The sequence below is a fragment of the Prevotella sp. MA2016 genome, assembly GCF_000619825.1.
Lineage (GTDB): Bacteria > Bacteroidota > Bacteroidia > Bacteroidales > Bacteroidaceae > Prevotella.
Window position 1 is genome coordinate 57,672 of sequence record NZ_JHUW01000012.1, and the last position, 57,671, is coordinate 115,342.

Consider the following 57,671-nt stretch of genomic DNA (forward strand, 5'->3'; position numbering starts at 1 on the left):
TGATAGCCCTTGTGCAGGTAGTTATCGAATGCCTGAAACAGCATCTCGAAGTTCTTGTGGAAAAGCGGTTGAATCGTGATATTAAATCGGATAACCGTGCAATCGGATACCGAAGCACGATGCCCGAACTCGATACGTCGGAACTCTTCGGCCTGATGCATAAACTGCGGTCCTGTCACCAATGGCATTTCTTCCTGGAAGGCGGCATCGATGGCATCACGCACGTACAGATAGTCCTTGGTAGCGATAATAGTTTCCTTAGGCAGCAACGAGAGGAATGGTTCCTGGGCTGCCTCTTCGGCCTGCAGCTCGGGCACTATCTCTACCCTATCGCGGTCGTCGAGCGAGAGCTGGTCTTCAACCTGGAATGTACGCACGCTCTCTACATCATCGCCAAAAAAGTCGATACGGTAGGGATACTCGCAACTGTAGCTGTAAACGTCGAGGATAGAACCACGCAGCGCAAACTGTCCGGGCTCGTACACGTAATCCACCTCTTTGAATCCCAGTTCACGCAACTGTTTGGTGATATTGCCAACGGGCACCTCCTGCCCCTTCTCAATCACAATGGTACGTGCATCCAGCGTCTGCTTAGGCACCACCATCTCAGCCAGGGCCTCGGGATAGGTGACAATATATAATTGACTATTAACAATTGACAATTGAGTCATCACCTCGGTACGGAGAATCTGCGAGGCAGAATCAAGCTGTCCGTACTTGATGGCACGACGGTAACTGCTGGGGAAGAACAACACCTTTCGGGTGCCCAACAGCTGTGTCAGGTCGTGATAAAAGTAGCCCGCCTCCTCGGCATCCTGCAGTATAAACAGGATGGGCGCCTTACACTTGGCAGCCAGACTACCAAACAACATGGGTGCACTAGAGGCCAACAAGCCTTCAAGGAAAATACGTGGTGATGCCGCATTCTCCATCTCGTGAGCCAGCGCTGCCACCTGCGGCAACTTGGCATAAACTTTTCCTAATTCTTCTAACTTCATCGTGATTCGCGGGCAAAGATACAAAAAAAACGTGGAATTCGTGCAATTCGTGCAAAAAAAGCATTATCTTTGCACCGTCTAAATTAAGAGCATATGAATCAAAGTGACAGTATAGTTATCATACCAACCTATAATGAAAAGGAGAATATCGAGAAGATTATTCGTGCGATATTCGGGTTGGAGAAGTGTTTTCACATATTGGTCATCGACGACGGATCGCCCGACGGCACAGCTGCCATCGTGCGCGGACTCATGGCTACCGAGTTTGGAGGCCGCCTGTTTATCATTGAGCGCAGCGGCAAACTGGGACTGGGAACAGCCTATATAGCCGGATTTAAGTGGGCACTGGAGCACGACTACGACTACATCTTCGAGATGGACGCCGACTTCAGTCACGATCCTAACGACCTGCCACGCCTCTACGCAGCTTGTCATGACGAGGGTTACGACGTGGCCATCGGCAGCCGCTATGTATCAGGCGTCAACGTGGTGAACTGGCCCATCGGACGCGTGCTGATGAGCTACTTTGCTTCGAAATACGTGCGCCTGGTTACAGGCTTTAACGTACACGACACCACAGCCGGATTTAAATGCTACAAGCGCCGCGTGCTGCAGACCATCGAACTGGACAAGATTCGTTTCAAAGGCTATGCCTTCCAGATAGAGATGAAATACACCGCCTATAAGATTGGCTTTAAGATCAAGGAGGTGAGCGTGATTTTTGTAAACCGACAGGAGGGTGTGAGCAAGATGAGCGGTGGCATCTTCGGCGAGGCCTTCTTTGGCGTGATGAAACTGCGCTGGGACGGCTGGATTCGTAGGTACCCAAAACCGATTGACAATTGAAGATTGAAAATTGAAGATTATGATTACCTTACTATATAAAATCTACCAATTTATTATCTGCCTGCCTGGTATCGTGCTGATGACAATGATCACAGCACTCGAAGTGGGCATTGGCACCACTATCGGCAACGGTCACTTCTGGGGCTACTGGCCCGGACACATGTGGGGCCGCATTATACTGAAGATGTTTCTTATCCCAGTGAAGGTTGAAGGACGCCAGCACCTGGAGAAAGACCAGAGTTACGTGTTTGTGGCCAACCACCAAGGCTCGTTCGACATTTTTCTGATTTATGGTCATCTGAACCGTAACTTCAAATGGATGATGAAGCAGCAGCTCAGAAAGGTGCCCTTCCTGGGCTATGCATGCGCCAAGAGTCACCAGATATTCGTGGATAAGCGCGGACCCAGCAAGATTCGCAAGACTTACGATGCTGCCCGCGAAATACTGAAGGAGGGCTACAGCGTGACGGTGTTCCCCGAAGGAGCACGCTCGTTTACCGGGCACATGGGACAGTTCAGAAAAGGTGCTTTTGCCCTGGCCGACGAACTGCAGTTGCCCGTAGTACCGCTCACCATCAATGGCTCGTTCGATATCCTGCCTCGCATGAAGGGTTTCAACTTTGTGAACTGGCACCCGATGAAGCTGACCATACATGAGCCTATCTACCCTGTAGGACAGGGTCCCGAGAACGTAGAAGCCACCATGCGCCAGGCCTACGACTCTGTCATGTCGGCACTCGATGAGAAATATCAGGGCTACGTAGAGAATCCCGATCAATGATTATCATCCGTTTTATCATCATCACGGTGCTATTTGTGATAGCACTTACTGCCATTACCATCTGGGCCTATAAGCGCCGCAACAAGTTGGTGATGGCTGGTGCTGCCGTGGTGTGGTATATTGCGCTGTACGGCACCTTTATCGGCTTTCAGAAGTTGGAGGTGAACCATCACACATACACGTCAGCCTCACTACCCAAGGCTTTCGACGGCTACAAGATTGTACTTTTCTCTGATGCCCATGTGGGCAGCTATAGAGGTATGAACAGACGGGTGCTGCAGCGTGCCATCGACTCTATCAACGCCCAGCATCCCGACATGATTGTGTTTACCGGCGACTTGCAGAATGTCAAGCCCGAAGAGATACTTCAGCATGAGAATCTGCTGAAGAGTCTGAAAGCCAAAGACGGCGTTTACAGCGTACTGGGCAATCACGACTACGATAAGTATCTGTACCAGAAAGATGGGCTTAACACCGAACCCTGCCGCGAAACGATAGCACTGGAGAAGCGCATGGGTTGGCATCTGATGCAGAACGAACACCACATCATTAAGCGAGGCAACGACAGCATTACCATAGCAGGTATGGACAATGATGGCGACGGCAAGCGTTTCCCACAGCGAGGCGATGTAAAGAAAGCATTAAGTGGCGCCACACCGTTTGTGATCATGCTAGAACATGACCCTAGCGCCTGGCGCCGGAAGATAGTGCCTGACGGGCGCGCACAACTCACTCTGAGTGGACACACGCACAACATGCAGTTTGCCCTGTTTGGCTGGTCGCCCATGAAGCTATCAGGCAAAGAGATTAACGGCTGGTACACCGAGGGAAAACAATCATTGTTTGTTACAGCAGGATTGGGCGGACTGATTCCCTTCCGCTTTGGTGCAACGGGAGAAATCGTGGTGCTAAAATTAAAAATAAAAGAATAAAAAAATAAAAGAATAAAAAAAATATTCTTAGAGGCTTAACCATTTGCGAAGGACTTCGGCGGGAAGTCCACGACGATAGGCATAGTCGCGCAACTGATCTTCGCCTATCTTACCAATCGAGAAATAACGTGCTTGTGGATTAGAAATCATCATGCCACTCACACTGGCGTGAGGCTTCATGGCGCCACTCTCCGTCAGTCGGATACCAATCTGCTTCATGTCCAGTATCTCATCCAACAGGAAATTCATGCTGGTATCTGGCAACGAAGGATAGCCTACAGCCGGACGTATGCCCTGGAAACGCTCAATCAGCATATCGTCTATCGAGAGATGCTCGTTCTTGGCATATCCCCAGAACTCCTTGCGCACCCGCTCATGCAGGCGCTCAGCTGCTGCCTCAGCCAGTCGGTCGGCCAGCAGTTGGGTGAGCATCTTCTGATACACATCATCATCAAAATCCGTTTCCAGTCCGATGTCAACTGATGTTGCAAAAAGACCTATCTTATCCTGGCGGGGCGAAATAAAATCAGCAAGACACATGTAAGGAGGCTTGCCTTGCTGCTGGCGCAAACAAGGTATCCTCACTCCCCTCTCCTCACTCCCCTCTCCTCGAGAGATAACAATATCATCATCCTCGCTATGGGCATCGAAGAGCTCAAACACCGCATAAGCCCGATACTTGTCTTCCAACTCTTCGAGCTTGCTGAGCGCCTCACGCTTCATGCGCTGCTTCTCAGCCTCATCCTTCACCTGCCAGGCAAAGAAGTAGTAAACCCAGTTGATGTAAGGTACGAGTTCGGATATGCGATAGGTTATTTTCATCTGAATTGTACAGGTTGACCAATATACGATGTATCCACAACACCATCCTGATACACGGTATGACCATTACAGATGGTGCGCTCTACGCGCCAGAGGAAGGTGTGGTTCTCCATCGGGCTCCAGCCACATTTGCTCTGGATAACATCCTTGGTAACCGTCCACCCTGTGTGAGGACGAACCAGCACGATGTCGGCCTGATAGCCTTCGCGCAGATAACCACGGTTGCGCACTTCAAACAAGTCGGCAGGGCGATGGCACATCAGCTCTACCAGTCGCTCCAGTGTAAGCACACCCTGATCCACCAGCTCGAGCATGGTCACCAGCGAGAACTGCAGCATCGGCATACCACTGGCAGCCTTGGCACAGCCACCCTCCTTCTGTTCCAACAGATGGGGCGCATGGTCGGTACCAATCACTGCTACACGCCCATCGGCCACAGCCTGGCGCAAGGCATCGCGGTCGGCCTGCGACTTGATGGCAGGATTGCATTTGATGCGGGTGCCCAAGGCAGCATAGTCACGATCGCAGAAATAGAGGTGCGAGGGGGTGACTTCGCAGGTGATGGGGGATGGGTGTTGGGTGTTGGTGGTTGGGATGAGTTCCAGTTCCCGAGCTGTAGTGAGATGGGCGATGTGCAGACGAGCATGGTGCTTCTGGGCCAATTCTACGGCCAGTTTGGTGCTCTGATAGCATGCCTCGGCACTACGAATCTCTGGGTGGTGTATCACTTTGGGGTCGTCGCCATACAAACGTTTGGCTTCGGCCATATTCCGATTGATGATATCCGTATCTTCACAATGCACCATCACCGGCATCTGCGCTGTAGCAAAGATCTTGTCGAGCGCCTCACGCCTATCCACCAGCATATTGCCCGTAGAGCTGCCCATAAAGAGCTTGATGCCTGGAATACGATGCGGGTCGAGCTGACTGAAAAGGGCTACATTGTCATTGGTGGCACCAAAGAAGAAGCTGTAGTTCACATGACTCTTCTGTGCTGCCAATGCAAACTTCTCTTCAAGCGCTTCGATGGATGTGGTTTGTGGCACCGTGTTAGGCATGTCGAAATAGGTGGTGACGCCACCTGCTGCCGCTGCCCTACTCTCGCTGTCGATATCAGCCTTAGCTGTTAATCCGGGCTCACGAAAGTGCACATGATCATCAATCAGACCGGGTAGTACGAAACATCCCGAAGCATCAATCACTTCGTCGAATGATGCGTTCGGGACGGTGTTTCCTTCTACAATCTTAGTTATCTTAGAATCTTCGACGATGACAGAACCGTCGAATATGTTGTTCTCATTAACGAGCGTTCCGTGTAGAATCAGGCGTTTCATTATTTGCGTGTGCTGCTGGAGTTTGCGTTTGTACTGGAGTTACATCTTCTACAAGTCCATTCTGGCGAGCCTGTATCTCATTGGCCACCTGGTAGTACTGCTTCACATAAGGATCGGCCTTAAACTTCTTGGTAGCCTTGCTCATGATATCTTCAATCTGTGGTGTCAGCACAGGATACTGGTAGCTGCCAGTAACCATCATAAACACACCAGGACCGAGCACATTGTCGAAGTTCTCCACGATAAAGTTGGTCACCAGCGAGTCTTCCTGCTGGGCGATACGTGCAGCCTCGGATGAGAGCTGACGGTTGATGACATCCTCGTCGATACCCTCGAGCAGCATCTGACTCTGACGATGAGAGAGCTCGTTGAGCTCATTGCCCAGCTGGTCGTGACGCTTCATAAACTCATAGAGCTTCTCGTTGAGTGGCGAACCACTCACCGTGCGACTGCTATTGTCGATATGTATCTCGATATCGCCCTGCTCGATAACCACAGGCATCATCAATGGGTCTTCATCCATATACAGACTGGCCATTTTGATGGTGTCGAGCAGACCTGCGAATTTAAATTTTCCATGTACCACATCGCACGAGTCGATATTTTTCAACTCGTCGTTAACCATTGCTTTTAGGTAAAGTTTACTTCCATCCAGCGCTGATACAGAGGTTGATCCCTGTATGTTATACGACTCAGCGCAAGAAGCGAGAGTTACTGCTGTTAGTAATGCGTAGAATATCTTGTTCATAACATATTGTTTTCGGCCGCCAAAATTACAACTATATATTGAGGTAGAAAAATAATTTTGCGCATTTTAAAACAAATGCGCAATCTTTTAATTATTTTTTTGCCTCTTTGTCGAGTTCACTGCCAATTCTGTGCATCGAATAGAGCTGCAAGAGTGCCGCAATCAGCAGCACAATCACCCACTTATTATACACATATTCTATATAAGTAATATAGCTCAATCCGAAGACGTTTCCCTTGCTGGAAAACATCAGCAGTGCAGCTACCAGAAACAGCACATCGCTGAGCAGCATCATGCGGCGCAGGCGGCGGATGGTAAAGTTCTGCCCTTCGTAGCGCTGCAGCATCTGCATCGAGGCAAATCCCAGTGCGCCAATGGCAAAGATGTAGGGTGCACTACCCCATCCTAACAATGTAGTTCCGGCTCCGATAGCCATCAAAATACCGCCAAAAAGGAAGATGGCGGTTTGTATCTTATTCAACTCTTTCATCAGTCTCAAGTGGTTTTGCATCGCGATCATCATCGCTCAGCTGAAATATATCTTCATCATCTGCCTTCATGAAATAGCGTTCGCGCGCTATCTTCTCGATGGCTTTTGGATTTCTTTCCAGTTCCTTAATCTGAGCCTGATCACGTGCAAAGTCAGCCTCATACTTTTCTTTCTCTTCAGTCAGCTCGTCGATATGCTGGCGATTCTTGAAATGGCTCCACAGACTATTGTCGTCGAGAAAGCCCACCAGCAGCACGCCAATCACGCACACCACGGCATACTTGAAGTAGACCGATTGGAATACGCGCTGCACGTAAGACTTTATTGTCATCAAAACTTTCATACCATAGTTAATTTGCCTGCAAAGTTACAAAAAAGTAGGCATGAATTACACAAATTTACGCGAATTTATTATTTTTTACGTGTTAATTCACGTAATTCGTGCCAAAAAAGCGTTATCTTTGCAGCACGAAATTAAAATTAGCAACATGGAATATATCGTTTCGGCCAGAAAATACCGTCCACTGAGCTTTGACACAGTGGTGGGCCAGGCTGCACTCACTACGACACTGAAGAATGCCGTGAAGAGTGGGAAGCTTGCTCATGCCTACCTGTTCTGTGGACCGCGCGGTGTGGGTAAGACCACCTGCGCACGTATCTTTGCCAAGGCCATCAACTGCCAGCACCCCACTGCTGAAGGCGAGGCTTGCAATGAGTGCGAGTCGTGCCAGTCGTTCAATGAGCAGCGCTCGCTGAACATCTTTGAGCTCGACGCCGCGTCGAACAACTCAGTAGAGCACATCAAGACCTTGATGGAGCAGACGCGCATACCGCCGCAGTTGGGCAAATACAAAGTATTTATCATCGACGAGGTGCACATGCTCTCTACCGCCGCCTTCAATGCCTTTTTGAAGACGCTGGAAGAGCCACCCGCACACGTGATTTTCATTCTGGCCACTACCGAGAAGCATAAGATTCTGCCCACTATCCTGAGCCGATGCCAGATATACGACTTTGAGCGTATGACCATCCGCAACACCATCGACCACCTGAAGCATGTGGCCGACCAGGAGGGCATCCTCTACGAGGAACAGGCGCTGGCTGTCATCGCCGAGAAGGCTGATGGCGGTATGCGCGATGCACTCTCTATCTTCGACCAGGCAGCCTCATTCTGCCAGGGCAATATCACCTACGAGAAGGTGATAGAAGACCTGAACGTGCTCGACTCGGAGAACTACTTCCAGATTATCGACCACGCTATTACGAATAAAGTGAGCGATATCATGGTGCTGCTCAATGGCGTCATCAACAAGGGATTCGACGGCGGATTGCTCATCCAGGGCCTGGCCAAGCACGTGCGCAATGTGCTGATGGCACGCGACCCACAGACACTGCCGCTGCTGGAGGTGAGCGACCAGATGCGCCAGCGCTATCAGGAGCAGGCTAAGCGCTGCCAGATACCATTCCTCTACGAGGCACTCAAGCTCATGAACCAGTGCGACATCAACTACCGCCAGTCGAGCAACAAGCGCCTGCTGGTGGAACTCACGCTGATAGAGATAGCCCAGATTACGCAGCCTGCGGAGGATGGCGCCAGTGCGGGGCGCAAGCCCCGAAGACTGAAATCCCTGTTTAAGAACCTGATTCAGCAGTCTCAGCCCAATAAGACCACGGCCCCGCAGGTAGCCGCGGCTGCAGCTGCTGTATCAACCCCAAAGCAGGCCGCACCGGCCAGAGACACTAGAACAGCAACTTCTGCCACCGCGAGCCCGGCGGGCCCCAAGTTGAAGCTGGGAGGCATAGGTTTCTCATGGAAGAAACTGGGCCAGCAGGAGAGCGACACGAAGAAGAGCGTCACGATCACCATCCCTGCCAATGCCAACATCCCCACAGGCCAGAAAGCCGTCACCGACAGGGTGTTCTCGCAATCCGATCTGGAACTGCAGTGGATGTCGATGTGCAACCGCATGCCGCAGCATCTGAGCGGTATCGCCACGCGCATGAAGAACATGAACCCCGAGATAATGGATTTTCCTGCAATAGAGGTTGTGGTGGACAATGAACTCATCAAACAAGAGTTGGAGGAGATTCAGAAGACCATTACCAAAACGCTGCAGATATATCTTCAGAACGATCAAGTCAAACTATCCATCCGTGTAGCCGAACAGACAGAACAAGTGAAGATTCTGTCGCGCCGCGAGCAGTTTGACCTGATGGTAGAAAAAAATGCTGCTGTAGGCAAGCTACAGCAGGCATTCGATTTAGAATTAGCTTGAGTCACTTCGACTCAAGCTAATATTTTCTTCAGCAGTGCCATACACTCATCGCGATTGACGGGTTTCGAGAGGAATCCGCAACATCCAGCCTGCTCGGCAGCAGCACGATCGCTGTCGAATGCATTGGCTGTCAGAGCGACGATAGGCAGGTCGGGATGCTTCTCCTTAATCAGGCGAGTGGCCTGCAAGCCGTCCATCACTGGCATCTTGATGTCCATCAGCACCAGGTCGTAGGCATTGGTATCAGCCATTTCTACTGCAATCTGACCGTTCTTAGCACGTTCAAATTCAAAATCTTTCTTCAGCAGGTACGTCATCAGTACGTAGTTGCTGTCATTGTCTTCTGCTACTAAAATCTTTTTCATATGTCAAAAAGTTATTTATTATTGAGTTTGTCTTTCCACATCTTACTCATATCCTCCAGAGTCTTACCCTTTGTCTCAGGCACCAGTCGCCATACAAACAGGGCAGCCACTACGCAGATGATGCCATAGAGTCCGTAAGTGAACCAGTGGCCGAAGTCGTCGCCCTCTGTCAGGTGCATGTTGAACATTGGCACGAATGATGAGCTGACGATGAAGTTAGAGATCCACTGGAAAGCTACGGCAATGGCCACAGCACCACCACGGATGGTGTTGGGGAAGATCTCGGCAATGAGCACCCAGGTGATAGGGCCCCATGAGAACATGAACGAAGCTGAATAAAGCAGCAGCGATGCAGCTGTGAGCATCTCCAGACCAGCATGTCCGAAGGTCAGAGCCACGCCGAATGCGCCAAGAGCCATACCCAGCGAACCGCTGATGAGCAGTGGTTTGCGGCCCCACTTCTCAACGGTGAACACAGCCACCAGGGTGAACGAGATATTGATGATACCCATAAACACGGTGAGAATCATGGGGTTGTCCATACCCATATCACCGAAGATACGTGGTGCATAGTAGAGCACTGCGTTGATACCTACAGCCTGCTGGAATACAGAGAGCATGATACCTACGAAAATGCAGAGCGCACCATAGGTGAGCAGTTTCTCGGTCTTCACCACCATGGTATCCTTGATATCCTGCAGAATCTGCTGAGCAGCCAGCTGGCCGTTGATCTTGGCCAGAATGCCCTCGGCCTTCTTGTCCTGTCCGATAGACACAAGATAGCGTGGTGTCTCTGGTACGAAGCAGATGAGCAGTGCGAAGAGTCCTGCGGGCACAGCCTCGCTACCAAACATATAGCGCCAACCGGTAGTAACGGTCCACTGTGCAGCGGGTGTGATGTCGGCAATCTGCTTACCGATATCCTCAACCAGTGGCTGCAGATGGTCGCCCAGGATGAAGAAGTTGACGAAGTAAACCACCAGCTGACCGAAGATAATGGCAAACTGGTTCCAACTTACCAGCATACCGCGGATATTAGAAGGAGCTACCTCACCAATATACATAGGACAGATGGCCGAAGCCAGACCTACGCCAACACCACCGATAACGCGGTAGAAATTGAACATCAGCGCCAGTGTGTAAGTGGGCTGTCCGTACTCGAAGAACAGGAACTCGGGGTCCATAGAACCGAGTGCTGAGATAAAGAACAGCAAACCGGCAATGATGAGCGACTTTTTACGACCTAAGCTAGTGGCCAGGAATCCAGAGATGGCTGAACCGATGATGCAGCCGATGAGGGCCGAAGCAGAGGTGAAACCATGCCAGCCGTCGGTGTAGTCAAAATCCGAGGCTGTCTTGAAAAACGCTTGTAGTCCCTTTTCTGCACCTGATATGACAGCAGTGTCATATCCGAACAGCAGGCCGCCCAGTACGGCAACCATCACGATTGAAATGAGGTAGGCCTTGCTACCTTGATCTGTTTTCTGATTCATATTTATTACGTTGTTTTAAGTTTAATAGGCAAACTGAGTGTGAAGGTGGTACCTGCAGCCGATGTCTGGTCGAGCACCAGTGTGCCGCCCAGTTTTGTCACCGTCTCATGGCAGTAGGCCAGCCCCAAGCCCAATCCTTCTTTAAATTCATCCACCTTGGTGAAGCGGTTGAAGATGGTACCAATCTTGTCGGATGGTATGCCGCAACCGGTATCAGCTATCGTAAAGTGGAAGTAGGTCTTGTCTTTTTTCAGCGTCAGACGGATGTGTCCTTCTTCAGTAAACTTAGCTGAGTTCTCCAGGATATTGCCCAGCATCTGCAGCAGACTGTCGCTATTGGTGGTGAGTTTTGTGCTGTGACTTTCAGTCTGGTCGTCTAGTTCCACCTTTACGCGCACTGGGTCCACTTCAGGCATGGATGCGATGGCCTTGCGGCAGACTTCAACAGCATCGGTTTCTTCCACATCCTTCATCAGGTCCTTGGTATGCTCATTGGCCAGTGCCAGCATCTTGTTGACGAGTGATGTGATATGGCGCGTGTTCTTGCTGATGGTATCGGCTATCTTTTTGCGCTCTGAGGGTTCGAACACCAGTCCTTCCTCGGTGAGCACCTGCGTAAAGCCATTTATAATATTAAGAGGTGTACGCAGCTCATGACTCACACTACGTATGAACTCGGTTTTCATCTCGTCGGCAGCAGCCACCTGCTTATAGGCCGATTTGAGCTCCTTATTCTTTCTGAGCAGCATGTCCTGAAAGCGGCGTTTGCCATAGATGGTCATAGCCAGACCCACTATCAGCATGACGGCCATCACCATCGCTATCACCAGCACGATGTTCATCATGCGGGCAGCCTTCTGCTTTTGGTTCAGCAGCATCATCTCCTCTTCCTGGTTCTGTATGTTCTCGGCGATGATCACACCGGTTATCGAGTCGCGTGTATGCATCAGTTCGCGCTGCAACAGGAAAGCCTTGTCGTTATTACCCAGATAGGTATAGATATCGCAGCTCACCAGATAGCGCTCCTTCAGATTGGTCAGCTTTTCCACCTGAGCCAGCGCACCCTTGGTGTCGCCATTCAGCAGCGTACGGTAGATGCGTGCATAAGGCAGAAACAGGTCGCCATTAGGATTAGCATTCATGCTGTCGGCCTTTTCGGCCAGATTGATACACTTGCGGAATTCGGCATACTTGCGCTGCTTGAACATCACGATGGCCTTCATGGCATAGGCATCAGCCATGCCGCGCCAGTAGTCTTTCTGTCCCTTATTGCGCGCCAGCTCTTCCAAATCCTTCTCCAGCCATTTCAGCGTTTCATCAATATTGTTGTTCAGTTGGATATGAGCCATACCCAGATACAGGAAGCTCAGACCGTCGGCCTCATATTTGGTACCTTTGATAAGCTCGATGGCTTTCTCCAGTTCGCTCAGCGCACCAGGTATGTTGCCGCAGGCATTATACACGTGTCCCATCATTTTTGGTGCCAGATATTGCTCGTCCTTGGCTTCGTTCACGCGGCGATGCAAGTCGTCCTTCATCGTGTTTGCAATATGGTAGGCATCATGTATATTCATACGGTCCAGATTATACATAATACCGCATACCCACGAGTCGTAATAGCCCGTATTATCCTTACATTCTATACAGTGTGCCTGATAATCCCAGCAGGCGGCATAGAGCTTATGGGGATCATTATTAGATGTGGCGGCCCACATGGCATCTCGCAGCCTGTGATGCTTCGCCGTATCGCTACAGAGTTCTGTCTGAGCTGCCGCCGGCATAGATACCAGCAGTGCTGTCACACAGAATATATGCTTAACGCAATGGTTCAAAGTCATTCCAAACACAGATTTTTAAGAAAATTCACCGCAAAAGTAAGGTTTTTCCTCGAAAACTCCAAACTTTTATAACAATAAAATGTTTTTTTTCGTATAAACGTAAGTAATATCGGAATTTTTATGTATTTTTGTAGCCGTTGACAACTAATTACATAACAATAGAATGAAACACTTATCAACAATCCTGCTACTGGCCGCCAGTATGACTGCTGGTGCACAGACTCACGTTCTGGACGTGAACACCAAGAAATTGGGGGCGCCCGTACAGCCCACCATGTATGGTATCTTTTTTGAGGATATCAACTATGCTGCCGATGGTGGTCTCTATGCCGAACTGGTTATGAACCGCTCTTTTGAGTATCCCAACCACTTTGCCGGATGGGACATCTCGGGCAATGTATGTATCAAGGACGATGGTCCTTTCGAGCGCAATCCGCATTATGTGCGCATGGCGCCCACAGGTCATGGCGACAAGCACTCTATGATTGAGAACCGCGGCTTCTTCGGCATGGGCGTGAAGGGCGGACAGGCCTACCGTTTCTCTGTATGGGCCCGCGTGCCCGATGGTGGTAAGGCCAAGTTATGGATCGACCTGGTGGACAATGCCACCATGGGCGAAGACCAGAAGCTGTGCAACGCCGGTGTAGAGGTGAGCGGCAGCGAGTGGAAGAAATATACTGCCACACTGAAGCCTGGCAAGACCTTCTCGAAGGCTCACCTGCGCGTATGGGCGGATAGTAAGGTGACAACGGATGTAGAGCACGTCAGCCTCTTCCCAGTGGATACTTGGAAGGGCCGCGAGAATGGCATGCGCCGCGATCTGGCTCAGGCTCTGTTTGATATGCACCCAGGCGTGTTCCGCTTCCCCGGCGGCTGTATCGTTGAGGGTACCGACCTGGCCACACGCTACCAGTGGAAGAACACCGTGGGACCGGTAGAAAACCGTCCGCTCAACGAGAACCGCTGGCACTACACCTTCACCAACCGCTACTTCCCTGATTATTATCAGAGCTACGGACTGGGATTCTTTGAGTTCTTCCAGCTGTGTGAGGACTTTGGTTCTGAGGCACTGCCCGTCATCTCTTGCGGACTCTCTTGCCAGTTCCAGAACCCCGACCCCACCAAGCCTGGTGTACACGTAGCACTCGAAGACCTGGAGCCTTATATCCAGGATGCGCTCGACCTGATTGAGTTTGCCAACGGCCCTGCCGACAGCAAGTGGGGTAAGGTGCGCGCCGAGATGGGTCATCCCGAGCCATTCAACCTGAAGTATCTGGGTGTGGGCAACGAGCAGTGGGACTACGACGAGCAGCACGGCGGATTCGGCCCTGTGTTCACATCTCGCCTCAAGAAGTTCAGCGATGCTATCCGCAAGAAATATCCAAATATCAAGCTCATCGGCACCACTGGTCCTAACTCTGAGGGTTGGGATTTCGATCTGCTTCAGCCCCGCATGAAGGAGCTCAAGGTGGATCTCTACGACGAGCACTACTATCGCAACGAAGAGTGGTTCCTGAGCCACGGTTTGCGCTACGACAGCTACGACCGCAAGGGTCCGAAGGTGTTTGCCGGTGAGTATGCCTGCCACGGCAGCAACAAACACAAGTGGAACCACTATTACACCTCACTGCTGGAGGCTGCCCACATGACGGGTATCGAGCGTAATGCCGACATCGTTCACATGGCCACCTATGCACCACTCTTTGCCCATGTAGAGGGCTGGCAGTGGCGCCCCGATGCCATCTGGTACGACAACCTGCGCATGTTTAAGTCGGTGAGCTACTATGTGCAGCAGCTCTACGCCATGAACAAGGGTACCAACGTGCTGAATCTCACTATGAACAAGAAGCCCGTAGCCGGTCAGCCTGGTCAGGACGGACTGTTTGCCTCAAGTGTATGGGATGCCGCTACCGGTCAGGTCATCGTGAAGGTTGTAAACACCAGCGATGCCGCTCAGCCTGTCAGCATCCAGTTGCAGGGCATTAAGAATGCCAGCACTGCCGAGACTATCACCCTGTGCCACGACGGCATGGATGATGAGAACACTCTCGACCAGCCTGAGAAGATTATTCCTCGCCCTGGCACATGCGAGGTAGCAGCCGGCAAGAAGGCCGCCGTCATCACCGACGAGCTGCCTGCCAAGAGCTTCCGCATCTATAAAGTCAAAAAGTAAATAGCAATATTTTCTCATAACAACAGATAAGCTCTCGCCCCTAAAACAGGCGAGAGTTTTCTTTTATAATTAAAATTTTAAGCAAAAAGAGCATAATGTTAATTATTTTTTGTAATTTTGCGCCATAAAATACTATTCAATGATGTCAAAACTTTGTAAATTACTCATACTCATTACTTTAGGAACAACAACCATCAGCTGTCGGCAACAGCCGAAAAGCATATCTTACACCGAAGCTGGAGGTTACGGTCATGCCGACTCTGTCCTCTCGGACATCAGCGATCAGCACGACTGGCCTAAGCTCATAGCCACCTGCGACAGCTTTGAACAGGCAGGCGACATATCAAAGGCAAAATCGATATTCTATAAGACGGTGGTGCTTAATCTGCAAGGCAAATACCGCTCATCGCTGAGCCTCTACAACAAGCTGGCCGACATCAACACCAAGGAACTAAAAACCGAAACTGACCTGGAATCGTATATCTACGCTTATAAAGACTACGTACGCATGTTGTGCGACATGCGCCGTTACGACCGTGCGCTGCGACAAGCACGCATAGCCGATAACAAACTGAGGGCCATCGGCTATTATGACTTTGGCAACCATCAGGACATCGCACAGATAATGGGCGAATGCCTGCTCTACCTAGGACAGAATGCCGAAGCAGAGCAGAACTTCGACAGATCGCTGGCTGCCATCAAGAAGCGACTGAAAACCAATCACGCCCCGATTGACCTGCGCGAATGTCAGAAGACAATGAACGCCATTGCCACCGTACTGATGCGATGCGGACAGTTTGGCGAAGTTACATCATGGCTGTTACGACAGGACACGCTATACCATCAGGCACTGAATCAACCTGAACGCGACACGCTGTATATCGATGAGATGAAGGCCGAGATATGCTATGTGCGCGCCATGCAGGCCCATGCTCAAGGCCATTATGAAGAAGCCGAGAAATTCTTCAGCGACTATCTGAGCACACGCACATCGCAGCAACCGGCCAGTCTGATCAACAGCTGCCGCTATCTGATGGCTACCCACCGCTATGAAGAGGCTGCACGCTACATGACACAGCTTGACCACTTTATGGGCGAATGCGGCTACGAACAGGCCGACTTGGAGAATATCGGCAGATTTATGATTCCGAAATTCACAGTGAACCTACTGGCAGGTCATCGCGACTCGGCACTGCACGTGGCTGAAACGATAGCTCACGTGTATGACGAGGCGCTGCTACGCCAGAAGATTATCGATGCCGACTTATTGGCCACCGTTTACGACACGGAGGGCAAAGAGCGCCAGATAGCCGAGCAGCGCGCCAGGCTGTCGCACCAGGCCATGCTATGGTCTATCGGTGTGGGCTTAACGCTCATCGTGCTGCTGCAATTCTACCTGATGCAGCGCCGCAGAGCCTACCGCAAACTCAACGAGACCAACAAGCAACTGGTGGAGGCCAACGAGCGTGCCAAGGAGTCAGAACGCATCAAGACCAAGTTTATCCAGCAGATATCTCACGAGGTGCGCACACCGCTCAACGTGCTGTCGGGTTTCTCGCAGGTGCTGGCAGCCCCCGACATCGAGATAAGCAGCGAAGAGCTGCAATCCTTCAGCAAGAAGATTGTGGAAAACAGCGAGCGCATCACCCGTCTGGTAGATAAGATGATCGACCTGAGCTTGGTGAACACCCGCGCCTGTGCAGAGTGTATCGACAAGGTGACGCCATCCGACATTGCTTATCAGGCCACACAGCAGTCGGGCATCACGCAGGCCACCCATCTGGACTTCAATATCCGTCTGGGCGCACGCACCAATCAGGTCATCATGACCACCCACCTCAAGTCGGCTGTCAAGGCGCTGGCACTGTTGCTCGACAATGCACAGAAGTTTACGCATCCATTAGCCTTCAAGGGCACTGCTCCCCATGGCAAGGCCTCAGTAACGCTCAATGTCGTCATCGAGAACGAGAAAGCCATGTTTACGGTTGAAGACACCGGCATAGGCATCCCCAAGGCACAGGCCGAGAACATCTTCAAGGAGTTTGTACAGCTCGACGAATATACCGACGGCACCGGCATCGGCCTCTCGATAGCCCGCTCGCTCGTAACCCATATGGGGGGCGACATCACACTCGACACCAGCTATACTGGTGGCGCCCGATTCGTGATGCAGTTGCCAGTGTAAAAAATGAAAATTGGCACTTGAAAATTTGCTCAGTTCATTTTTTTACCGTACCTTTGCAGCGCTTTCGGCATAACAAGCACCCGTAGTTTAAAGGATAGAATAACGGATTCCGGTTCCGTTGGTCACGGTTCGATTCCGTGCGGGTGTACCTATTGTAATATGTTATGTAATATGATGAAGAAGATTATTTTTGCGCTGCTGGCAACCATGATGATCAGCCAGCCCGCCGATGCACAGTTTTTCAAGAAGATTTTTAAGAAAAAGGCAAAAACTGAGAAAAAAACCAAAAAGAGTGCCGATGGTATCAATGATGATGCCCAAATGGCCATGGTAGATATCACCACACTGGCCGACAACACCAATAATCGCAATGCTTTTATGGGTATCCCCCTGGGTATCAAGGCCGATTTGTTTGAGAAACACCTCACTGCGAAAGGTTTTACTGAGCGCCAGCTGGAAGGTAAGCACACTGCCAAATCTTATATTTACGATGGTGACGTTTATGGTGCCAAATGCACCATCACACTGGCTATATCTGATGAGACCGACCGCGTTTATGCAGTAGATGTGACCGAAGACGCCATCTATCCCTCATTAAAAGAGGTGAAGGCGCGATTTGCCAGCGTCAAGGCCGAACTGCAGAAGGTGTATGGACGTGGTTTTGTGGATAATCAGGGCGAGGCCTACACCATCCAGACCCAGCTGGGCACCGTCAACCTGCATTACGAGCGCGGATCGCTCACCAGCAGCTACACCTGCGGATTTGCACTCGACGATGCCAAGGCCTACAAGATGGCTTATGCCGAGATGGACGACCAGGAGTATGAGGCGGCACCACGCACCATCGAAGCCGGGCTGGCTGCCGCCTGCCGTCATACCGACCTGGTGGGCTTAGGCGTGCTGCTGTATCAGAACCGCACACTGAAAGGCGCCCAGACGGTGCTGGCCAGCTACGACTACACGCTTGCCAAGCCTACAGCCAAAGTGCTGACGGCATCGTTTAAGATGGGCCAATATCAAGCCAACGCCTCGCTCAACCGCCGCCGACAGGCCATCACCACCATCACGCTCACTGCTACGGATGATGTAGAGGCCCTCTGCAAGGACCTGAAAACCTACGGCTTCATGAGCAGCGACCAGAAGACGTGGCGCCAGGGCAAGATGACTGCCATCGTCAGCACCAATGCCCAGGGCAAGGTAGTGCTCACACTCAAATAGATTACTGATTTATCAAACAATAACTCACAGACTTTTATATGATGCGCGTAAAAAGATTATTAGATTTCCTGGATGCTTCGCCAGTAAACTTTCTGGCAGCTAGAAATATCGCCAGCCAACTGGAACAGGCTGGCTATCGCAAACTGGACCCTCGTGAGCCCATCGGCCCGGTGAAGGCTGGCGACAAACTGTATGTCACTAAGAACGACTCGTCGGTATATGCCTTCCACATCGGTAGCCAACCGATGGCCGAGGCCGGATTCCGCATGATTTGCGCCCACTGCGACTCGCCTACGTTCCGCATCAAGCCCAATGCCGAGATGCTGTGCGAGGGTGGTATCGTAAAGCTGAACACCGAGGTGTATGGCGGACCAATCATGTCCACCTGGTTCGACCGTCCGCTCACCATCGCAGGTCGCGTCATTGTGCGCGGCGAGAATGCATTATCCCCCACTACACTGCTGCTGCACGTCAAGCGCCCACTGCTGCAAATCAGCAATCTGGCCATCCATTTCAACCGTCAGGTAAACGATGGCGTGAAGCTAAGCAAGCAAAAGGATATGCTGCCGATACTGGGCATCATCAGCGACCAGCTGGAGAGAGGCAACCTGCTGATGAATATCATCTGCGGCGAGCTGAACATCAAGCCAGCTGATGTGCTCGACTTCGACCTCTATCTGGCTGATGCCACGCCTGCCTGCACGTTTGGCATACACGATGAGTTTCTGTCGTCGGGCCGCTTAGACGATCTGTCGATGTGTTTTGCAGGACTTGAGGCGATGATTGATACCGACACCACCGAGGCAACCAAGGTGCTGGCTATCTTCGACAACGAGGAGACGGGCTCGCAAACCAAACAGGGTGCTGGCAGTCCGTTCCTGGCCATGATGCTGCAGCGCATCGCATCGGCTCAGAGCGGCAGTGCCGAAGCCTGGTATCAGGCCATCGAGCGTGCCTTTATGATTTCGGCCGATAATGCCCACGCCTGGCACCCCAACTACAGCGAGAAGTACGACCCCACCAACCATCCCGTACTAGGTGGCGGACCAGTTATCAAGTTTAATGCCGCCCAGAAATACGCCAGCGATGCCGTTTCGGCAGCCGTGTTTGCCGAGATCTGTCGCGAGGCAGGCGTGCCCTGTCAGCGTTTTGTCAACCACTCCGACGTGGCTGGTGGCAGCACACTGGGTAACATCCTGGCATCATCCATCCCCCTGCGAGGCGTGGATATGGGCAATGCCATCCTGGCCATGCACAGCTGTCGCGAAACAGGCAGCGTAGCCGACCACCTCTATACGGTCAAGGCCTTTACGCAGTTCTTCAAATGATACTTTTGAATCACATAAGTCAGGGTGACAGATGTATTTTTTAACTGTCACACTGTATCACTGTAAACAAAAAGAGGGATGGCGTCACATTTCGTTAAGCCATCTTACGCCACCATCATTGGCATGAAAGCGTAAAACCGATCACATAACTCTGCACACAGTGATACAGTGTGACAGTTAGAAATACAAGCCTTCACTCAACCAAAAAAGTATCTATATATTTATATATATTTATATATATAAATATATAGAGATAATTTCGAGGGATGGAAGAGGAAAATTCTAACTGTCACACTGTATTTTTTGTGCGAACATTCGTGAACCGCAATCAAATTATCGTACCTTTACAGCGTCAAAATGAGAATAGAGAAAACACCCGCGCGCGAGGCAAAAATATTTCCCACGTGCACCAGGAAAAACTGCCACACGTGGGAAAAAGTTTTCTCAATTGACAATGAATAATTGACAATTGGCAATGAGCCAAAGCGTTCTTTGAATTATTATTACATACACAAATGAAGGCTAGAGCCGATCCGCTAGACGCGGAGGGCGCGCATGGCGTTGAGCACGGCCAAAACCGTCACACCCACATCGGCAAATACAGCCATCCACATCGTAGCCACGCCAAAAGCTGCCAGTATCAAAACGGCCAATTTGATGCCTATGGCCAGCCCCACATTCTGGCGTGCGATAGCGATGGTGCGACGAGCCAGACGGATGGCGGTGGTTATCTTCGAGGGTTTATCATCCATCAGCACCACGTCGGCAGCCTCGATGGCAGCATCGCTACCCAGTCCGCCCATGGCAATGCCGATATCTGCACGCGCCAACACGGGGGCATCGTTGATACCATCGCCAACGAAGGCTATGGGTGCGGCAGATGATGAGTGATGGGTGGTGGCTAGCAACTGCTCGATATGCGCAACCTTGTCGGCAGGCATCAGTTCGGCATGGTATTCGCTCAGTCCTAGCGTCTTAGCTACTTGCTCGGCCACTTCGCGGCGGTCGCCCGTCAGCATCACCGTGCGACTGACACCCAGACGATGCAGCTCAGCGATAGCCTCGGCACTGTCGGCCTTGATCTGGTCATTAATCACAATATGTCCGGCATAGTTGCCATCGATAGCCACGTGGATGATGGTGCCCGTATGGTGGCAGTCGTGCCACTTGGCCCCCACGGCATCCATCAGTTTGGTGTTTCCCACAGCCACCACACGATCTTCCACACGGGCGATGATACCCTGCCCTGCCACCTCGCGCACATCGCTCAGCTTGCAACCATCGGTAGCCTCATCAGGAAAAGCATCGCGCAGGGCAGCTCCGATGGGATGTGTAGAGAAGTGCTCCACATGGGCTGCCAGATGCAACAGCTGGTGCTCGTCGATGGCTTCGGGATGCACAGCGGTAACGGCAAACTGACCGTGGGTGAGCGTGCCAGTCTTGTCGAATACCACCGTGCCCACCTTAGATAGCACATCAATATAGTTGGCGCCCTTGATGAGTATGCCGCGGCGCGAGGCACCGCCGATACCACCAAAGAACGTGAGGGGCACGCTGATAACCAATGCACAGGGGCACGACACCACCAGGAACATCAGGGCACGATAGAGCCAGGTGCTGAAAGCGCCACCCAGCAGCGTGGGCACCACAGCCAGCGCGACGGCAGCAAAAACCACGATGGGCGTATAGATACGGGCAAAACGGGTGATAAAGGTTTCGCTCTGCGACTTATGCTCGCCGGCATGCTCAACCAGTTTGATAATCTTGGACACCGTGCTCTCGCCAAAGGGTTTAGTGACGCGCACCTGCAGCACACCACTCAGGTTGACGCAGCCTGATATCACCTCGTCGGCCTCGACTACATCGCGAGGCAGCGACTCGCCTGTAAGCGCCACGGTGTTGAGGGCACTCGTACCACTGACAACAACGCCATCCAGCGGCACTTTCTCACCCGGACGAATCACGATGACGTCTCCTACCCTCACCTCTTCGGGAGCCACACGACGGTCGCCATCGGCCAGCGTGGCGTAGTCGGGCTTAATCTCCATCAGATGCGCAATGCTGTCGCGGCTCTTACCCTCGGCATAGCCCTCAAACAGCTCGCCCACCTGGAAGAACAGCATCACAAACACCGCCTCGGGGAACTGCGTCTCAGCCCCAGGCAGAAAACCGATGCAGAGGGCACCGATGGTGGCTATCGACATCAGGAAATGCTCATTGAAGGCATCCCCCTCCGTGAGCCCCTCCCACGCCTCGTGCAGCGTGTCGTGACCTATCACCAGATAGGGAATCAGATAAACCAGCAGCAACTGCCATGTGGACAATGCCAACTGGCGCTCAATAATAACCGCAGCTATCAGCAACACGGCTGTTATGATGATGAGACGGAGCTGCGAACGCATATCGTGCTCATGATGATGCTCATGCTCATGATGCTCATGATGATTACAATGTTTGCAAGTTTGTGCCATACTTCAAATACTCTTTTATTGTTTCTGGCTGCAAAGGTACGAAGCATTTTCTGCAACTTGGTTGCAAATAATTTTGAGATAAGAAAAAAAAGGTGTATCTTTGCAACCAATTATGGATATTACAGAAAGATTTATAAACTATACACAGTTCGACACACAGTCGGCTGAAGATAGCGACACCGTACCGAGTACGGCGAAACAATTGGTGTTTGCCGAGTACTTAAAGAAAGAACTGGAACACGAGGGACTGAGTGATGTGGAGATGGACGAGAAGGGTTACATCTATGCCACACTAAAGGCCAATACAAAAGACGAGATTCCCACCATCGGATTTATTTCACACTACGATACCAGCCCCGACTGCTCGGGTGCTGACATCAAGCCACATATCGTAAACAACTACGACGGCAGCGACATCCTGCTCTCCGAAGGTATCATGATGAGTCCGAAGAAATTCCCCGAGCTGCTGCAGCATGTGGGCGAAGACCTGATTGTGACGGATGGTACCACACTGCTCGGTGCCGACGACAAGGCGGGCATTGCCGAGATAGTAGAGGCGATGTGCTACCTGCGCGACCACAAGGAGATAAAGCATGGCGACATACGCGTGGCTTTCAACCCCGACGAGGAGATTGGCATGGGTGCCCACCACTTCGACGTAGAGAAATTCGGCTGCGAATGGGGCTACACCATGGATGGCGGCGACGTAGGCGAACTGGAGTTTGAGAACTTTAATGCCGCCAGCGCCAAGATATATATAAAAGGTGTAAGCGTGCATCCCGGCTATGCCAAGGATAAGATGCTGAATGCCAACCTGCTGGCGATGGAGATAGCAGCCATGCTGCCTGCCGACGAGCGCCCCGAGACCACCGAGGGCTATCAGGGATTCTATCACCTGCTGGGTGTGCAGGGCTCGGTTGAGAAAGCACAGATGCACTATATCATACGCGACCACGACCGCGAGCGTTTCGAAGAGCGCAAACGCACCATCGCCAACGTGGTGGCTGCGATGAACGAGAAATACGGCGAGGGTACGGTGACGCTGGAGACGCGCGACCAGTACTATAATATGAAGGAGAAGATTGACCCGCAGATGCACGTGATAGACTTAGTGCTGCACGCCATGCAGGACTGCGGTGTGGCTCCGAAAGTGAAGCCTATCCGTGGCGGTACGGATGGTGCGCAACTGAGTTTTAAAGGTCTGCCCTGCCCCAACATCTTTGCTGGCGGCGTGAATTTCCACGGACCTTACGAATTCGTCAGCATCCAGTCGATGGAAAAAGCCAAGCAGGTGATCATCAAAATCTGCGAGCTCACCGCCGACTTTAATCTTTAATCTTTAATGTTTAATCCTTAATATTAAACAGGGCTTCGAGCGATTCTCGCTCGCCAACCACCCAGATAATATCACCTTCGCGGAACTTACGATTTGGACTATAGGGGGAGAGGCTTTCCTTTCCCTCTTCCAGTCCTACCACCATACAACTAAAGCGGTCGCGGATACGACTCTCTATCAGCGTCTGTCCCACAAACGGACTATCGGCACCGATAATGAGCTGGCGCAGCTTCATCTCGCGCATCTCCACATCCACATCGGCACCCAAAACCTCGTTCTCTATAGCCTCGCGAAAAGCCGTAAACTGCTGGTCGCTACCTATCACCTGCAGCACATCGCCAGGGAACAGGATGTTATAGCCATCGGGGATGTTGATGCGGCGGCCTCCACGCAGAATACTGCTGACATGCACACCATACTTAGAGCCCAGTTTGAGCTGTGCCAACGACTGTCCCATCCAAGTGGAGTTGAACGGTACCGTGAAATCGGCAATATGGATATCGCGATCCAGCAGCTTTCCCTCGTAGAGCGGACGTTTCTTGCCATGCACCTGAGCTTCGATATCACGCGAACGCAGATTCTGGATAAATAGGCGCTCGAGCGTGATGCTGCGATGCTTAGTGCGGCGCGAAAGGATGATGAGCACGATGACAACAAAGCCGATGGTAATCATAAGGGCATTGGTGAAACGGCTCAGGAAATTGCAGATGTAGAAAATAAAGCTGACGGCTATCAGGAAACGCACCAGGATAGTGAACAGCAGCGGCAAACGGTTACGATTGCTCTCTGCCCACAAGGCTTTCCACTCCTCGCTATGATTCTTCTTCATCACCATCGCACGCAGGAAAGGTGCGATGATAGCTACCGTGAGCACGCCCGTGATGGCATTGGCATACCAATGCAGCTCCCACCCCGGCAGCATCTTGCGGGTGACAGGCAGCACAAAGGCAAACATCAGCGCGATAGAAGCCGCCGAGAGGATGGAATAAACAATGGTATTCATAGCCATCTGAGTGAGCAGACGCTTCCACTTGCTCTCCTCCTGACTATGCGTGTTGCCCATAGCCAACTGATTAAGCGATTTAATCAGTTTGTTAGGCAGATGTTTCTCCAGGTTGTTATAGGCAGGCGTAGCCAGACGAATCATGTAAGGGGTGAGGAAGGTAGTAATCACAGACACAGCCACCACCACAGGATAAAGGAAATCGCCAATCACACCCAGCGACAATCCTAACGAGGCGATGATGAACGAGAACTCACCAATCTGCGCCATTGAGAATCCGCAACGCATGGCCGACTTAAGCGACTGACCACCCAGCATAAACGAGATGGTGCCAAACACACTCTGTCCAACAATAATCGTGAGCACCAGGCAAAGGATAGGCACAGCATAATCAACCAGAATCTTTGGATCTACCAGCATACCTACCGACACGAAGAACACGGCACCAAAGAGGTTCTTCACAGGCTCAACCAGTTTTTCTATACGCTCGGCCTCGATGGTCTCGGCCAGGATACTACCCATGATAAAAGCACCGAAAGCTGAGCTGAAACCAACCTTTGACGACAGAACCGCCATGGCACAACACAAGCCCAAGGCAACGATCAGCAGCACCTCGTTGTTGATGAGTCGGCGCACGCGGCGCAGATACAGCGGGATGGCAAAAATGCCCACTACCAACCATAGAATCAGGAAGAAAACGATACGGAGCACCGACTGCAACAGCTGTCCGCCTCCCATCTCGGAGCCGCTAGCCAAGGCACTCAGCATCACCATCATCACAATAGCCAGGATATCCTCGAGTATCAGCACACTCATCACCATGCCCGCAAACTGCTGCTGGCGTAGTCCGAGGTCGTCGAAAGCTTTATAGATAATCGTGGTACTCGACATGGCTAGCATACCACCCAGGAAGATGCAGTCCATCTTTCCCCAACTGAACAGATGACCCACCACGATACCCAGCATCATCATACAGAAGATGATGGTGATGGCTGATATGACGGGCGAAGCACCCATCTTAATAATCTTCTTGAAAGAGAAATCCAATCCCAACGAGAACAGCAGGAACATCACACCGATATCGGCCCACAGGTGTACATTGGCCATATCAACGGCTGATGGGGTGTACGTCATGTTCGGACTAACCAAGAAACCAGCCACGATATAACCCAAAACGAGCGGTTGTTTCAGGCGTTTGAAAATGAGCGTAACCACACCTGCCACCATCAATATGAGTGCCAGGTCAGCAATCATTGGGGGAAGTTCTGCCATAGCATACTAAGTTTTAGTACCACTGCACGGCGTTTGAATAGCTTGAGCGCTTGTCGTACTTAAGCGCATCGGTAAGTGTCGACGCGTTACAGCGGAATGAGAAGTTATAACTGGTATAAGGGGCCAGCACAACCGAGCACGACATATTGAAGCAATGCAGATCACGGTTGAGTGAGGCCGTAGTCATTGAAATTTTCTTGTTATCGAAATCGTAACCCGACGAGAACGAGATGTTCCAGCCGTCGCTGATACGAACATTTCCACTGACATTCAGATTCTGCGTGAACTTATAAGGATAGCGCATCTTGTTGTAGTTGAACTTCGACAGTGTCTGGTCCTCACGCATGGTGACACCGTAACCGATGCTCAAGCTCCAAGGCATCTGGAAAGCCATGTAGCCATCCTCGTCGGTCTCGGCCTTAGAACCACTACCCTTGCGCTTGGCGCCATGCTTGGCTTTCTCCATATCCTTATCCACATTCGACTCTAAAGTGGTGTCCCACTCCTCATCATCGTCGTCGTCATTGCGCTTATCTTTCTTTTTATCAACCTTCTCGCCGCGCAAACGCTTGAAGAAATTAGCAATCTTCTCGTTGCTGAGGGTATAAGAGAGGTTCTGAGAGATACCCTGGAATCTACCAATCTTACCCTGTCCCCAGTAGGTGGTGTGTTCTGACACGCGTGGCACAGCACCCACACTATCTGCCTCATAAACATACGAGGCAAACACTGCATTCAGGTTGAGGGTATAGCTCTTAGAGAGCTTCAGGCGCAGGCTGGTAGAGAGATCGCTCCAAGGACGGATATCGGCAGCCATGTTGTACGACATCGACATGCGCAACTCATCAATCAGCGAAATCTTCTTGAAGCCAGTAGAGTCGTCATCACTCTTCACCTTCATCTCAAGGTTCTGCGAGAGATCCATTGAGATGCTACCCGTCTTACCCTTGCCAGGCACACCATAGGTACCATTCTGGTAAGGCGAATACTCAACCATCGTCACCGTGCCGTCGGCATTGGTTTTCTGATAGTAGTCATAATAGCCATAGCGCGATGCACTGAAGTCAGGCGCATAGCTGAAGCTTACGCTCGGTGTTACTACGTGGCGTATGGCATTGATCTTATCACCGAAAATCTTTCGGCTAGGCACCCACATACCATAGAGTTTGGTAGAGGCACCGATACTGAAGTTCCAGTTATAGACGTTGTAGAATCCGGTCAACGTATCCACCACCTCTTTCTGGCCGGCGGGATCCCACGACTTATGTACCTTATTGAAATAGGTACGGTCGGTGAAGTTGAACGATGGATTCAGGTTCAGATAGCCAAACAGCGTAAAATTACCACTGATAGGAATCTGATGCTGCATGCCGTTCTTCCAGTCCTTGCTGAGCGATGAGTGCATGAGCTTATCCTCCTTCGTGCTAATCTCATTCTTCATCTGACCGGTGTACTGCATAGATATCTTCTCATACCAGCGCTCGTTGCCAGCTCTCTTCTTGCGCTTAAAGGGATAGAAGCGCGCAATAGAGATATTCAGATCGGGCAGTGTGAGCGAGATGGTAGAATCGCGCATGTTCTGATTCAGGTTGGTGGTTGAACTCAGTGTCATACCGATGCTCGAGAAAGTAGTGCTCCACGAAACAGATGAGGTTCGTGTTGACTGGGTGAGCGTCTGTGGATTATACATCGAGCTCAAGTTATTGCGCTCATAGCTACTCGTGGCAAAGTTCACGTTGGCCGAGAGCTGCGAGTAAGGATTGGCCTTTGAATCCTGACGATGGCTCCAAACAACCTTGAAACTGGTTTGCTTAGAGTAGTCGGGCATATTCTTCTCGCCATTGATAGTGTTCTGATAGCTGGCTAGGAACGAGCCGCTGTAGCGATAACGCTTACGGTAGTTCGAGGCGGCAGAAAGGCCCCAAGAGCCTTTGGTGTAAATCTCACCAATCAGCTTCAGGTCCATCTTGTCGTTGATAGCGAAATAGTATCCACCATCACGCAGATAGAATCCACGCTCGGTTTCATCACCATAGGTAGGCATGATCAAACCGCTGGAATAGCTCTTGGTGAAGGGGAAGAATCCGTAAGGAATAGCGAATGGCAGCGGCACATCGGCTACTACCAAGTAGGTTGGACCGAACACCACATCCTTGCCAGGGCGAACCTTGGCGCGCGACATGGCCAGATAGAAATCAGGGTGCGGATCATCGCAGGTGGTGTAACGACCGTGCTGCAGATACATCTCACCATTAGCACCACGCTTCGACAGTTCACTGGTAAGATAACCATCTTCCTGCTGCGTATATACATTACTGATAAGACCCTTCTTCGACTTAAAGTTAAACGATATGGTATCGTTCTCATATTTATCGTTGCCCATCTCGAAGACAGGTGTGCCTTGAAGTTCATTGGTAGCTGAATCCAAAGAACCAGTGGCATGAACCAAACTGCTGTCGAGACTCATAAAAATCTTGTCGCTCTCCAGGTTCATGTTCTGATATTTCACCTTCGAATCACCATACAGGTGAGCCAACCCCGAAGCAGCTTCGTAGGTCAGAGAGTCCTCGGCAGAATACTCCACTGGCGAATCAATACCATTCTTTCTACGCTTGTTAATACTATCCTGAGCCAACGAATCATCAATGGCTTTGTTATGACGGAATATAGCAAGCTGAACGGAATCCATTGAGAGGGTATCGATAGCCGCCACCACCTTAACACTATCCTTCTGGATAGTATCAGCAAGCACGCTATCGACAGCTTCAGAATTCCGCAGAACTCTGGAAGCCATCTTCATTGGAACCTCCGCCATCACCAACAGGATGACGAAAGTTAACGCAACCAATACTGATTTTCTTTTCACGGCTGCAAAATTACAAATAATTCTGCTATTTCTGCCATAGATTAACAGAGATTATCACAATTTTTTGTCTTTATTCAAACATATCAACCCATTTCAAGAACTTCTGCACCCCTGCAGGGCCGAACTTCTCCAGACTTTGGGCGGTTTCTACAACCGTACGCTCACGGTCGATATGCGACTTTGAATAGAATTTATCGGCATAACACACCACCTGCTCCTCGAGCGTTTCGGGCTCATAACTGCGGTCAAGCGGCAGAGGAAGCTGACGGGTTTCTATCTGCTGACGACTCAGACCAGTGCCAGTGTGGCGCTCGCACACCAGAGCATGGCGCAAGAAACCGGCTTCGCGCAGCAGCTGACCACCGATGTATCCATGACAGATGTAAGGCTCGGTGCCTACACACTGAATAGACGGGGCATCACAACGAAAAATACCGATATCGTGCAGCATGGCTGCCTCTTCAAGAAACTGCTTATCCAGCGGCAACTCGGGATGTTTTTTGGCGATAAGCAGACACCTATCAGCCACCTGACGACTATGAACCAGCAGGATACGCTTCAGTTCATCATCCTCAGGATAATACTTATCAATTATTGATTGGTAATCCATAAAAAATAAATGAGGCACGAATTACGCGAAATACACGAATTTTTAAAATTTTCGTGTTAATTCGTGAAATTCGTGCCCTATTAAAATATTACACGTTTAAGCTTCGCGCTCGATCCAGGCGATAGTGTCGCCCTGACGAATGTTCTGACCAGGCTTAACGCTGATATCTACCAGCTTACCACCCATAGCGGCAGGGATAGATACAATCTCGCCCCACTTGGTCTGCAGATAGCAGAAGGTGTCGCCCTCCTTGTATGTCTGACCGATGAATGGCTCAACGCATGGTGCCAGTACACCTTCGCCACCGAAGCCCCACAGCAGCTGACCTGCGAGAGGACTCTTAACAGCGTCGGCCTTAGCGTGCTTGATAGCGTCGATTTCTTCCTGAGAAATCTTCTGACCGCCACCCAACTTGGCATCCTTAGCCTTCTGGATATCAGCCAGCAGCTGCTTCTTAGCCTGACCGCTCTTGAATGGACGGTACTGCTCGGGGTGCATAGCCAGCTCGAACAGCTCCTCGTTGTCCTGACCGTAGTCCCAACCGTTCTCGTCCATCTCCTTCTTGAAGTCGTCGAGGGTGTTCTTCAGCAGGGTGTGAGGATCAGCGTCGGTAAACTTCAGACCCTTCTTCTCAGCCAGCTCTACCAGCTCAGGAGCGATGGTTCCAGGAACCTTACCACTCTTACCGAGAATCATTCCCCAGATAGCGTCGTCCATCATCACATAGCGACCCTTGCCCTGCTCCATAGTGAGAAGGTTCATGAGCGCGATGTTCTTAGTGTACTGAGAGAATGGTGTTACCAATGGGGGATAACCAACGCGTGGCCATACGTACTCAACCTCGTTGAAGAGCTTCACCAGCATATCATCCATGGTGAGTGTGCTCTCGCCCTTCTTCTCACGCTCCTTGTTGATCATCTTCTGGATAGGACCAAGATCGGCCATCATAGATCCCATCATACCGCCAGGCAGACCGCATCCAAGCAGCAGTGAAGACATGTGCTTGTTAGCAGGGTTGATAAAGCAACCCAACCAGTCGTCGATGAACTCCTGTGTGAGTGAACGAGCCTGCATATAGGCATTCATATCCAGATCGGCCACCTCGAAGCCCTCGTTCTTCAGCATAGAGCGAACCGAGATGATGTCTGGATGAACCTTACCCCACGACAGTGGCTCGATAGCAGTATCGATGACGTCGGCACCGTTGTTGCAGACCTCAAGGATAGAAGCCATTGACAGTCCAGGACCTGAGTGACCATGGTACTGGATGATGATATCAGGATGCTTGGTCTTGATGGCCTTGGTGAGCTGACCCAGCATAGCTGGCTGACCAATTCCGGCCATATCCTTCAAGCAGATTTCCTCGGCACCGGCAGCAATCACCTCGTCGGCAATAGCAGCGTAATACTCTACGGTGTGAACAGGTGATGTGGTGATACACAGAGTAGCCTGTGGTGTCATTCCACCCTCTTTAGCCCACTTGATACTTGGGATGATATTACGGGTATCGTTGAGACCGCAGAAGATACGGGTGATGTCAACACCCTGAGCGTGCTTCACCTTATACATCAGCGCACGAACATCGTCGGGCACAGGATACATACGGAGCGCGTTGAGACCACGGTCCAACATGTGAGTCTTAATACCTACCTCATTGAAAGGCTTACAGAAAGCGCGAACAGCCTCGTTAGGATTCTCACCTGCCATCAGGTTCACCTGCTCAAAGGCACCGCCATTAGTTTCTACTCGAGCAAAACAGCCCATATCGATAATGGCGGGAGCAATGCGCTCCAGCTGATCTTTGCGGGGCTGAAACTTACCAGAGCTCTGCCACATGTCTCGGTAAACGAGACTGAATTGAATCTTCTTTTTTGCCATATTTTTTAAGCTAATTTTCAAAATTTGAATGCAAATATACCACTTTTTCTGCACATAGCGGCAAATATCCTACAAATTTTATAATTTTTAGTAGTGGCATAGGCTTTTCTTTATTAAGTATGCAGAAGATTTTCATTTCTTTCGTCACCGAAAGAAACGAAACAAAGAAAGGTGCGGAATGTTTTCGAACGTAGTGAGGAAACATGGAGCACGATGTGCGGTAATCGGTGTACAAGCGAGGACAAAGAAATTAGAGAAAAAGAAAGTAATCCCAAAAACATTCCGCACGAGGAGGTATTTATAGGATGTACTATTATCGGAATCATTTTCGATTCTTGTATCGCGTAAGCGAGACAAGCTAATCGACATGAGGAGCTGTCTGAGCGAAGCGAGTTCTCCGAATGATTCCGATAATCGGACATCCGGCCTCCGAGCCAGGACGTTTTGGGGATTACTTTCTTTTTCGACCCACGCGAGGACTAACTAATCAAATCATTTGAAAGTGTGATTCATTAAGCGCTGTTCAGCAAGGGCTTCGAATTTCGTTCCTGGACGACCGTAGTTGGCGTAGGGATAAATGCTAATACCACCACGAGGGGTGAAAAGTCCGATAACCTCGATGTACTTGGGATCCATCAGGCGCACCAAGTCCTTCATAATGACATTCACACAATCCTCATGAAAATCGCCATGGTTGCGGAAACTGAACAGATAGAGCTTCAGACTCTTCGACTCTACCATCTTCTCGCCGGGGATATACATAATCTTGATTTCGGCAAAATCAGGCTGCCCTGTAATGGGGCAAAGTGACGTAAACTCCGGACAGTTGAACTGTACCCAGTAATCATTATCGGGATGCTTGTTGACAAATGTCTCCAGCACCTCGGGCGCATAATCGCTCTTATACTCGGTCTTCTTACCGAGCGCCTGCAAACCTTCTTGTTCTCTCATCATAATTCCTTAACTTTAAATACATTATATGCAATATCGCGATCGAACACATCCTCGTGGTCGTGCTTCTTGGTAAAGTTTACCACACGGATGGTTACTGGTAGTGCTACGATTTCGTAAACTGTCTTGAGCGTGACCTGCGTGATAACCAACGATGGCATCTCCTCCCAAGGTATCACCCCACCGAGTGCCAGGGGAAAGAAAATGACTGAGTCAGTGAATTCGCCAAACACGGTACTGAGCACAGCACGTGCTGAGAAATTCCTTCCCTCAGAGTTTAGTTTCATCTTGCTCATCACATAAGCATTCACAAACGATCCTGCCAGGAAAGCCAAGAACGATGCTCCGGCAATACGGGGAGCCAGTCCGAATATCTGATGGAATCCCTCCTCACCATGCCAGTAGGGAGCACCTGGAATCCAGTCGGCGATAGCGCCAAACACCACAAACATGAAGTTCATGGCAAAACCCAACCAGATGAGCAGTCGGGTGCGACGATAGCCCCACACTTCGCAAACCACATCGTTGATGATGTAGCTGACGGGGAACACAATCAGACCAGCCGTCATATTAGCCGGACCAAACGAAATCTGTTTTGTCTCCAATACGTTTGCCGTAATCAGGCACACGCAAAACAGTATGCCGTACAGCATGAACAGCACACTAATCTTCTGATTTTCTTTGATTTTTTCCATTTTCTTGTTTTTTTAAAGGGGGTGTTCAAGTACCCCTGTTATCCATTAAAGCAGATATAGCAGCCACGCCATGTATCCCATAAAGGTAAGTATCAACACCCATCCTTCGCGGCGCGATACGTAATACTTGGTGATGGCAAATATCCACATCAGTCCGATACTAATCAGCATCATCATCAAATCTACGATGGTGATACCCATGATACGCATGGGATGAACCACAGCCGTGATGCCGAGAATGAGAAGAATATTAAATACATTGGAGCCTATCACATTGCCTATCGCAATGGCCGAACGACCTTTATAGGCTGCAACCACACTGGTGGCCAGCTCGGGCAGCGACGTACCACCAGCCACAATGGTAAGACCAACCACACTCTGACGAATGCCAAAGCGATTGGCCACATAAGTAGCGCCGTTGACGAAGATGTGACTACCCACAATCAGGCAGCCTAAACCAAGCGCCACCCAGAACAGATTGCGCCACAGGCGAGAAAAATCCTTTTTAGGCTTTTCGCGCTCCACCCCCAACTCCTCGTCAAGGAAATCCAGTTCTCCGTTATTGGCGGCCACCTGGAAGGTGTAAACCATAAAGGCGAGAAAACCTATCAAGAGGATAATGCCATCCGAACGACTGATATCGTTACCCCAGAGGTGAACAGAACTCATATCGTCGAAGCAGAGCATGAAAAACAGCAACGAAGCGCCGATAGCAAAGGGGATATCCTTCTTGACCGTGCTGGGCGCCACCACAATAGGTGCCACTGCAGCCGAACATCCCACGATGAGCAGCGTGTTAAAGATATTTGAACCTATCACATTACCAACAGCCAGATCGGAGGTACCTTTCAGGGCCGACATCAAACTCACAAAGAGTTCGGGTGCCGAGGTGCCTGCAGCAACGATAGTAAGACCTATCACTATTTCGGGCACGCGCATATCGCGCGCAAAAGACGATGCGCCCTCCGTCATACGGTCGGCGCCCCAGATAACGAGGATGATACCTAAGATAATCAATCCGATGTTAAGCAATGTCATAGCTCTCGGTTATTTAATCCAAATCACTGATAAACGCATCCAGACTGCGACGCTCCTTCTTGGTGGGGCGACCTGTGCCGCGGGCACGATCGACGAAACCGCTGATACGAGTCATCTCAAGCAACTCATACTGCTCGGGAGCTGTCACATTCTCGTAGATTTCGGGCAGGAGTTTTGCTCCTACGCGCTGCTCGATAGTCTTCAGGATACGGAAGGAGTAAGTGATAGGCGGTTTGCGCACACTCACAGTCTCGCCCACCTTCACCATACGCGAGGGTTTTACGCTTACCCCACCGATGGACACACGCCCATTCTTACAGGCGTCTGCCGCGATAGAGCGAGTCTTAAAAATACGCGAAGCCCACAACCATTTGTCAATCCTTGCCTCTTCCATATTCTATTTCTTACCCAATTTATTATACTGGTTCATCGTGATATCGATGCCTGCCAGCACAAAACTCTTAATAATCTCACAAGCTGTATCGATGCTAGGCTGGAGGATCTTCATGTCTTCCTCGTCATATTTTCCAAGCACCCAGTCGACCTGCATGCCACGAGGAAAATCATTGCCGATACCCATGCGCAGACGGGCATAATTCTGACCTATCAGCTGCTGAATATGCCCAAGACCGTTATGACCGCCATTAGAGCCACTGCCTTTCAGGCGAAAAGCGCCTAAAGCCAATGCCACATCATCGCTGATAACCAGCAGATGACTCTGATCTATATTCTCCTTATTCAGCCAATATCGAACCGCATTTCCGCTCAGATTCATATAGGTAGAAGGTTTCAGCAAGAAAACCTTACGCCCCTTGAGCGATGTCTCGGCCACAAAACCATAGCGCTTATCATCAAAATGAATATTGGATGCCTTAGCAAAAGCATCCAATACCATAAAGCCTGTATTGTGGCGGGTGTTCTCGTACTCGTCGCCGATATTACCCAAGCCAACAATTAAATACTTCTCCACAAATAATTCTTTTAGTCGGCGTACCGCCTTTGTAAAAGCGGTAAAGCCGAGGTGTCAATTATTATTACTCGGCAGCCTGTGCAGCAGCAGAACGAGAAGCACGTGTAGCCTTAACTGAGCATACTACAACCTGTGCTGGAGTAGCAATCTGCAGACCGTCGAAGTTCAGCTCAGCTACCTTGATAGCCTTACCAAGCTTCAGCTCTGTAACATCTACATTCAGAACCTCAGGGATCTGCTTGTAAGGAGCTGTTACGTTAAGTGTGCGAACAGCCTGGCTGAGACGACCACCATCGCGAACACCCTGAGCGTGACCTACCAACTTAACGGGGATACCGATAGTGATGGGCTTCTCATCGTTAACCTCATAGAAGTCAACGTGCAGCAGAGCATCTGTTGTGGGGTGGAACTGGAGCTCCTTCATAACAGCCTTGTGAGCCTCACCATCGATAGTCAGGTTTACAACATAAACATCGGGTGAATAAACTACACGACGGAGCTGAGATGCAGGAATAGCAAAAGACATAGAAACGGGCAGACCGTTCTCACCCTTTGCCTCACCGTACATGTTGCAGGGTACCAGACCCTCCTTACGCATTTCCTTGCTGGCCTTCTTACCAGTTGTGGCACGCTTCTGGCCACTTACGCTAATTTCTTTCATAAAATGTGTTACTCTAAATTAAGTTGTTAAAAATACGTTTTGCTTAATTCGCCATCACACGAATCATCGGCCGAAGCCGAAAAAGCGGTGCAAAGGTACTACTTTTTTTGTAACCAACAAAATATTTGGCTAAAAAACCTCAATTTTCAGCTTTTTTCTTGCAGATTTAGGTTTTTATTACTAATTTTGCACCCGATTTGGACTTTTAGTTCACACGTATTTAAAATAGGTATAATAATAAAAAAACATCAAGTGAGATGATTAACAGAGAAATTATCAGAATTAAGATTGTTCAGTTAACCTACGCCTACTATCAAAATGGTAACAAGAACATCGACACGGCTGAAAAAGAGTTATTTTTCAGTCTCTCGAAAGCTTATGACCTTTATAACTACATGCTCGCCCTCATCGTGGCTGTCAACAAGGAAGCTAGCCGACGTATGGAGGTGTTGGTGCAGCGTGCAAAGCGCGAAGGCACCCCAGAACCATCACAGCGATTTGTACTGAACCGTTTTGCCATTCAGCTGGCAGAAAACAAGCAGCTTAACGAATTTGTAAGCACACAGAAAAACGGATGGGACGAGAATGCCACATTCGTAGCATCGCTTTTGGAAAAAATCGAGCAGAGCGACGTTTACCAGGAATATATGAACAATCCAGAAGACAGCTACGACGTGGATCGTGAGTTCTGGAGAAAGATATACCGCACACTGATTCAGGACAATGATGAGCTGGACTCTATACTGGAAGACCAGAGCCTCTATTGGAATGACGACAAGACGATTGTGGATACATTCGTGCTGAAGACCATCAAGCGCTTCGAAGAGAAGAACGGTCCTAAGCAGGAGTTGCTGCCTGAGTGGGATAGCGAGGATGAGCAGGACTTTGCACGCAAGGTGTTCCGCGCATCCATCATGAATGCCGACGAATATCAGCGCTACATGAGCGAGGCTTCGCGCAACTGGGATTTCTCGCGCCTGGCCTACATGGATATCATCCTGATGCAGATAGCCATCGCCGAGATGATGACTCTGCCAAACGTGCCCATCAGCGTTACTATCAACGAGTATGTAGAGATAGCCAAGTTCTACTCTACCCCAAAGAGTGCCGGCTATATCAACGGTATGCTTGACGGTATCGCACGCAATCTGGTGGAGAGCGGCCGTCTGGCTAAGTTTATCGAGCCCAAAAAAGAAAAAGAATATAAACCCAAAAAACAAATTATAACAAAGAAACATGACTAATTTTGTACTCGCTGCACAGGCAGCACAGAACGGTGGTGGTATGAGCATGATTATCATGATGGTGGCTATCTTTGCCATCATGTGGTTCTTCATGATCCGCCCACAGCAGAAGAAGCAGAAGGAAATCCAGAAGTTCCAGAACGAACTTACTGAAGGTACAGAGGTAGTAACAGGTGGCGGTATCCATGGCACTGTAAAGAGCATCGATCTGGCCAAGAACACTGTTGACGTGAAGATTGCTCGCGACGTGGTGATCACCGTTGAGAAGACTTCTGTATTCAAGGATATGGCAAGCACCTTGCAGAAGTAAGACGATGACTGAATACCTGAAGAAAATAGGAAATCTATGCAGTAAGCTCCTTTTTAGCAAAGCTAACAAGGAGTTATTACTGTTTATATTCTTTCTGGCTCTTTCAGGTGTATTCTGGCTGCAAACCACGCTCAACGAGGTTTACGAACGCGAGTTTGCCATCCCCGTATCAGTAGTAGGCATCCCGAGGAATGCCGTGCTTACCAGCGATGAGACCGATACGGTGCGCGTCACCATCCGCGACAAGGGTATCACGCTCCTTACCTATATGTATGGCGACATACTGCGCAAGGTGAACGTGAACTTCAAGAACTACTCGCATGGCAACGGCACTGGCGTGATTACGCAGCAGGAAATGCAGAAGCTAATCTACCAGCAGCTGGCCAACGGTTCGCGCATCACAAGCATGAAACCCGAGAAACTGGAGTTCTACTACAACTACGGCGACAAGAAAACAGTGCCTGTGAGATGGAGCGGACGCGTTATTCCAGAGGAGCTGTACTTCATTTCGCGTGTGGCATATAGTCCTGACAGCATCACGATTTATGCCTCGCCCGAAAAGCTTGACAGTATCAATGTGGTATATACCGAGCAGCTTAATTATGCCAACTTCCGCGATACGCTAAGAGCAAACTGCAGACTGGCCAAGATTCGCGGCGTGAAAATGACTCCCGAGCATGTGAAGGTAACGTTCTGCACCGATGTGCTTACCGAAGAGAGTATCGAAGGTGTGCCTATCAAGGCTATCAATCTGCCAGCAGGCAAGTCGCTTCGCACATTCCCATCGCGCGTCAACGTCACCTTCGTCACGGGTGTAAGCGTCTATCGCAATCTGAAACCCACCGACTTTACTGTGGTGGCCGATTTTAATGAGATTAAGGACCACCCGCAAGAGAAATGCCACATCTACCTGAAATCGGTACCACGCGGCATATCCAGGGCACGCTTGGAAACAAGCATGGTTGACTATCTAATTGAGTCGGAAGAATGAAGATAGGTATAACGGGAGGTATCGGCAGCGGCAAGAGCTTTGTTTGCAAGGTGCTTCAGAAGTATGGCTACGAGGTGTTCGACTGCGACAGTGCGGCCAAACGATTGATGCGGGATTCTATCACCCTGCGACAGCAACTGGCTGATCTGATTGGTGCCGACGCCTATACGACCGACGGCCGACTAAACAAAGCGGTGGTGGCAAAATTTCTGCTTTCATCGCCCGCAAACGCCAACGCTATAGATGCGATTGTGCATCCTGCTGTTTTTCAGGCTTTCGAAGAGAGCGGTTTGCAGTTTATGGAGAGCGCTATCCTTTTTGAGTCGGGCGCTTACAAGTTGGTGGATAAGGTGATCATAGTAACAGCTCCTAAAGAGGTGCGCATCGAGCGCGTGATGGCGCGTGATCATATCAATCGCCAGCAGGTGGAGCAATGGATGAACAAACAGCTACCGCAGGAAGAACTCATAGGAAAAGCCGATTTCGTGATTGTAAACGACGGCGCAACAGAAATAGATAAACAAGTAATTAAAATATTAGAACAATGCAACAAACAATTTTAGCTATTGCCGGTAAACCCGGATTATACAAGTTGGTTACCCGTGGTAACAACAATCTGATTGTAGAGGCTCTCGACGCTACTCACAAGCGTCAGCCAGCTTTCGCTACTGATCGTATCACATCTCTGAGCGATATCGCCATGTTCACTGAGACAGACGACGTGCCCCTGACAGACATTCTCGACAGCATGAAGCAGCTGGAGAGCGGCAAGAAGGCCAGCATCAATGAAAAGAAGGCCAGCGCAGCCGAGCTGCACGAGTACTTCTCGAAGGTTCTGCCTAACTGGGATCAGGATCGCGTAAAGGATAGCCACATCAAGAAGCTCATCACTTGGTACAACATCCTTATCGAGGCTGGTATCACCGACTTCAAAGACGAGGAGCCCGAAACAGAGAGCGCTGAGTAATTTATTTGGCACGAATTTCGCGAATTAACACGAATTTAGTTTAAGGCACGGATTACACGGATTCTTGGACAAGCCAAGCGGCAAAGCCGAGCGAACACGGATTTATTAATAAATAATTCGTGAAATTCGCGTAATTCGTGCCAAAATAATATCGCGGGATAAGAATCCGTGCCTAAATCTTCTTTGCTTCGAAGGTTTGCTTGATTTTCTGTTCGCGGTGCTCTACGCGCACTTCGATACCAAACTTTTCGTGGATGTGCTCGGCCAAGTGCTGCGCCGAATACACCGAACGGTGCTGACCACCTGTACATCCGAACGAGAACATCAGACTGGTAAAGCCACGCTGGATGTAACGACGCACATGCGCATCGGCCAACTTATACACCGAATCCAAGAACGTGAGTATCTCACCATCATCCTCCAGGAATCGTATCACCGGCTCATCCAGTCCCGTCAGCTTCTTATACGGCTCATATCGGCCGGGGTTGTGCGTGCTGCGGCAGTCGAACACATAACCGCCACCGTTACCGCTCTCGTCCTCAGGTATGCCGTTGCGATACGAGAAACTGAACACCTTTACCACCAGCGGACCCTGCGCATCGTACTTCGAGAACGTAGCCGGTCCGTCCTGTGGATGGGCATTATAAGGGTTCAAATCAGTCGTCTTATAACCATCGGCACGACTGGCCACCGCCTCTATCTGCTGGAACTGTGGCAGCTCTGTCAGCTTCTGCAGTATCTCCATCAGGTACGGATAATGCCATGGCGTACTGCTTGCCAACAACTCGCGAAGGTTCTGTATGGCGGGTGGTATGCTCTCAATAAAATGCTTTTTCTGCTCAAAATAGCCGCGGAATCCGTAAGCACCCAGCACCTGCAAGGTACGGAACAGCACAAACAGCGACAGGCGGTTTACAAAGTGGCGCACCGTGGGCACCTCGATGTAGTTCTTCAGCGAGTTGTAGTATTCATATACCAGTTCGCGGCGCAGCTTATGCGGATACTTAGCCGAGGCCTGCCACAAGAACGAAGCCACATCGTAGTAAAACGGACCCTTTCGGCCGCCTTGGTAATCAATAAACCAAGGATTGCCATCGTGGTCTAACATCACGTTGCGAGCCTGGAAGTCGCGATACAGGAACGAGTCGCTCTGCTCCGAAGTCAGGTCCTTCGCCATCAGTCGAAAGTCGGCCTCCAGCTTCAGCTCGTGGAAATCAATCTCCGTAGCCTTCAGGAAACAGTACTTAAAGTAGTTCAGGTCGAACAGCACACTGTCCACGTCAAACTCCGCCTGTGGATAGCAGTTCTCGAAATCCAGATCGCGCGCCCCCTGCATCTGCATCTTAGGCAGCTCGCGAATGGTGCGCCTCAGCAGTTCCTGCTCTTTCAGGGTATAACGTCCGCCCGCTTCGCGACCACCACGGATGGCGTCGAAAAGCGACATGCTACCCAAGTCAGTTTGCAGGTATCGCAGCTGGTCGTCGCTGGCAGCCAGAATCTTTGGCACCGGCATCTGCAGACGCGAAAAATGCTTGGTAAGATAGATAAACGCATGGTCCTCGTCGCGACTGGTACCTATCACGCCTATCACACTCTGTCCCTGCTGGTCGGTCAAACGGAAGTAAGTGCGGTTACTACCGCCCCCGGGAATCTGCTGAACATTAGCCGGCTCAGCTCCCCTCCATTGGGTATATAATTCGATAAGTTTCTTCATAATGCCTGCAAAGATACGAATAAGCGAGCAAAAATCCAAATATATTTGAGATTTTTCGAGCGAGCCACCACAACACGCGGCTTGAAAGGGCACAAAAATCAGCGAGCCCCGTGGGGAGCCCGCTGAAATTATGTTTATGCTATTGGATTAACCTTTAAGCGTTAGGGGGCTGGAGGTTATTCGTAGGTAGTAGTAGTCCAACCTGTTGGCAAGTTTGTGTCAGCAGCCCAGCCAGTACCATCAGTGTGCAATGTACCACCTGTAGCACAGCCAGTGAACATTTCATAGCATGCATCACCATTATACCCAGCTTTTACCCACACTTCATTAAGGCTGGTGCAACCATTGAACATAAAGCTGTAACATCTATCTGCCAACGATGTGGCGGGCAGCTTGGGCGCAGTGGTCAGACTGGTGCAACCATTGAACATATTAGAGTAACACCATTCCTCCATCACTGTAGCGGGCAGTTCTTCGGGTACAGTAGTCAGTGCAGCGCAAGAGGCGAACATATAGCTGTAGCAGTCTCCGGCCACCGTTGTGGCGGGCAGTTCCTTGGGCGCAGCGGTAAGATTGGTGCAACCATCGAACATATGGTTGTAACAGAAATTTGTCAACGTTTCGGCAGGCAGCAACAAATCGCTCGCGTCAATGAGGTTAACATTGTTCAGAAACAGTCTTTTAAAAGTATTAGTTGCCAGCAGTGTAGTAAGCGTCTCGAAGCCCGTCTTTTGAATCAGACTCATGATGTTACCGCAAACCTTGAAATTTTTATCGCAGTCAATATGATTATAGGCATTATTAATGGAAGTAGCATAATTTGTATTTTCACCACGGAACATCACCCTATCGCCAACCTTAGCCAAAACAACTGAAACACCAGTTCCTCCAGTGTTTCCATCAGTCCAAGTCGCACCGTCATCTTTACTGTATTGGATATCTCTTGCGGGGGCAGAGTTTAAAGCTTTAAATGTAACTGTTGCTCCATCTTCCAAAGCCTCGATGGTGAGCGGTGTACTCATTGTTACAACGAGAGGAGTACTTGGTGCAGGTGCAGGAGCGGGAACTCCCTCAACGGTTACCTTATACGACTTTGATTCGGTATTAAACATCTTCTTGCCGCTGGCGCTGCTATAGCCTGTAGCAGTGGCGGTGATGGTGGCGGTGCCTTCGGAAACAGCCTTAACTGTTCCCTGATGGTCTACAGTTGCGATAGCAGGATCGCTTGATGAATACTCTACAATAGCCGTGCTTACAGCAATAGCTGTGCGGGTTTTGGTTTCGCCAACCTTAAGGGTTACGTTACTGGTATCCATCGAGAGATAAGCAGGAATAGGATTGTCTTCGCTACCGAACACTTCGTCGCACGCAGTAAAGAGAACAGCCAGGCAGCACATGAGCGAAGCCTGGAACAACTTAGATAAAAAGTTACGTTTCATCATAATAAAAATTAAATTTGTATAAGTTAATAAATAAATCGTTATAGGTATCTAGTGATTCTCATCACGATATTTGAGACAAAGGTAAGAAATTTTCCGTTAAGTTTTGTCACCCCCCCCTTAAATAATGTTAAGACGTAGCAAATTTCGGACAAAAAGCCTTCACCCCCGCTTTCAGAGGGGTGAAGTCAAACAATTATTTTTAATTACTTGATGGTAATCCACACGGGCTCGCCACGGCCTTTGGCTTCTACTATTTTCTCTTTCAAACGATACAGCCATATCTTACTATCCACCACCTGCCCCACTATCTTGTTCCTGCCAGGCAGTATGCAGCCTTGGGTATCGGCAGCGGTGTTGCCTGCATGTATGCGTATGCCGCTGAATCGGGGCACACCGAGCAGTATGGGCAACCACTTCCCGAACTTGGGACTCCACGAGATGACTACGGCGTAACGTCCCTCGGGTATGGCCGAACATCCTTGTACCTTATGGGCGCCGGCGGCGTAGTTACGCCAGGTGGGTTCGAGTGTGTCGCAGAAGTAATCCTCTACCTGATAAGTGCGATACTCTTCGACAACCTCTCGCATGATGGCCAGACGGCCAATCGTGTAGGTTTTGCGTTTTGCTATGCGTGTAAGTACTAATTCCATATCTAAAAACTGCTTATTGTCATTGTGTCATTTGTCATTGTCATGCTTGGTTTTGCTCCAATGCGTGGCGTCAATCTTCTCTACCCAGCCGTCGATGTTCCAACGCGAGATAATCTTAACGATGGCGTTGTGGGATACCGATTTTGATTTGAGTGCGGCCACATCATCGATGGTGAAGGTAGGTGCAAGCTGGTCGAATATCGAGCGATTGCAACTGTATCGCCTACTCTCCTGCTCGGCATCCACATACTGATTCTGCAATACGTTACCAAACGTGCGTATCTGCTGCTCCATGCTGTACTGGGCCATCATTACCGCAAAATCGGTGCAGGCCTTGCTCTCCTTGATGTTGCCTGTAAGCAGGTGAAAGATAACACCACAGCGGAAACCGATAACGGCAGCACGACGGCGATACACATCCTTTACATGGTCGATATCCTTAGCCGCCTCGATGCGCTTCTCTTCGCACCAATTCTCGATGGCATGGCGAAGTTTTGGCGTATCAACAAAACCATTGTACGAACGTAATCGGCGTACGGCATCTTGTATACGTCCCTCGTCGTCGGTTGTTCGCCTACGGTATTTGGGCATTTTGGCAAACGCTGTATCAGGCATTTCGGCCAGCAGCATACGACTCGACAACCCGTTCTCGATGTTATCGTTCTTAAAGCACTTACGCACGGCGCCATCGGTGCCCAGCATAGTCCAGTTGTAAGCCACGCGCACCACGCCACTCTCTGCCTGATCGGAGTTATAATCCTGTCCCCATTTCGAGTCGATGGGATCGAAAGCCAAGCGATAGATATCGTACTTAGAGCTCCACGAGCCAGCACCATTGGTTTTACGCAGCGTGTCGAGTTCTTCACCAAACGAGAAGAGCGTATGACCACGTGAGTTCTTCAGTCGTTTAAGCAGTGTCGAGCAACTGATGGTGATGGGAACTACGCGTATCAGCACCTTCGGGTCGTCAGGAGCCTTCTCGTTGGCCTTGCGCGCTTTCTTTTTCTCGTGCCACTCGTCCTCGCGCTGGCGGGCCAGTTCATCTTCCTCGTCAAGCTGTCGCAACCACACGTTGATGGCATGCTTACACACCGATTTACCCGAAGCCTGCTCGCCATGGATAATCGACATCATACCTAACTTCTGCATCTCGCCATCGCAGTAGCGCACCTCAACCTGGTCGGCATAAGCAGCCGCTAGCGGCAGCACCGAGCACAGCACGGGCATGTGCATTCTGGGGGGCACACCTACCAGCGATTCCTTCAGTCCCATCGGTAGGGCTTTTACGTTCAGCGCCGCACCTGCATCTTCGGTGGCACCATCGGTATCGTCCTCCTCTGAATGATTGATGGTCAATGATAAACGGTCAATAATCTCGTCCATCATCTTCGAGCCCTTGGTAGGCTCTTTGCAGGCCGAGTGGATGATCGACTGCATCTCCTGTTGCGACAGACCGAGCGAAGGCATCACCTGCAACAGCCACTGCTGATTGTTATCGCAGATGGCACGCAGATTGGCTGCCAGCTGGTGTAATCGCTTGTTACGTTCGCCCTCGGATGGCACCCCACCCGTTCGGCGCCAAAACTCGGCTATAATCGCATCGTAAGCAATGCCTTTGAACTCCTGCGGAAATTCTTTTGGGCACGGATTTACACGGCTCTCTTTTAGAGAAACGCTGCTTTCTGCATCGAAATAATTGCCATCGGCGGTTCTTCCATCGATTGATAATCCACGATCGGTGTAGGCTTTCCTGCGGATGGCTATCTCTTCATCGCTCAACTGCTCATACCAGCCATCGGCACGATAAATCTCGTAATCGGCAGGCGTGATGTAAATAAATCGCTCGGGTGTAAAACAGCTGGTATCAGCTTCAACCCCCAGCGCACGGCAGTAAGCACGCTGTGCCTCGGGCACCGTCATGCCTATCGGCAGTCGGATATCGATGTGCAACTTTCGGCGAGCCGAATAATCCTTGTGCAGCATCATACACTGCCACTCGCCATCGGCTTGGATATCCAGTTTTTCCGACATCATATTGGCCTTCTCAACCAGTTCCGGATCGTCGATATCCACACACGTCTGCCAGGTAAAACTTTCCGGGTCGATATGTTCGCGGTCGCGGTGATTGTCGGCAAATCGCGTGTAGTGCGGACAGCGGAATGGCAGGGCCGACTTCAATTGTCGCTGCTGCTCCCCGTCGGTTGTCTTACTAATACGTTGCACCAGCTGCTGCAGTTCGGCGCTGCGTGTAAGTGCATCGTACTCCGAGAGTGGGCATTCAGTAACGAATGCCCTGTTTTGCTCTCGGGTTCTGCGGTGATTAAGTGCTATTAATCTTGCTGCCATATGGTTTCCTCCTTTCTGGTTTTAAAATAAGCCATCACTTCGTCGGTCTCGTTCTTGAAAATTGCCTTTGTCAGTGCCAGACCAAGGGTCTTTGGAAATTTAAAGGTTACGTAAACATGCTCCATATCGAATCGGCGACGGGGATTCTTACGATCATACGTATAGAGGGGGCGTGTCATCTCCACGCGGCCATGTCGAGTCGTAAACAGCAATTCGCGCCGGGGACCGGTGTTCTGTCGGTAAGCCTTAAAGAGGCTTGTTCCATCCTCCTCAATCAGCATGCGCCCTCGCGGCTCGCGTCGTCCACCGCTGGTTACCTGTTGGTTCTCCCAGCTGCAGGGATAGATGTTGATGTCGCCATTAGCATGAAACATGGTTTGTGTCTCCATCTTCACCTCGCCAGCCAGAATCTGTTGTACTTGTAAATGTCTGTTCTGTTTCATTTTAGAGTCGAAATTACGAGAGAAGTTTTCGAGAAAGGGCCCTACATCGATTTTACCGACGCTCAATTGATTCCCTCGACCTCAACTCTGGGTTAAAAACTTAAGATAGGTAAAAGTGTTTAGAGTTCAAAACTCCCAGGCGATTTATCTTCGCCATTCTGATCTTGTCGCGCTGAGCTTTCAGCCCTCGCCACGCGGCTTTTAAATCGTTACGTTTACTCATATCTGTTATTGTTTTATTGATTTTGACGATGCAAAGGTAACGCATTTTTCATCACATGCAGCACAAAAACTTCCATAACACATTGATATACAAGCAAATACAAGTTAATACAAGTTGTACACAAGTTTTTGTACAAGTACAGACACAAAAAAAGGAACCGACACACGTCGATTCCTTATATTATGGGGTTGTTTTCTATAGTTATTTCACCTGTTGATTCCAGTTCGATTCAGTTGGATTATAGTAGCCGTACTCATGCAGTACACTCCACAAATCATGTTTCTTTGAGTATTCGGATATCTTTTTAGCAGCTACCAACTGGTTAACCTTATTGGTTATCTGTGTAGGCTTCATACCTTGAATACATAATAAAAAGTTATTGGCCTCGGCTTCCATTCCATAGAATATGTTTTTAAGTTTTGCCACAATCTCCTTTCGGTTCGTAATCTGGCCTTCTAACTGTTCCTCCAAACGTTCTATCAGTAGTAACACGCTATACAGATCATAGAGTTCGCGGCGGGATATACCCAGATAATTAATTTTCAGTCCCATTGTCTGCAGTTGGTGATAATCCCGCAGTTCGCACCACCTCATTCCCCTCAGCCATTCGCACAAACGTTCGTATTCTTCGGCTATTTTCTCTTTGTCGGCTTCAGCAAAATCCTGCCCTCCTAGGAACGTATTACAATACTTTTTATAAAGGTGACGGTTAATGGTATCGTCGTTGCGCAACCTGTCCAGATGTTCTACGAACACACGTTCGGGCCAGTGTTCTGCCATGCGATGCATATCACCCACCGAAGCGTTTACCTTATTATATAACTCTGTGAGTTTAACGGCCTCATCCTCGGTTGCACCTAATTTCTGATGTTGCGTGCATGCCTTATGCAGTTTTTTTGAAATCTTATTTAGCCACATACAATCATCATGACAAATAGATGTTTTCATCAACGGGATATAACGATTGGCCAGGTTCATAAAGTCGTGAAGATTGTCCTTGTTCACCTCCATCATAGTCAATCTGCTAGCTAACAGCTGTAGTGCGCTTTCATTCTTAGTAAACGGCAAAAGCACATTTTCGCCAAGAGGACTATCGGGTAAAATGCGAGTTCGCGATTTGTGCGGTTTTATCTTCTCGGCAGCCCCGGGGATAGAAATAAAGAAAGTGATATTGTCATCTACTCGTTCTACCACCCCATCGCATTGCAGGTTTTCGTCAAGCAGATCGCGCACTTCGGCCGTCTCCTCCTTATCTATATAGCCTATGCGCTCGTAATTTATGTACGCAGCAATAGCATTAGTATCAACGGGATTCTCAGGTTCAGCCATCAGCATTACCTGTTGTCCTTTCTTCAGCCCAGCCACAAAGAGCCTTGCCGCCTCGGTAGCCTCATCAAGAGTAAGATGGTTTCCCATCTGATATCTTATACCTGTTATAGTAAATTCTATCATTTTTCAGTTTCTTAAGTACGTTTTCATACCGAGGCGCAAAGGTAAATAAAAAATTCGAGCCAACAAAAATGCCAGCTCAAAAATTTATTTAATAATTGTCAAACCAAAAAGTTGTTACCTATTGTTCTTAGCGTTATCGACTGTGACTCAATAAACAACCCATGTTGTACAGTTTAACAAGCCGCCCTCTTGGGCCACATCCGTATAATCAATCGTCTCGATAATCTTATCGGGAAATGCTTCTTTTATCACATCAACAGCCTGCTTATCTTCGTCTCTTCCGAAAACAGGTAGAACTATCAGATTATTAACCTGCAGATAATTAACGTATATTCCAACAGCACTTAATGGATGCTTTCTGTCCTTAGGCTCAAAGAATGGTACATTTATATATTTCAAGCCCTTTTCTACTATTACCTTTTGCATACCCTCACGCCAGTACTTCAACTCACTTGCCAAGTCATTGCCAAGTATTGTGTTCTTATCTACAAACCTCACCATTCCATCAGCATGTCCGGTCATATCGCTCTTTTGGTCGGGTATTATGATAATCTCACACTCCAACAGACGTCCAAGTTCGCTTAACAATTGGTCTCTGTTGTAATCCTGATTCTCAGCGAACACCCTTTCTGATATAATGGCCCTATCACCACATATCAACACATTACCACCGTCAAGGTTTATGTTCGACGGCTCTGCATCTATATTATTCAATCTGCATACCTCTTCCACATCAGAACGAGATTCGTCCCATCCGTTTTCAGTTTTAAGATAACTGGGTTCGTATTTAAATTGGATATACTTACCCGATTTGGTTTGAACAGGCATATAATCGCGGCACCATATATCTTTAGTTCCCTCCAAGAAACCATATTTTACATGATGCCTTTCGAGTATTTGGACAAGACTTTCACAAGTGTCAGGATACTTTGTTTTTAGCAAAGCAGATAAATAGACTGTTTGTTCTCCACAGACTTGGGCAGAAGCTGCCTTGGGTTCTGTATTGATAACAGAAGTAGTTAACGCATCATCTTTTATATTGCTTTGCCTCTTTTCCTGATATCTAGTTTTTATTGATGGCATGCTAACGCCTATCAAACCTTTACAGATATCGTCAGTTGGCTCGATATCGTTGCAATCAAGAATGTCAAACAAGACAGTCTCTCTACCACGTTTTTCTAAGGCAAAGTTTTGAATATAATCCTCCTTTATCCTATGATTGATTAGAGGATAGCTGTTTAATTTCATGAGGATTTCTCTACGCTTCTCATCTGACGACTTTTTATCTGTTAACTGGTCAAATAATACAGACATCGATGGCTTTTGCAGTTTTTTCTCCAACCAGACATAACCGCCATAAACTCCACAAACGATACCAATAATACCACTTGTAATTCCAATAATAGATTCAATACTCATAGTTTTATTTTTTTTAAATTACTTTTTATAGGGTTTACTCCAGGTATATACAAAGGGGAGCATGTATGTAGCAGACTTATTTTTGAATAAATAAGTTACTTTTCGTCTAGAAATATGTACGTTTATGAAACATGTATAACCTGTCGACATCATACTAACAGACCTGATAGAGCGTTCAATTTCATCCAATGGTACTAAATCCAGAATCTGACCAAGCATATCAGCATTACCATAAACGGATATTAATTGCTTTTCCACATCTTTCTGGTTTTTAAGAGTAATCTTACGACTGCCATAAGTGAATCTAACTTTCAAAGGAATGCTACAACTATCTATTTCTTTTGATTCGCGAATAGACATCTTGAAAGAGCTTCCATATAAGAATCCTTTTCCATATCTTGGGAAATTCACCCTAGCAGTTTTCTTCACATCAATATTGGGTTTAATCCAATTAAAGAGAGCAACCTCCTTATCTTTATAAATATCAGTTTTAATCCTATTATATACAGTAACATCTACTTCAATGGTAGTGTTTATCGGCTGAGGATTGTCAGACAGAACTTTTTGGGGGATGTCGATAACAGTATTTTCTTGTGGAAATTGAATATCAAAGATTGCCCTCTCTTCATATGGAACATCCTTTTCATACAAATCAAATTGGTAGACATCGTCTGCAGCATGAAGCCTTATAAAATGTTTACATTGATCAGAAATCTTTTTCTCTTCTAAGCTTTCTTGCCTTATTTTACGCGTAAAACTAGCATGGAAAGAAGAACCTTGATTCTTAACAATGCAAAGATGATTTTCCTTTTGGTATGTAGTTTCTAAATAATTTATCTTTAAATCATTATCTTTTTTATTCTCGGCTTTTATCTTCTTATAACCATATTGAGAAAGGTCCTCTATGAACTTTGCTCGATAAGTTTCGCCTAATATAAAATAGAGTTCCTTTATATCCGAACTCATAGGACCATATGAAGTAAGTCTGCCAAGCAGAAGATCTTTTGGACTCCTTTCTAATTCCGGCCAATAAACGTAGGCATTCGTAGCAATATAATCCTTATACTCATTCCACGTCTTACTAAACCTTTTAGCAAATTCTTCAGTAGCTTTTTCATTTACAGGCAAGCCAAATAAAACTAATGCAGAATGGGCCGTACCAAAAGCATTAACATCCAAAACCATATCAGCAGCCTTTACTATCTCAAGCTTGTCGTTATGATTAATTGGTACTCCGTAAACCTGAGCAAACGATATATTGCAAAAAGCAATACAAGCAATCAATAGGGTTAATAGTTTTTTCATTCCACATAGTTTTTAGTTACACATAAAAAAACACAATCCTTTCGGAATACTGATGCAAAAATACAAAAAGAATTCAACATCATCAACGATTCTCATATTTTTTTTGAAAACACGTACAAAAAGATTGTTTATTCAAGGAATTGTCGTATCTTTGCAATATCTTATTTAAGCTCCGCCATTCTTTCTTGAATGGACATGGCCGTCCGAGGGCGGCTTCTTTATTGTAAGATAGGAACCAAAATAATAACTGCAATCATCAGAAATGATGGTTGCAGTTGTTTTATTCTATTTTGTGGAGCGCAATGCTATTTGTTCTCATCGTAGAGCTCTTCGCTTTTCTCTGCCAGATACCGATAATATGCTTCGCGAGCGTTCAAATCGCCCTCGGCTATTTTCTCGCCAGCACCAAGCAAACTAAGTACTACATCGGGAATAGTTTGGCTGCTTAAGTTCTTGTTGATAGCTCCTTTCATGTTTAACCGAACAATATTTATGGCGAAATCTACACGCCAACGTAATCTAGTGAATTACGCTTGATTACTACCCTGGCTGTTAATCATCAATACGCTTACCATGCTGCATGGTATACGGAGTTTTGTTGAAAGTTCCAAATAATTTCGCGTATTATTTGCTTATGTGGCTTTGGAGCATGTTGAATAATTCGCGGTTGGAGATGTTGAGGATGGTGGGGCTGATGCGCACGGCGGCACCACGCAGAAAGGGCTTGTTTAGCCTTTGCATAAAGCGGCACCAGCGGGTGGTCTCTATTATCTGATATCGCTCCTCGTTGCGCACGTAGACATCGAAATGTGTCGCGTTCTTCATAGAAACTTTCTCAATCTTTACAACGTCCTCCCAATCGAACACGCGGTGGCAATTAAAAGTGAAATCGTAAACCTGCAGCTTATCGTTAGTGATTACAACAATCGGCGTGCGGTGGAGGAAGATTCGTAACTGGGATAAAGAGAGATAGATTACGAAAACCATGAGAACAGCACCAAAGATCATTACTCCTTCTACGAAGCGACTGAACGCGGCCGACACATTGGGCGCGTCGATGGGGATGACATGGTAGCAGCAAACCCAATAAACTACTGCAAGAAGAGGGATTAACACTGTAGTTGAGATGGCATGCCAGCGGCTCATATATATTTCTGTCATAATCGAGTTTCTTAAGTATCTTAATAATTCTGCTGCAAAGATACGGAGTTTTGTTGAAAGTACCAAACGTTGGGCGGAAAATTTTATCAGTGACATGAGTGACAGTGACATAATGACATTAAGGGTGTGGCGATGTGCAGAGTAATGGTCTATAATAATTATATTATTATAGGCTTTTGTTTTGTGAGGTGGCTGGGGCTAAACGTCATTTTGTCATCGGTCATTGTCATGGGTATGGCGCGGGATTGCGCGGCGTTAACAGATTTTTACAAGTTATGGAGGGGCGGAATTTGGCCGAACAGCGAAAATTTCGTACCTTTGCATTGTCAATAACGAGGGAGGCTGAGGGCAGCCATTAAGGAGAAAAATTGCGAGCATTAATAGTTGCAAACAAAAGCATTAATAGTAGCAAGATTTTAACTTAATTGGTAGCCCAAACCCGAACTCTGGATGATAGTGAGATAATCAACAAAAAGTTTAACAAACAAACTACTTAAACACATTATGGCAATTAGAGTAATCGCACAGCGCCGAGTGCTAAAAATCGGCAAGAATCCTGGAGCTAAGCGTTTCGTGATGCGCCCCGATCTGTACACACCTATCCAGGAAAAGAAAGTATTTGTCGAGGCTGCCACGCGCAGTGGCATCGCCGCGGGAGTCATCAAAGCGGCTTGGGATGCCGCCGGCGAAGTAATCCGCGCGTGGGCCACCGAAGGCCACTCCATCCCCATCCCCGGACTGGGCACCATGCGCTTCAGCGTGCGCAGTAAGGCCGTGGAAGATCTGGACGACGTCAAGACCAGCCTCATCACCAGCCGACGCATCGTGTTCACCCCCAGCACCGACGTGAAAGACGAGCTGAAGAACACCTCAATCCAAATCACCTGCTTGGACGAGAATGGCGACGTGCTGAAACGCGTAACCAGCAACGATAGTGGTGACATCGAAGACCCGGAGAACTCCGCGCCCGATCCATCGCTTGCCACCGGAGGAACGCAAGAAGGAGGGGAGCCAGAGAATGGGGGTGCGAACGGCGGCGGAAACCATGAGCCAATCGACGAGCCCAACGGCGACTAAGGGTTGGGGCGAAAGCCCCACCCTATTCCAAAATTAAAAAATGTAAGAATGTAAAAATTGACCAATTAAACCTTAACCATTATGACAAAGAAAGAAACAGTTAAGTTCATCGTACAGTTGATAGCGTCCATCGCTTCGGCGATTGTTACAGCCCTGGGTGCCACCTCGTGCATAAGGGTTTAGAAAAGAAAACACGGCTTTAGCATTGCAACTAAAGCCGTGTCTTTTAATTTATTAAAGCCGCGTACGACTACACTTCCCAGCCGATGGCCGAAGCACCAAGCACAGCTGCGCTGGCACCATCAAGACCACTGACAAGGAACTTAGCCTTGTTCTTGAAAATCTTAAGCACGTGGGCATCGTAAGCCTCGCGGATAGGTTTCATAATCAGTTCGCCAGCCTTAACCATACCTCCGAAGAAGATGAATGCCTCGGGAGATGAGAAAGCGGCGAAATCGGCACAAGCCTCACCCAGCATCTTGCCGGTGAACTCGTAGATGTCCTTAGCCAGCTCGTCGCCCTTGCCAGCAGCGATAGATACATCGAGAGATGTGATATCCTCGGGGTTCATCTCGCGCAACAGCGATGGACGATCGGTCTTAGCCAGCATCTCGCGAGCGGTACGAGCCACACCGGTGGCAGAGCAGTAACACTCCAGGCAACCTGTACGGCCGCAGCCACAAGCACGGCCTTCCTCGCCACGAACCATCGTGACATGACCCAGCTCGCCAGCAAAACCATCGTGACCGTAAAGCAACTGTCCGTTAACCACAATACCCGAACCAACACCGGTACCCAGTGTGATAACGATAAAGTTCTTCATACCGCGAGCCACACCATACACCATCTCGCCGATAGCGGCTGCATTGGCATCGTTGGTGAGGGCTACAGGAATACCCAGACGATCGCTGAACAACTTGGCCAAGGGCACTACACCATCGTGAGCCCAAGGCAGATTGGGAGCAAACTCGATTGTACCATTATAATAGTTGCCGTTAGGAGCACCAATACCCATGGCCTTAATCTTCTCAATACCACCAACCTGGTCGATAATAACCTGAACAGCCTCAACACTGGCATCAACATAATCCTCTACCTTCTGGTAGTTGCCAGTCTTAATAGCTGTGGTAGCCTTGATATCACCACGAGCATCAACAATACCAAATACCGAATTGGTACCTCCCAAGTCTAAGCCTATTACGTAGGGCTTAATTTCTGCGTTTTGTTCGTTCATAAATATATAAGTTTATTAGCTAAATTAATATCTTTTTCATTTTCAAGGCACAAAATTACTAAAAAACCTGCACAACGCTCGTGTTTTTACGGAAATTAACCATTATTTTATAAAAGAATGACCAAAATCAGCCGAATGAGGAAAAAAATTAGTAACTTTGCACCCGTTATGCCAATTCATATACCAATTAATATATTAGATTTCATCTTCAAGGGGATGTTGATCGGAGTGATAGCAAGCGCACCGATGGGGCCTGTTGGTATTCTTTGTGTGCAGCGAACGCTGAACAAAGGCCGATGGTTCGGATTCGCTACTGGCGTGGGAGCCGCCTTAAGCGACATCATATATGCAGGTTTTGCCGGCTACGGCATGGCATTCGTCATGGACTTCATCACTAACGACCAGAATAGATTCTATCTGCAGATAGCCGGTAGCATCATGCTGCTGTGTTTCGGCTGGTTTACCTACCACACCGACCCTACACGCAAAATGCACCAAAGCGGCAAGCAGCAAGGTTCGCTGTGGTACAACACGTGGACAGCTTTTCTCGTCACATTCTCTAACCCGCTCATCATCTTCCTCTTTCTGGCCATGTATGCCCAGTTTGCATTTGTGCTGCCCAATCATCCGTTCGAGATGATAGTAGGCTTCTTAAGCATCGTGGCTGGCGCACTCTTATGGTGGTGGGGACTGACTTGGCTGGTGGATCAGATTCGCACTAAATTCGATACCAACGGCATCAAAATTATTAATAAGGTGATAGGCGTAGCAGTCATCGTGGGCAGCATCATCATGCTGCTGGGACTGACCACCAATCTCGTAAGATTATTTTAGCACAAACATATGTTTATAGCAAACGAGCTTAGAAAAACCAACATTGCTGAATATCTGCTCTATATGTGGCAGATGGAAGACACGGTGAGAGCATTCGACTGCTCGCTCTCACGCATCAAGCGCGAATATATAGAGCGCTTCGACTACAATGAAGAGCAGAAAGAAGAAGAGACCGACTGGTTTGGCAACCTGATTCGCATGATGAACCAGGAGGGTTGCCGAGAGCAAGGACACCTGCAGATTAACAAGGTGACACTGCAGATGCTGATAGAACTGCACCAGCAGCTGTTGCAGAGCAGCAAATTCCCCTTTTACAACTCTGCTTACTACAAAGTGCTACCATTTATCGTAGAACTGCGCAACCGTGGTGCCAACAAAGAGGAAAACGAAATCGAGACGTGTTTCAACTCACTCTACGGTGTGATGTTGCTGCGCCTGCAGAAGAAAGACATCTCGCCCGACACCGCCCATGCCGTCAAGGAAATCACTACCTTCATCGGCATGCTCTCTGATTATTACAAAAAAGACAAAGAAGAAGGATTGAAATTCGAGTAGTGTTTTATTAGGCACGAAGAAAAAATAAAGAGCGTATGAGGATACTGATAACAGGATGCAACGGACAGTTAGGAAACGAGATGCAGCTGCTGGAAAAGGAAAACCAGCAGCATACCTATTATAATACGGATGTGGCTGAGCTGGATATTACCGACGAGGCTGCCATCAACAGATTTGTAACCGACAACGAGATAGACGGCATCGTAAACTGCGCTGCCTATACGGCTGTAGATAAGGCTGAGGACAACCAGGAGCTGTGCCACACGCTGAACGCTACAGCGCCAGGATTGCTGGCTGAAGCCATCGAGAAGCGTGGCGGATGGATGATACAGATTTCGACTGACTACGTGTTCGACGGCACCAATCACCGTCCGTATGTTGAGACCGACCCTGTGTGTCCTAACAGCACCTACGGTCGCACCAAACTGGCAGGCGAAGAGGCTGTGCTGGCAGGATGCAGCAAGAGCATGATCATCCGCACGGCATGGCTCTACTCTACCTTTGGCAACAACTTTGTGAAGACGATGATTCGTCTGGGCAAGGAGAAGAGCGAGTTGGGGGTTATCTTCGACCAGATAGGCACGCCTACCTATGCACGCGACTTGGCGGTGGCTATCTTTGCCGCCATCAATCAGGGCATCGTGCCAGGCGTGTATCACTTCTCGAACGAGGGTGTTATATCGTGGTACGACTTCACCAAGGCTATCCATCGCATAGCCGGCATCACATCGTGCCATGTACGTCCGCTGCACACCTCAGAGTATCCCACTCCCGCAGCCCGTCCGCACTACAGCGTGCTCGACAAAACAAAAATCAAAGCCACCTATGCCCTCGACATCCCCTACTGGGAAACCAGCCTAGCCGAGTGCATCGATAAGCTAGGTTTATAGGCTGACATTTTAGGCACGAATTTCACGAATTAACACGAATTTATGTTATTTGAAGACGAATATACAAACAAAATCATTGGAGCTGCACAAGAGGTTCATAGAGAATTAGGATTTGGATTTCTTGAAGCAGTATATGGTAATGCATTGTATAAGGAGTTAACAAAGTGTGGAATGAAGTGCGAATGCCAAAAGCCAATAGATGTATTCTATAAAGGAGAGGTAGTTGGGCACTATATACCCGACATGATTGTTGAAGATAAGGTAATTATTGAATTAAAGGCAGTAGCAGATTTACGACCTGAGCACGAATGGCAACTGGTTAATTATCTGGTAGCATGCCATAAAGAAATAGGATTGCTCTTAAATTTTGGGCATTCATTAAAAGTCAAAAGGAAATTATTTACGAAAGGGCACAAGTATAAATAAATTCGTGTTAATTCGCGTAATTCGTGCCTAATTATTATGTGCATATGAATCAGGAAATAGAAAGAAGACGTACATTTGCCATCATTTCGCACCCGGATGCGGGTAAAACTACGCTGACAGAGAAATTTCTGCTCTTCGGCGGACAGATTCAGGTGGCTGGAGCCGTAAAAAGCAATAAGATTAAGAAAACTGCTACCAGCGACTGGATGGATATCGAAAAGCAGCGTGGTATCTCGGTATCGACCTCTGTGATGGAGTTCGATTACACCCCCGATGGCAAAGACATCGAATACAAGGTGAACATCCTCGACACACCAGGTCACCAAGACTTTGCCGAAGACACCTTCCGCACGCTCACTGCCGTCGACTCGGCTATCATCGTGGTGGATGGCGCCAAAGGTGTGGAGACTCAGACACGAAAACTGATGACGGTGTGCCGCATGCGCAAAACGCCCGTTATCATCTTTATCAATAAGATGGACCGCGAAGGTCGCGATCCATTCGATCTGCTCGACGAACTGGAGCAGGAGCTCGAAATCAAAGTGCGCCCACTCTCATGGCCTATCAACCAAGGTGCCAAGTTCAAGGGCGTTTACAATATCTACGAACAGAAACTCGACCTGTTTACACCCGACAAGCAACGCGTGACAGACAAGGTTGAGGTGGACATCGACAGCGAAGAGCTTGACCAGCGCGTAGGCGAAGACAATGCCGCCAAGCTGCGCGAAGATCTGGAGCTGGTGGATGGTGTTTACCCCGAGTTCGACGTAGAGACCTATCGCGAGGCCGAAGTGGCACCCGTATTCTTCGGTTCGGCACTTAACAACTTCGGTGTGCAGGAGCTGCTCAACTGCTTTGTTGAGATAGCACCATCACCACGCCCCACCAAGGCCGAAGAGCGCGACGTGCAGCCAGAGGAGTCCAAGTTTACTGGCTTTATCTTCAAGATTACCGCCAATATCGACCCCAACCACCGCTCGTGTATCGCCTTCTGCAAGGTGTGCAGCGGCAAATTCCAGCGCAACCAGCCCTATCTGCACGTTCGACAGGGCAAGTCGATGCGCTTCTCATCGCCCACACAGTTTATGGCGCAGCGCAAGAGCACCATCGACGAGGCCTGGCCAGGCGACATCGTGGGTCTGCCCGATACAGGCGGCATGTTTAAGATTGGCGACACACTGACCGAAGGCGAAAAACTGCACTTCCGCGGACTGCCATCATTCTCGCCAGAGCTGTTTAAGTATATCGAGAACGATGACCCCATGAAGGCCAAGCAGCTGCAGAAGGGTATCGACCAGCTGATGGACGAAGGTGTGGCACAGTTGTTCGTCAACCAGTTCAATAACCGCAAGATTATCGGAACGGTTGGTCAGCTGCAGTTCGAGGTGATTCAGTATCGCCTGGAGAACG

At 49.1% G+C, this 57,671-nt stretch carries 52 protein-coding genes and 1 tRNA gene (2 of these 53 cut by a window edge); 22 read left to right on the forward strand and 31 right to left on the reverse strand.

Annotated features, from left to right (window positions below; translation table 11 throughout):
• Nucleotides 1-998, reverse strand: partial view of a transcription-repair coupling factor gene (mfd, locus tag T360_RS0109790; protein WP_028912623.1) — the start only. It extends 2,380 nt beyond the left edge of the window; only the first 998 of its 3,378 coding nucleotides appear in the window; the start codon lies at nucleotides 996-998; its stop codon lies off the left edge, out of view.
• Nucleotides 999-1,091: 93 nt separating this feature from the next.
• On the opposite strand from mfd, the gene T360_RS0109795 reads away from it, so the two are divergent.
• From T360_RS0109795 to T360_RS15135, 3 genes are read left to right on the forward strand one after another with little or no spacing between them, the layout of a single operon-like run.
• A complete protein-coding gene (locus T360_RS0109795; protein WP_028912624.1) occupies nucleotides 1,092-1,844 on the forward strand; it encodes a polyprenol monophosphomannose synthase in 753 nt (250 codons plus the stop codon).
• Nucleotides 1,845-1,866: 22 nt separating this feature from the next.
• On the forward strand, nucleotides 1,867-2,625 hold the full coding sequence (locus tag T360_RS0109800; RefSeq protein WP_155949496.1) for a 1-acyl-sn-glycerol-3-phosphate acyltransferase: 759 nt from the start codon (nucleotides 1,867-1,869) through the stop codon (nucleotides 2,623-2,625).
• Nucleotides 2,622-3,557 carry a metallophosphoesterase gene (locus T360_RS15135; protein ID WP_051523505.1) on the forward strand — a complete coding sequence of 312 codons (936 nt, stop codon included), beginning with the start codon at nucleotides 2,622-2,624 and terminating at the stop codon, nucleotides 3,555-3,557. Before T360_RS0109800 ends, T360_RS15135 begins: the two co-directional genes overlap by 4 nt.
• A gap of 27 nt (nucleotides 3,558-3,584) precedes the next feature.
• Here T360_RS15135 and T360_RS0109810 read toward each other — a convergent pair whose 3' ends face one another.
• The 5 genes from T360_RS0109810 to T360_RS0109830 form a co-directional block, all read right to left on the reverse strand.
• Nucleotides 3,585-4,379, reverse strand: coding sequence for a vitamin B12 dependent-methionine synthase activation domain-containing protein (locus T360_RS0109810; RefSeq protein ID WP_028912626.1), 795 nt, complete (start codon nucleotides 4,377-4,379; stop codon nucleotides 3,585-3,587).
• Nucleotides 4,376-5,713, reverse strand: coding sequence for a dihydroorotase (locus tag T360_RS0109815; RefSeq protein ID WP_028912627.1), 1,338 nt, complete (start codon nucleotides 5,711-5,713; stop codon nucleotides 4,376-4,378). Before T360_RS0109815 ends, T360_RS0109810 begins: the two co-directional genes overlap by 4 nt.
• Nucleotides 5,679-6,461 carry a DUF4369 domain-containing protein gene (locus tag T360_RS0109820; RefSeq protein ID WP_028912628.1) on the reverse strand — a complete coding sequence of 261 codons (783 nt, stop codon included), beginning with the start codon at nucleotides 6,459-6,461 and terminating at the stop codon, nucleotides 5,679-5,681. The genes T360_RS0109815 and T360_RS0109820 overlap by 35 nt, the downstream gene beginning before the upstream one ends.
• 91 nt (nucleotides 6,462-6,552) lie before the next feature.
• Nucleotides 6,553-6,951, reverse strand: a complete 399-nt coding sequence (locus T360_RS0109825; protein ID WP_028912629.1) for a hypothetical protein — start codon at nucleotides 6,949-6,951, stop codon at nucleotides 6,553-6,555.
• Nucleotides 6,935-7,282 (reverse strand): septum formation initiator family protein, encoded by a 348-nt coding sequence (locus T360_RS0109830; RefSeq protein WP_028912630.1) that lies wholly within the window; start codon nucleotides 7,280-7,282, stop codon nucleotides 6,935-6,937. The genes T360_RS0109825 and T360_RS0109830 overlap by 17 nt, the downstream gene beginning before the upstream one ends.
• Nucleotides 7,283-7,439: 157 nt before the next feature.
• Here T360_RS0109830 and T360_RS0109835 point away from each other — a divergent pair, with 157 nt between their 5' ends.
• A complete protein-coding gene (locus T360_RS0109835; RefSeq protein WP_028912631.1) occupies nucleotides 7,440-9,227 on the forward strand; it encodes a DNA polymerase III subunit gamma/tau in 1,788 nt (595 codons plus the stop codon).
• An 11-nt stretch (nucleotides 9,228-9,238) separates the two neighbouring features.
• Here T360_RS0109835 and T360_RS0109840 read toward each other — a convergent pair whose 3' ends face one another.
• The 3 genes from T360_RS0109840 to T360_RS0109850 are packed head-to-tail and all read right to left on the reverse strand — an operon-like array spanning nucleotide 9,239 to nucleotide 12,923.
• Entirely contained in the window at nucleotides 9,239-9,592 is a 354-nt protein-coding gene (locus T360_RS0109840) for a response regulator (protein ID WP_028912632.1), read from the reverse strand.
• Nucleotides 9,593-9,603: 11 nt separating this feature from the next.
• Entirely contained in the window at nucleotides 9,604-11,085 is a 1,482-nt protein-coding gene (gene xylE / locus T360_RS0109845; protein ID WP_028912633.1) for a D-xylose transporter XylE, read from the reverse strand.
• A gap of 5 nt (nucleotides 11,086-11,090) precedes the next feature.
• The gene (locus tag T360_RS0109850; protein WP_028912634.1) at nucleotides 11,091-12,923 is read right to left on the reverse strand and encodes a HAMP domain-containing sensor histidine kinase; all 1,833 of its coding nucleotides are present in this window, start codon (nucleotides 12,921-12,923) and stop codon (nucleotides 11,091-11,093) included.
• A gap of 163 nt (nucleotides 12,924-13,086) precedes the next feature.
• On the opposite strand from T360_RS0109850, the gene T360_RS0109855 reads away from it, so the two are divergent.
• The 5 genes from T360_RS0109855 (at nucleotide 13,087) to T360_RS0109875 (ending at nucleotide 19,827) form a co-directional block, all read left to right on the forward strand.
• On the forward strand, nucleotides 13,087-15,096 hold the full coding sequence (locus T360_RS0109855; protein ID WP_028912635.1) for an alpha-L-arabinofuranosidase C-terminal domain-containing protein: 2,010 nt from the start codon (nucleotides 13,087-13,089) through the stop codon (nucleotides 15,094-15,096).
• A gap of 139 nt (nucleotides 15,097-15,235) precedes the next feature.
• Nucleotides 15,236-17,281 carry a HAMP domain-containing sensor histidine kinase gene (locus tag T360_RS0109860; protein ID WP_028912636.1) on the forward strand — a complete coding sequence of 682 codons (2,046 nt, stop codon included), beginning with the start codon at nucleotides 15,236-15,238 and terminating at the stop codon, nucleotides 17,279-17,281.
• A gap of 76 nt (nucleotides 17,282-17,357) precedes the next feature.
• A tRNA-Arg gene (locus T360_RS0109865) sits at nucleotides 17,358-17,429 on the forward strand.
• A gap of 23 nt (nucleotides 17,430-17,452) precedes the next feature.
• On the forward strand, nucleotides 17,453-18,499 hold the full coding sequence (locus T360_RS0109870; RefSeq protein ID WP_028912637.1) for a hypothetical protein: 1,047 nt from the start codon (nucleotides 17,453-17,455) through the stop codon (nucleotides 18,497-18,499).
• Between the two features lie 41 nt (nucleotides 18,500-18,540).
• Nucleotides 18,541-19,827: a M18 family aminopeptidase gene (locus T360_RS0109875; protein ID WP_155949498.1), complete on the forward strand. Its 1,287-nt coding sequence runs from the start codon at nucleotides 18,541-18,543 to the stop codon at nucleotides 19,825-19,827.
• A gap of 536 nt (nucleotides 19,828-20,363) precedes the next feature.
• Here the strand turns inward: T360_RS0109875 and T360_RS0109880 are convergent.
• A complete protein-coding gene (locus tag T360_RS0109880) occupies nucleotides 20,364-22,229 on the reverse strand; it encodes a heavy metal translocating P-type ATPase (protein WP_028912639.1) in 1,866 nt (621 codons plus the stop codon).
• 181 nt (nucleotides 22,230-22,410) lie between these two features.
• Here T360_RS0109880 and pepT point away from each other — a divergent pair, with 181 nt between their 5' ends.
• Nucleotides 22,411-23,634, forward strand: coding sequence for a peptidase T (gene pepT, locus T360_RS0109885; RefSeq protein WP_028912640.1), 1,224 nt, complete (start codon nucleotides 22,411-22,413; stop codon nucleotides 23,632-23,634).
• 10 nt (nucleotides 23,635-23,644) lie between these two features.
• Here pepT and T360_RS0109890 read toward each other — a convergent pair whose 3' ends face one another.
• The 10 genes from T360_RS0109890 to T360_RS0109935 form a co-directional block, all read right to left on the reverse strand.
• A complete protein-coding gene (locus T360_RS0109890; protein ID WP_028912641.1) occupies nucleotides 23,645-25,909 on the reverse strand; it encodes a cation:proton antiporter in 2,265 nt (754 codons plus the stop codon).
• A 13-nt stretch (nucleotides 25,910-25,922) separates the two neighbouring features.
• On the reverse strand, nucleotides 25,923-28,775 hold the full coding sequence (locus T360_RS0109895; protein WP_028912642.1) for a putative LPS assembly protein LptD: 2,853 nt from the start codon (nucleotides 28,773-28,775) through the stop codon (nucleotides 25,923-25,925).
• A gap of 70 nt (nucleotides 28,776-28,845) precedes the next feature.
• Complete coding sequence (locus tag T360_RS0109900) at nucleotides 28,846-29,385, reverse strand: HD domain-containing protein (protein WP_028912643.1); 540 nt, start codon at nucleotides 29,383-29,385, stop codon at nucleotides 28,846-28,848.
• Nucleotides 29,386-29,481: 96 nt separating this feature from the next.
• Nucleotides 29,482-31,263 carry an oxaloacetate decarboxylase gene (locus T360_RS0109905; RefSeq protein WP_028912644.1) on the reverse strand — a complete coding sequence of 594 codons (1,782 nt, stop codon included), beginning with the start codon at nucleotides 31,261-31,263 and terminating at the stop codon, nucleotides 29,482-29,484.
• A 492-nt stretch (nucleotides 31,264-31,755) separates the two neighbouring features.
• Complete coding sequence (gene queF / locus T360_RS0109910; protein WP_028912645.1) at nucleotides 31,756-32,217, reverse strand: preQ(1) synthase; 462 nt, start codon at nucleotides 32,215-32,217, stop codon at nucleotides 31,756-31,758.
• Complete coding sequence (locus T360_RS0109915) at nucleotides 32,214-32,909, reverse strand: queuosine precursor transporter (RefSeq protein ID WP_028912646.1); 696 nt, start codon at nucleotides 32,907-32,909, stop codon at nucleotides 32,214-32,216. The genes queF and T360_RS0109915 overlap by 4 nt, the downstream gene beginning before the upstream one ends.
• Before the next feature lie 45 nt (nucleotides 32,910-32,954).
• Nucleotides 32,955-33,947: a calcium/sodium antiporter gene (locus T360_RS0109920; protein ID WP_028912647.1), complete on the reverse strand. Its 993-nt coding sequence runs from the start codon at nucleotides 33,945-33,947 to the stop codon at nucleotides 32,955-32,957.
• 13 nt (nucleotides 33,948-33,960) lie between these two features.
• On the reverse strand, nucleotides 33,961-34,341 hold the full coding sequence (locus T360_RS0109925; RefSeq protein ID WP_028912648.1) for an RNA-binding S4 domain-containing protein: 381 nt from the start codon (nucleotides 34,339-34,341) through the stop codon (nucleotides 33,961-33,963).
• Between the two features lie 3 nt (nucleotides 34,342-34,344).
• On the reverse strand, nucleotides 34,345-34,917 hold the full coding sequence (gene pth, locus T360_RS0109930; RefSeq protein WP_028912649.1) for an aminoacyl-tRNA hydrolase: 573 nt from the start codon (nucleotides 34,915-34,917) through the stop codon (nucleotides 34,345-34,347).
• Between the two features lie 64 nt (nucleotides 34,918-34,981).
• Nucleotides 34,982-35,578, reverse strand: coding sequence for a 50S ribosomal protein L25/general stress protein Ctc (locus tag T360_RS0109935; protein ID WP_028912650.1), 597 nt, complete (start codon nucleotides 35,576-35,578; stop codon nucleotides 34,982-34,984).
• Nucleotides 35,579-35,835: 257 nt separating this feature from the next.
• Here T360_RS0109935 and nusB point away from each other — a divergent pair, with 257 nt between their 5' ends.
• From nusB to T360_RS0109960, 5 genes are read left to right on the forward strand one after another with little or no spacing between them, the layout of a single operon-like run.
• The gene (gene nusB / locus T360_RS15140; RefSeq protein WP_051523506.1) at nucleotides 35,836-36,822 is read left to right on the forward strand and encodes a transcription antitermination factor NusB; all 987 of its coding nucleotides are present in this window, start codon (nucleotides 35,836-35,838) and stop codon (nucleotides 36,820-36,822) included.
• Entirely contained in the window at nucleotides 36,815-37,132 is a 318-nt protein-coding gene (gene yajC, locus T360_RS0109945) for a preprotein translocase subunit YajC (protein ID WP_028912651.1), read from the forward strand. The genes nusB and yajC overlap by 8 nt, the downstream gene beginning before the upstream one ends.
• Before the next feature lie 4 nt (nucleotides 37,133-37,136).
• Complete coding sequence (locus tag T360_RS0109950) at nucleotides 37,137-38,123, forward strand: hypothetical protein (RefSeq protein ID WP_028912652.1); 987 nt, start codon at nucleotides 37,137-37,139, stop codon at nucleotides 38,121-38,123.
• Nucleotides 38,120-38,686 (forward strand): dephospho-CoA kinase, encoded by a 567-nt coding sequence (gene coaE / locus T360_RS0109955; protein ID WP_028912653.1) that lies wholly within the window; start codon nucleotides 38,120-38,122, stop codon nucleotides 38,684-38,686. Before T360_RS0109950 ends, coaE begins: the two co-directional genes overlap by 4 nt.
• Nucleotides 38,668-39,090 (forward strand): DUF5606 domain-containing protein, encoded by a 423-nt coding sequence (locus tag T360_RS0109960; RefSeq protein WP_028912654.1) that lies wholly within the window; start codon nucleotides 38,668-38,670, stop codon nucleotides 39,088-39,090. Before coaE ends, T360_RS0109960 begins: the two co-directional genes overlap by 19 nt.
• Nucleotides 39,091-39,262: 172 nt before the next feature.
• On the opposite strand, the gene T360_RS0109965 is transcribed toward T360_RS0109960, so the two are convergent.
• The 10 genes from T360_RS0109965 to T360_RS0110015 all read right to left on the reverse strand — a co-directional run bounded on the left by T360_RS0109965 (nucleotide 39,263) and on the right by T360_RS0110015 (nucleotide 51,245).
• Nucleotides 39,263-40,804, reverse strand: coding sequence for an RNase adapter RapZ (locus T360_RS0109965; protein ID WP_028912655.1), 1,542 nt, complete (start codon nucleotides 40,802-40,804; stop codon nucleotides 39,263-39,265).
• 176 nt (nucleotides 40,805-40,980) lie between these two features.
• A complete protein-coding gene (locus T360_RS15835) occupies nucleotides 40,981-42,246 on the reverse strand; it encodes an Ig-like domain-containing protein (RefSeq protein ID WP_028912656.1) in 1,266 nt (421 codons plus the stop codon).
• Between the two features lie 203 nt (nucleotides 42,247-42,449).
• Nucleotides 42,450-42,896, reverse strand: coding sequence for a DUF5675 family protein (locus T360_RS0109975; RefSeq protein WP_028912657.1), 447 nt, complete (start codon nucleotides 42,894-42,896; stop codon nucleotides 42,450-42,452).
• A gap of 27 nt (nucleotides 42,897-42,923) precedes the next feature.
• Nucleotides 42,924-45,242 carry a hypothetical protein gene (locus tag T360_RS15150; protein ID WP_051523507.1) on the reverse strand — a complete coding sequence of 773 codons (2,319 nt, stop codon included), beginning with the start codon at nucleotides 45,240-45,242 and terminating at the stop codon, nucleotides 42,924-42,926.
• Nucleotides 45,227-45,685, reverse strand: a complete 459-nt coding sequence (locus T360_RS0109985) for a hypothetical protein (RefSeq protein WP_036929412.1) — start codon at nucleotides 45,683-45,685, stop codon at nucleotides 45,227-45,229. Before T360_RS0109985 ends, T360_RS15150 begins: the two co-directional genes overlap by 16 nt.
• 424 nt (nucleotides 45,686-46,109) lie before the next feature.
• The gene (locus tag T360_RS0109995; RefSeq protein ID WP_028912659.1) at nucleotides 46,110-47,360 is read right to left on the reverse strand and encodes an HIRAN domain-containing protein; all 1,251 of its coding nucleotides are present in this window, start codon (nucleotides 47,358-47,360) and stop codon (nucleotides 46,110-46,112) included.
• 147 nt (nucleotides 47,361-47,507) lie between these two features.
• Complete coding sequence (locus tag T360_RS0110000; RefSeq protein ID WP_028912660.1) at nucleotides 47,508-48,779, reverse strand: agmatine deiminase family protein; 1,272 nt, start codon at nucleotides 48,777-48,779, stop codon at nucleotides 47,508-47,510.
• A gap of 18 nt (nucleotides 48,780-48,797) precedes the next feature.
• The gene (locus T360_RS0110005; RefSeq protein WP_028912661.1) at nucleotides 48,798-50,084 is read right to left on the reverse strand and encodes a hypothetical protein; all 1,287 of its coding nucleotides are present in this window, start codon (nucleotides 50,082-50,084) and stop codon (nucleotides 48,798-48,800) included.
• Between the two features lie 305 nt (nucleotides 50,085-50,389).
• Nucleotides 50,390-50,557 (reverse strand): hypothetical protein, encoded by a 168-nt coding sequence (locus T360_RS16225; RefSeq protein WP_155949483.1) that lies wholly within the window; start codon nucleotides 50,555-50,557, stop codon nucleotides 50,390-50,392.
• A 151-nt stretch (nucleotides 50,558-50,708) separates the two neighbouring features.
• Entirely contained in the window at nucleotides 50,709-51,245 is a 537-nt protein-coding gene (locus tag T360_RS0110015; RefSeq protein WP_028912662.1) for an STM3941 family protein, read from the reverse strand.
• Nucleotides 51,246-51,749: 504 nt separating this feature from the next.
• Between T360_RS0110015 and T360_RS0110020 the strand changes: the two genes are divergently transcribed.
• Both T360_RS0110020 and T360_RS16230 read left to right on the forward strand, forming a co-directional pair.
• Nucleotides 51,750-52,322 (forward strand): DNA-binding protein, encoded by a 573-nt coding sequence (locus T360_RS0110020; protein WP_028912663.1) that lies wholly within the window; start codon nucleotides 51,750-51,752, stop codon nucleotides 52,320-52,322.
• A gap of 81 nt (nucleotides 52,323-52,403) precedes the next feature.
• Nucleotides 52,404-52,505, forward strand: coding sequence for a smalltalk protein (locus T360_RS16230; protein ID WP_155949485.1), 102 nt, complete (start codon nucleotides 52,404-52,406; stop codon nucleotides 52,503-52,505).
• Between the two features lie 67 nt (nucleotides 52,506-52,572).
• On the opposite strand, the gene T360_RS0110025 is transcribed toward T360_RS16230, so the two are convergent.
• Entirely contained in the window at nucleotides 52,573-53,556 is a 984-nt protein-coding gene (locus T360_RS0110025) for an ROK family protein (protein WP_028912664.1), read from the reverse strand.
• A 168-nt stretch (nucleotides 53,557-53,724) separates the two neighbouring features.
• Here T360_RS0110025 and T360_RS0110030 point away from each other — a divergent pair, with 168 nt between their 5' ends.
• The 5 genes in view from T360_RS0110030 to T360_RS0110050 are tightly spaced (at most 44 nt apart) and all read left to right on the forward strand, a layout consistent with a single transcriptional unit that may run on beyond the window.
• Nucleotides 53,725-54,390, forward strand: coding sequence for a LysE family translocator (locus T360_RS0110030; protein ID WP_028912665.1), 666 nt, complete (start codon nucleotides 53,725-53,727; stop codon nucleotides 54,388-54,390).
• 9 nt (nucleotides 54,391-54,399) lie between these two features.
• Nucleotides 54,400-54,945 (forward strand): DUF4924 family protein, encoded by a 546-nt coding sequence (locus T360_RS0110035; RefSeq protein ID WP_028912666.1) that lies wholly within the window; start codon nucleotides 54,400-54,402, stop codon nucleotides 54,943-54,945.
• A 35-nt stretch (nucleotides 54,946-54,980) separates the two neighbouring features.
• Complete coding sequence (rfbD, locus tag T360_RS0110040; protein WP_028912667.1) at nucleotides 54,981-55,835, forward strand: dTDP-4-dehydrorhamnose reductase; 855 nt, start codon at nucleotides 54,981-54,983, stop codon at nucleotides 55,833-55,835.
• Nucleotides 55,836-55,877: 42 nt separating this feature from the next.
• Nucleotides 55,878-56,261 (forward strand): GxxExxY protein, encoded by a 384-nt coding sequence (locus T360_RS0110045; protein ID WP_028912668.1) that lies wholly within the window; start codon nucleotides 55,878-55,880, stop codon nucleotides 56,259-56,261.
• Nucleotides 56,262-56,305: 44 nt separating this feature from the next.
• On the forward strand, nucleotides 56,306-57,671 hold the 5' portion of the coding sequence (locus T360_RS0110050) for a peptide chain release factor 3 (RefSeq protein WP_028912669.1). It continues 224 nt past the right edge of the window; only the first 1,366 of its 1,590 coding nucleotides appear in the window; its start codon is at nucleotides 56,306-56,308; its stop codon lies off the right edge, out of view.

What these genes read in the sequence shown, in the direction of transcription:
- T360_RS0110015 (WP_028912662.1), bottom strand. Translation starts at nt 51,245, where the DNA reads ATGACAGAAATATATATGAGCCGCTGGCATGCCATCTCAACTACAGTG.
- T360_RS0109830 (WP_028912630.1), bottom strand. Translation starts at nt 7,282, where the DNA reads ATGACAATAAAGTCTTACGTGCAGCGCGTATTCCAATCGGTCTACTTC.
- xylE (WP_028912633.1), bottom strand. Translation starts at nt 11,085, where the DNA reads ATGAATCAGAAAACAGATCAAGGTAGCAAGGCCTACCTCATTTCAATC.
- T360_RS0110035 (WP_028912666.1), top strand. Translation starts at nt 54,400, where the DNA reads ATGTTTATAGCAAACGAGCTTAGAAAAACCAACATTGCTGAATATCTG.
- T360_RS0109870 (WP_028912637.1), top strand. Translation starts at nt 17,453, where the DNA reads ATGATGAAGAAGATTATTTTTGCGCTGCTGGCAACCATGATGATCAGC.
- T360_RS0109810 (WP_028912626.1), bottom strand. Translation starts at nt 4,379, where the DNA reads ATGAAAATAACCTATCGCATATCCGAACTCGTACCTTACATCAACTGG.
- T360_RS0109915 (WP_028912646.1), bottom strand. Translation starts at nt 32,909, where the DNA reads ATGGAAAAAATCAAAGAAAATCAGAAGATTAGTGTGCTGTTCATGCTG.
- T360_RS0109985 (WP_036929412.1), bottom strand. Translation starts at nt 45,685, where the DNA reads ATGAAACAGAACAGACATTTACAAGTACAACAGATTCTGGCTGGCGAG.
- T360_RS0109850 (WP_028912634.1), bottom strand. Translation starts at nt 12,923, where the DNA reads ATGACTTTGAACCATTGCGTTAAGCATATATTCTGTGTGACAGCACTG.
- T360_RS15835 (WP_028912656.1), bottom strand. Translation starts at nt 42,246, where the DNA reads ATGATGAAACGTAACTTTTTATCTAAGTTGTTCCAGGCTTCGCTCATG.
- T360_RS0109960 (WP_028912654.1), top strand. Translation starts at nt 38,668, where the DNA reads ATGCAACAAACAATTTTAGCTATTGCCGGTAAACCCGGATTATACAAG.
- T360_RS0109935 (WP_028912650.1), bottom strand. Translation starts at nt 35,578, where the DNA reads ATGAAAGAAATTAGCGTAAGTGGCCAGAAGCGTGCCACAACTGGTAAG.
- T360_RS0109825 (WP_028912629.1), bottom strand. Translation starts at nt 6,951, where the DNA reads ATGAAAGAGTTGAATAAGATACAAACCGCCATCTTCCTTTTTGGCGGT.
- T360_RS0109905 (WP_028912644.1), bottom strand. Translation starts at nt 31,263, where the DNA reads ATGGCAAAAAAGAAGATTCAATTCAGTCTCGTTTACCGAGACATGTGG.
- T360_RS16230 (WP_155949485.1), top strand. Translation starts at nt 52,404, where the DNA reads ATGACAAAGAAAGAAACAGTTAAGTTCATCGTACAGTTGATAGCGTCC.
- T360_RS0110005 (WP_028912661.1), bottom strand. Translation starts at nt 50,084, where the DNA reads ATGAAAAAACTATTAACCCTATTGATTGCTTGTATTGCTTTTTGCAAT.
- T360_RS0109920 (WP_028912647.1), bottom strand. Translation starts at nt 33,947, where the DNA reads ATGACATTGCTTAACATCGGATTGATTATCTTAGGTATCATCCTCGTT.
- T360_RS0109880 (WP_028912639.1), bottom strand. Translation starts at nt 22,229, where the DNA reads ATGCGTTCGCAGCTCCGTCTCATCATCATAACAGCCGTGTTGCTGATA.
- T360_RS0110000 (WP_028912660.1), bottom strand. Translation starts at nt 48,779, where the DNA reads ATGAGTATTGAATCTATTATTGGAATTACAAGTGGTATTATTGGTATC.
- T360_RS0109860 (WP_028912636.1), top strand. Translation starts at nt 15,236, where the DNA reads ATGATGTCAAAACTTTGTAAATTACTCATACTCATTACTTTAGGAACA.
- T360_RS0109890 (WP_028912641.1), bottom strand. Translation starts at nt 25,909, where the DNA reads ATGGCAGAACTTCCCCCAATGATTGCTGACCTGGCACTCATATTGATG.
- nusB (WP_051523506.1), top strand. Translation starts at nt 35,836, where the DNA reads ATGATTAACAGAGAAATTATCAGAATTAAGATTGTTCAGTTAACCTAC.
- T360_RS15135 (WP_051523505.1), top strand. Translation starts at nt 2,622, where the DNA reads ATGATTATCATCCGTTTTATCATCATCACGGTGCTATTTGTGATAGCA.
- T360_RS16225 (WP_155949483.1), bottom strand. Translation starts at nt 50,557, where the DNA reads ATGAAAGGAGCTATCAACAAGAACTTAAGCAGCCAAACTATTCCCGAT.
- T360_RS0109835 (WP_028912631.1), top strand. Translation starts at nt 7,440, where the DNA reads ATGGAATATATCGTTTCGGCCAGAAAATACCGTCCACTGAGCTTTGAC.
- T360_RS0109855 (WP_028912635.1), top strand. Translation starts at nt 13,087, where the DNA reads ATGAAACACTTATCAACAATCCTGCTACTGGCCGCCAGTATGACTGCT.
- pepT (WP_028912640.1), top strand. Translation starts at nt 22,411, where the DNA reads ATGGATATTACAGAAAGATTTATAAACTATACACAGTTCGACACACAG.
- T360_RS0109840 (WP_028912632.1), bottom strand. Translation starts at nt 9,592, where the DNA reads ATGAAAAAGATTTTAGTAGCAGAAGACAATGACAGCAACTACGTACTG.
- T360_RS0110045 (WP_028912668.1), top strand. Translation starts at nt 55,878, where the DNA reads ATGTTATTTGAAGACGAATATACAAACAAAATCATTGGAGCTGCACAA.
- T360_RS0109820 (WP_028912628.1), bottom strand. Translation starts at nt 6,461, where the DNA reads ATGAACAAGATATTCTACGCATTACTAACAGCAGTAACTCTCGCTTCT.
- T360_RS15150 (WP_051523507.1), bottom strand. Translation starts at nt 45,242, where the DNA reads ATGGCAGCAAGATTAATAGCACTTAATCACCGCAGAACCCGAGAGCAA.
- T360_RS0109875 (WP_155949498.1), top strand. Translation starts at nt 18,541, where the DNA reads ATGCGCGTAAAAAGATTATTAGATTTCCTGGATGCTTCGCCAGTAAAC.
- T360_RS0109900 (WP_028912643.1), bottom strand. Translation starts at nt 29,385, where the DNA reads ATGGATTACCAATCAATAATTGATAAGTATTATCCTGAGGATGATGAA.
- T360_RS0109995 (WP_028912659.1), bottom strand. Translation starts at nt 47,360, where the DNA reads ATGATAGAATTTACTATAACAGGTATAAGATATCAGATGGGAAACCAT.
- T360_RS0110025 (WP_028912664.1), bottom strand. Translation starts at nt 53,556, where the DNA reads ATGAACGAACAAAACGCAGAAATTAAGCCCTACGTAATAGGCTTAGAC.
- coaE (WP_028912653.1), top strand. Translation starts at nt 38,120, where the DNA reads ATGAAGATAGGTATAACGGGAGGTATCGGCAGCGGCAAGAGCTTTGTT.
- yajC (WP_028912651.1), top strand. Translation starts at nt 36,815, where the DNA reads ATGACTAATTTTGTACTCGCTGCACAGGCAGCACAGAACGGTGGTGGT.
- T360_RS0109795 (WP_028912624.1), top strand. Translation starts at nt 1,092, where the DNA reads ATGAATCAAAGTGACAGTATAGTTATCATACCAACCTATAATGAAAAG.
- rfbD (WP_028912667.1), top strand. Translation starts at nt 54,981, where the DNA reads ATGAGGATACTGATAACAGGATGCAACGGACAGTTAGGAAACGAGATG.
- T360_RS0110030 (WP_028912665.1), top strand. Translation starts at nt 53,725, where the DNA reads ATGCCAATTCATATACCAATTAATATATTAGATTTCATCTTCAAGGGG.
- T360_RS0110020 (WP_028912663.1), top strand. Translation starts at nt 51,750, where the DNA reads ATGGCAATTAGAGTAATCGCACAGCGCCGAGTGCTAAAAATCGGCAAG.
- T360_RS0109815 (WP_028912627.1), bottom strand. Translation starts at nt 5,713, where the DNA reads ATGAAACGCCTGATTCTACACGGAACGCTCGTTAATGAGAACAACATA.
- T360_RS0109950 (WP_028912652.1), top strand. Translation starts at nt 37,137, where the DNA reads ATGACTGAATACCTGAAGAAAATAGGAAATCTATGCAGTAAGCTCCTT.
- queF (WP_028912645.1), bottom strand. Translation starts at nt 32,217, where the DNA reads ATGATGAGAGAACAAGAAGGTTTGCAGGCGCTCGGTAAGAAGACCGAG.
- T360_RS0109975 (WP_028912657.1), bottom strand. Translation starts at nt 42,896, where the DNA reads ATGGAATTAGTACTTACACGCATAGCAAAACGCAAAACCTACACGATT.
- T360_RS0109965 (WP_028912655.1), bottom strand. Translation starts at nt 40,804, where the DNA reads ATGAAGAAACTTATCGAATTATATACCCAATGGAGGGGAGCTGAGCCG.
- T360_RS0109925 (WP_028912648.1), bottom strand. Translation starts at nt 34,341, where the DNA reads ATGGAAGAGGCAAGGATTGACAAATGGTTGTGGGCTTCGCGTATTTTT.